Source organism: Micromonospora sp. WMMD730, from assembly GCF_049178955.1.
Taxonomy (GTDB): domain Bacteria; phylum Actinomycetota; class Actinomycetes; order Mycobacteriales; family Micromonosporaceae; genus Micromonospora; species Micromonospora wenchangensis.
Window position 1 is genome coordinate 2,467,192 of the sequence record NZ_JBMHML010000002.1, and the last position, 57,671, is coordinate 2,524,862.

Genomic DNA, 57,671 nt, shown 5'->3' on the forward strand with positions numbered 1-57,671 from the left:
CGGTCTCCCCGGAGCCGACCCGGAGCACGGGTTCGTGCCGCCGGTTGGGCAACCGGCCCCACAGGCAGGTGTCGGGGGTGCTCGGCAGGTAGTGGGTTCCACCGATCGGGCCATCGTGCGGCTGGAGCATGACATCCTCCGGAAGGGGTGACACCGGCTGGCGGTGCGACGGGACGGCGCTGCCCGGTGCGGGTGGCCGGCGGCCGGCGACGGGATGCGCGGGCCGCGTCCGAGGGCCGGCGATCGGGGTCGGGCGGATCGGCCGGGCCACGTCGGATGCAGGGGATCGTGACCGGCGAAGCAACCGTTGCGTGTTGCGTTCGTATTAACAGCGAGTAACCCGGTGCCGGAGTCTGCCCTGCTCTTGACAGTTGCCATGGCCGAGTAGCAGCATCGTGTAGCGAGATGCTGTCTCGCATGACGTAGAAGGCGGTGAGGTGATGGCGCAGCAGACGCCGGTACGTCCGCTCGGTGCCACCGGTGACGGCGCGATGATCGACGAGGACTGGGAGGCGCTGCGGTTCCGGGTGCACCGCTCGGCGTACCGCGACCCCGAGGTGTTCCGGACCGAGATCGACCGGATCTGGAATCACACCTGGCTCTATCTCGGCCACGAGACCGAGATCCCGAAGGCGGGTGACTTCAAGACCCGCACCCTCGGCGGTCGACCGCTGATCTTCTGCCGGGACGCCGGGGGCCAGGTGCGGGCGTTCTTCAACGCCTGCACCCACCGGGGCACCGTGCTGTGCCGGCACAGCGAGGGCAACACGAAGTTCTTCCAGTGCTTCTACCACGCCTGGGCGTTCAGCAACTCCGGTGAACTGGCCGCGCTGCCCGGCGACGACGCGTACCCCGACGACCCGGCCTTCCGGGCGTCGATGGCCCTGCGCCAGGTGCCCCGGCTCCAGATCCACGAGGGGTTCGTCTTCGTCGCCTTCGACGCGGACGTCCCCGACCTGCTGACCCACCTCGGGCCGGCCGCGCACTACATGTCGCTGACCGCGAAGATCGGCGAGCACGGCATGACCACCCTGCCGGGCGTGCAGCTCTACAGCGTGAAGGGCAACTGGAAGCTCGCCGTCGAGAACGCGATGGACGGCTACCACTTCGCCCCCACCCACAACACCTTCGTCGGCTACCTGCGGGAGACCGGGTTCGCCGTCACCGACGACGACCAGTACGCCTACGACCTCGGCGGCGGCCACGGCCTGCTCGTGCTCACCGGGCACAACGGCCGGATCGGGATGGTCTGGGAACCCCGCTTCGGCGACGAGGAGAAGACCCGCACCGTCGCCAAGCGCCGCGAGCTGGAGGCCCGCCTCGGCCCCGAACTCGCCGCCGAGGTGGCCGACGCCAGCCGCATCCTGTTCGTCTTCCCCAACCTGCTGCTGTTCGACCTGGAGGCGCTGACCATCCGGCAGATCGAACCGGTCGCCGCCGACCGCACCGACGTGCGGGCGTGGCAGTTCGTCGAGGTCGGCGAGCCGGAGTCGGTCCGCGCGCTGCGGATCAAGACGATGGTCAGCTTCGTCGGGCCGGGCGGCCTGGCCACCCCCGACGACATCGAGGCGTACGAGGCGGTGCAGCGCGGCATCACCGCGACCGCCGACTCGGTCGACCCCGCCCACGACTGGAGCGACATGTCGCGGGGCATGGCCAACGAGAAGCAGGGCAACCAGGGCCGCTCGATCGACGAGGGCGCGATGCGCAGCTTCTGGCGGCGCTGGGCCGAGAAGGTCGGGGCGAGCACCAGCGTGGCCGGCGACCCGCCGGCCGGTACGCCCGCCGCCGGACCCGCCACGGGGGGTGCGGGCAAGTGAGCGCGTCGACGACGGCAGGCAGCCGTGGGGGAGTGGTCAGTGTGGCATCGCGCGAGGTGACCCGGGCCGAGGTGGAGGAGTTCCTCTACCGGGAGGCGCAACTGCTCGACGAGTGGCGGCTCGACGAGTGGCTCACCCTCATCGAGCCGGGGGGCCGGCTGGAGGTCCCGACCACCGACTGGGCCGGCTGGGACGCCACCACCGCCGGGTACTTCGTGGCCGACGACTACGAGCTGATCCAGGCCCGGGTCAAGCGGCTCAAGAGCCGCAAGGCGCACGCCGAGAACCCGCACTCGCGGACCCACCGGATGGTCTCCAACGTGCTGCTGCTGGAGGCCGGCGCGGAGACCGTCTGGATCAGCGCCAACTTCATCATCCACCGGTACCGCGACAACGGCGCCTACACCTACGTGGGCCGCTACGAGCACGTGCTCAAGGTCGACCCGGACGGGCTGCGGTTCCGGCTGCGCCGGGCCGTCCCGGTGATGGAGTCGATGGACCCCGGCGCCCGACTCAGCTTCATCCTCTGAGCCGGCCGCCATGATCACTCACATGCTGGTCTTCCGGTTCCGCGACGACCTGCCGCCCGGCGCGGCCGAGTCCGTCCTGGCCGAGCTGGAGACCTTCCCGAGCCGCTATCCCGCGATGCGCAACTGGCGCAGCGGGGTCAACGTCAGCACCCGCGACACCAGCATGACCCACGGCTTCGTCGTGGAGTTCCCCACCGAGCAGGACCTGCTCGACTACCTGCACAGCGACTCGCACGAGCGGTTCGTCCGGGAACGCTGGCGGCCGGTCATCGAGCGTCAGGCCATCGTCAGTCTCCCCACCGCCGGGGACGCCCAGCCCATCGAGAGGGGTCACAGATGACCACCGAGGCCACCGCCCGCCGCCGTGGGCCCTACGGCATGGAGTACGCCCGGATCGAGGTGCCCGACCTGGCCGCCTCCATCGAGTTCCTTCAGTACCACGTCGGGCTGCAACTGGAGCAGCACGACGACGAGTACGCGTTCCTGCGTGCCGACCTCGAACACCACAGCATCGAGCTGGTCGCCGCGCCGCAGCGTTCCGAGTCGTGGACCACGGCGGTCGGGTTCAGCGTCGAGAACGACGCCGTCCTGGACGACCTGCGGGAGCGGGTCACCGCCGCCGGGCACGAGGTGTTCGAGCTGGCCGACCGGGTCAAGGGCCTGGTCCAGCGGGGCTTCGCCGTGCGCGACCCCAACGGGCTGATCGTCGAGCTGTTCACCGAGTTCCAGGAGTACGCCGAGCCGCCGCTGATCGAGCTGCGCCCGCTGGACCTGGTGCACCCGTTCCTCGCCACCGACAAGTACGACGAGACGCTGGCGTTCTACACCAAGGTGCTCGGCTTCCTGGAGTCCGACCACGTCGGCGACGTCACGGTCTTCCTGCGCAGCGAGGACCGCTACCACCACAGCCTGGCGATCCAGCGCAACAACGAGTTCTACGTCGCGCACCTGTGCTTCATGATGAAGAGCTTCGACCACGTGATGCGCGGCCGGGCGCGGGCCCAGTACAAGCAGGTCCCGATCGCCTCCGACCTGGTCAACCACTCGGCGTCCACGTCGATCGCCTTCTACATGCACGACACCCGGCACGGCCCGCGCTACGAGCTGTGCGACAGGCACCGGGTGTTCACCCCGGAGGAGCACGAGACCCACCGGGCCCGCCGGATGGCGGTGGACCCGCGCAACATCGACGTGTGGCGTCCCGCCGCCGACGACTGGGCGCGTTTCTGACCCGCGCCCCCGTCAGGACCGGCCGGCGGGGTGTCGTACCCGCCCGCCGGTGAGGGGTGCGAACGCGGGGTGGCCCGGTCAGGGGGCCACCCCGCCTCCCATCCCGGGCCCGGCTGAGTCCGGTGTCAGGTGTCCGGGCGTGTCCAGCCGCGTCCAGCATCCCACTCCCGTCCCACCGCCCGTTGCGAGGATTGCCGTCCGGTCGGCCCATGGTCCGGCCGACGGGTCCTCTCGTGATGGGAGTGGTGAATGTCAGAACGTGTCATCAGCCGGCCGGACAGGAAGAGACCGAGCCGCAGATTCCTGCTCGCCATGGCACTCGTCGCAGTGTCGTCGGTGGCCTTCGTCCCGGGGGCCGCGGTGGCGGGGCCGGTCGACCGGCCGGCTGGCCCCCGGGGTACGGCGGATCCCGCCCGCGCCGACGGCCGGGCAGTCCCGGCGTCCGCCGCTGCCGTCGCCGGGTCGGGCCGGGCGACCGGGGCGGCGGACATGGCCGAGGCGATCGCCGCGCAGCGGGGCATCAGCCGCGACGCCGCTGAGAAGCTGCTGCGCGCCGAGGACGCCCACGTACGGCTCGCCAACCGGTTGACCACCGAGCTGGGTGCCAGCTCGGGCGGCGCGTACCTGTCCGACGGCGCCCTCGTCGTCACCGTCACCGACGCCGCTGCCGCCGCGAAGGTGACCGCCGCCGGCGCGAAGGCGCGCCTCGTCGCCCGAGGGGAGCGGCAACTGCGGACGATCCAGCGGACGCTGGAGGCCGCGGCGAGTGAACCCGGCACGACCTGGGGGGTGGACCCGGCGACCAACCAGGTGGTGGTGAGCCTGCCGGCGTCGGGAGCGAAGAACGCCGTGCAACGCTCGGCGGCGCGCCGGTTCGGCACGGCGGTCCGGTTCGAGACCGGCACCGGCCCGATCCAGCCGAACGTCGGGATTTCCAGCGGGGACTCGTTGGGTGGCTGCTCGGCCGGCTTCACCGCCACCGACTACACCTTCAACTACATCATCACGGCCGGCCACTGCACCCAGGGCTACCCGCACTGGACGCTGCCCAACGGCCAGGACGTCGGGCCGTCGCTGGAGAGCAACTACCCGGAGGACGACTTCGGCCTCATCTGGATGAACGGTCCGTCGGTCTGGGCCACCGGCACCATCAACCTGTGGAACAACACCAGCCGCAGTATCCACGGCTGGGCGACGGCCGTGAGCGGGCTGTCGGTCTGCAACTCGGGCAGGACCACCGGATTCAGGTGCGGCTCCGTGCTCAAGACCAACGTGACGGTCAACGGCGCGGGCGGCACCGTACGTCAGATGATCGAGACCAACATCTGCACCCTCGGCGGTGACAGTGGTGGGCCGCTCTTCGCCGGCAACACCGGGTACGGGCTGAACTCGCACGCCAACCGTAACGGCAGCCAGTGCAACTCCACCCCGCGCACCTGGCACCAGCCGGTGGGCGAGGCGATCAACACGTACCAGGTCGTCATCTACGGTGCGCCGTGACGTGCGGCGACGAGCAGAGGAGACAGCGATGAGAACCGCACTCACCCGAGCCGTACGCCTCACCGCCGCGGCCGTCATGGCGACGACGGTGGCCCTCACCGTGGCCGTCAGTCCCGCCCAGGCGGACCTCTGGCAGCACACCGACGGGTTCGAGAGCAACCCGGCGGCGGTGTGGGAGTTCCACCGCTCCGGTGCCGGGAGCGGAGCCTTCGAGCTGGGCGCGGGGAGGGCCCACTCCGGTGCGAACAACGCCATTCTCACCACGTCGGCCGGCGGCTGGTCCGGGGTGGGCAAGCTGCTCACCGTACGGCCGCGTACCGCCGGGCACAACACCACCTGCGGCGGCGGGTTCTTCGTCCAGGCGGTCAGCGGGCCGGCGGTGCTCAACGTCGAGGTGATCGATCCCGCGACCTGGAACTACCTCGCGCTGCGCACCGTCCGGATCACCGACACCGTCTGGCGACGGCACGACGTGGCGAGCTACGCCAACGGCCCGAGCCAGGTGTTCGTCCGGGTCTCCCTGCTCGGTGGCAGCGGCCCCGTACGGGTGGACGACATGGCGTTCCAGTGCACCTTCTTCAGTAACTGAGCAGGTCGACGACGGCGGGGCCGGCGCGCGTGGCGTCGGCCCCGCGACGCCCGCGGGCTGCGTCGCCGTGCCGGTGCGGGGCCGGAGCCCTGTCGACGCGCCCCCCGGGCCGGTGCGGTGCGGGTTGTCGCGGCGTCGCCTCAGGGCAGCGGGACGACGTAGGAGTCGACCCGGGCGATCAGCCCGTCGCGGAAGGTGAACAGGTCGTTGAAGGCGAAGCGGAACGGCCCGTGGTCGACGCTGACTCCCCGGCCCTCGCCCGTGACGACGACGACCGGGCCGTCCTCGTGCACGCGGTGGACGTCGAGCGTCGGACTGCCGGTGAACGCCGGGTTCTCGATCTCCCCGTCGAACTCCGCCCTGCCGTGGGTGGTCCGGTGACCGTGGATGACCCACTCGACGTCGTCGGTGAGGGTCGCGAGAATGCGCGGGTGGTCGCTCGTCCGGAACCCGGCGAAGTATTCCGCGACGAGGTCGCGTTGGGTCTGTGGCGTCATGGTTGCTCCGTCGTCACGTGGTCGGGTGCCGGCGTCGGGCCGGGCTGGCGCAGGTGTGCGGCGAGGGCGTCGAGGATCGCGGCGAGCCCGTCGACCGCCTGGGCGGTGCGTAGCTCGGGGGGAAGCCGTCGCTGGTGGACGGTGAGGTCCGTGCCGTCGGCGGCGGGGCGGAGGGTGACGCTCGTGCGTAGGCCGGTGGCCGGTTCGTCGAAGACGAGTTCGTGCGGTGCGGTGACGCGCACGTAGACGAACCGGAGCCGACGGGTGCGGCCGTCCGGCGCGCGGGTGTCGAGCGCGAACTCTCCGCCGGGGCGCAGGTCGACGGTCACCGAGCCGGATGGCACGGTGGCGTGCGAGCCGCCCCAGAAGGCGGTGATGCCGGTCGGCGAGGTGAAGGCGGCCCAGACCCGCTCGGGCGGCGCGGCGAGCCGCCGTCGGGCGATCAGTTCGTCGCCCCGCAGGTGCGCGTCGGTCACCGGGCCGTCCCGTCGTCGGTGAGGTGGTGCTCCAGGGCGTCGAGCCGGTCGTTCCAGGTGCGCCGCTGCTCGTCGATCCAGGCACCGAGCAGCGAGAGCTGATCCGTCCTGAGGCGGCAGGGGCGTCGGGTGCCCTCGCGTCGCTGCTCGACCAGGCCACAGCGGCGCAGCACCCCGACGTGGTGCGAGATCGCCTGCGGGGTCAGGTCGAACGGCGCGGCGAGCTGTCCCACCGTGGCGTCACCGTGGGCGAGGCGGGCCACCAGGGCGCGCCGGACCGGGTCGCCGAGCGCGGCGAAGGCCGCGTCGAGATCCGGACCGGGTGCGACGGGTACGGGGGCGGCGGACACGGCTCCACGATAACGCAAACAGTCGTTTGCGCAAGCGATCACTTGCTGATGGGTCGCCCGGGTGCCGCGGCGGGCACCCGGCGTCGTGCCGGCCGGGCGAGCAGCAGCACGACCGTCAGGACGGCGGCGGCGACCGGTAGCCCCCAGGGCCGCCGGGCCGCCGCCACGGTGAACGCGAGCGGATCACCGGGCACCGCGATCCGGCCGTCCACCTCGTACCGGCCGAACGGGGCCGCGCCGGTGGGCACCGCGACGTGGTACTCCCGGGTCTGCCCGGCGGCGATGGTGCCCAGCGCCGGGGCGGCCACGATGGTCCGGGCCCGGCCGGGCGGCCCGACGGTGAGCTGCAACGGCGGGTCGGTGACGTCCTGCGCGCCGGGGTTGTGCAGGGTGATCCGGACCGCGAGTTCGCCCGGCAGGCCGAACCAGCCGCGCGGCCCGGACCGGTCGACGGCCCGCAGCGCCACCAGGGCCAGCCCGGGCGGGGCGGTCGGCGCGGCGGCCGGGGCGGTCACCCCGGCCAGCGTCAGGTCGGCGATGGCGGTGGCGGTGCCGGTCGGCGTCCGGACCCGCAGCACGCACGGGCAGGCCACCGGTGGGGCGGCCACCGACACCGGCAGGGTGGCCCGGCCGGCCGGCGGCACCTGGCCGTGGGTGGCGGCCCCGGTCGCGCAGTCGAGCGCGCCGCGTCGGGCGGCGTTGCCGCACACCTCGGCCTGCACGGTGCCGGCGGGCCAGCCGTCGAGGCCGACCAGCACCTGCTGCCCGACCCGCAGCGTCCCTGCCGGCACGGTGACGCCGGGACCGCCGCCCGCCGGGGTGCCGGCCGGGGCGGGTGCCCCCGGGGCCGCAGCCAGCGCGGCGGCCATGGCCAGCAGGGCGACGGCACGCAGCGGCCCGGTCATCGCGCGGGCGGGGCGTCGGGACGCGGGTCGGCACCCGGGGCCGGCCCGTCGGCGGCACCCGGGGTCGGCCCGGTCGCGGCAGCCGGGGTCGGCCCGGCGGCGGCCGCGCCGGTCGCGGCGGCGGCGGTCGCGGCGGGTCGTGGGGTGTCGGCCGGGTCCGGGGTGGACGGCCGACCGGCGGCAGCGGCCTTCCGTCGCCACCACCGCAGTCCGGCCCAGCCGGCCGCCCCGGCGAGCAGGGCCAGCAGCAGCCACGGCGGGGCCCACACCCCGGCGGTACGGACCACCGGCGGCAGCGCGGTGTCCGTGCTGGTGGCCGCGATGTCGACCTCGGCGGTCAGCCGCAGCAGCGGTGGTACGCCGGTGATCCGCTCGGTGACGGTGAAGGTGGCCCCGGGCAGCAGCTCGGGCAGGTCGGTGGGGGCCGTGCGGGCCTGTTCCCGGCCGAACGGCGCGCGTACGGTCACCGTGCCGCTGCCGCCGATCCGGACGTTGCCGTCGTTGCGCAGCCGGTAGCGGACCACCAGGTCGCCGCCGCCGAACGGGTTGACCGGGTTGTCGTAGGAGACGTCGACCGCCTCGACGGTGACGGCGGGCCGGACCGGGCCGTTGACCCGGAGGTAGACCCGGGCGGCGAGCCGCTGGTCGACCAGGACGCGCTGCCCGTCGGCGGTGGTCCGGATCCGGGCGACGGCACCGATCACCCCGCCGGTGTGGTCGCCCGGGGTGGCGTTGGCCGGCACGGTGAGCCGGAACGGGATGTCGACCCGCTTGCCCGCCGGAACCGTCCATTCGCGCCGGTCGACCCTGATCCAGGAGCCGACGTCGGTGGCCGGCCGGTCCGCCGGCAGCAGGGCGAACGCGCCGTCGGTGGAGGTGTAGGCGTCGGTGCCGTACACGTCGAAGGTGACCGGGCGGTCGCCGAGGTTGGTGATGCCGACGTGGTCGGTCAGGGTGCTGCCCGGGGCCAGGTCGTAGATGAAGTAGTTGCGCCCGGTCGGACCCTTGGCGCTGGACGGCTGGACGGCCCAGCGTGCCGCGCCGGTCTCCCCGCCCCCGGCTGCCGGGCCGGGTGACGGGGCGGGCGCGGCGGGGGCCGGTGCGGGCGGGGCCGTCGCCACGAGCAGCGCGGCGGCGAGCACGGCGCTCGCCCGGATCAGGGTGGTACGCAGGGACATGCCGGGCTCCGGAAAGGGTGATCGGGCCCGGTGGGACGGGTGGCGAGCCCGTCCCACCGGGGTGGTGCCGGATCAGGAGAGGGTGAGGGTCAGCACCGCGCTGTAGTCGCCCGCCGGGGCGGACGCCGGAACCCCGAGCTGGAGTTCGGCGCCACAGGTGAAGGTGCCGTTGCTCGCGCCGGTGGCCGAGGTGCACAGCGCACGTGCCGTGCCCAGGCCGGCGCCGGGCGCGGCGGGCGCGCCCGGGGTGACCACGCCGGGGGTGCCGGCGAGGCCGTCGGTGCCGACGGTGGCGCTCGGCGTCCAGCCGAGGTTGTCCGCGGCGATGGTGCCGCCGGTGGTCGAGGCGAAGTCGGCGACCTGCCCGACCAGGCTCCAGCCGGCGTTGGTGCCGCGCAGGTCGGCCACGGTGGCGGCGTTCAGCGCCCCGGTGGTGACCTGCCCGTTGCTGACCGCCGGCAGGGCGACCGAGGAGCCGGTCACGCCGAGGGTCAGCGCGCCACCGGTGACGGTGGTGGTGATCTGCTGGCTGGCGTCGCCGCCACCGGCCGGGGTGCGGCTGAACGTCACCGGGGTGAAGGTGTCCTGGCTCCGGTCGGCCGCGCCCCGGGCGGCGAAGGTGATCACATAGCACTGGACCTTCGTGCAGTCCACGGCTGTCCCGGTGCGGTCGGTGTAGACCGCGCTGATCGGCAGGGTGGTGCGGAACGTGCCGTCGGCGTTGAGCCGGTCGCGCGCCTCGGTCGGCTCGTTGGTCTTGTTGACCCACTTGGTGACCTGGAGGACACCGGCGTTCGTCCAGTGCTCGTCGACCTTGGGGCCGAAGGAGACGTAGATCCCCGCCGCCCCGTTGGCCTCCGGGTCGAAACCGCTGCCGGTGACCGTGATCGTCGCCCCGGCCGGGTCGAGCCCGGTGGTCGGGGTGACGCCGACCGTCGGTGCGGCAGGTTCGCCGCCGCCACCGGTGGCGAGGGTGAACGACAGCGGGTCGAGCGCGGAGCCGGCGGAGTAGAAGCCGTTGAACGCCGAGGCGCCCTCGGCGGTCAGCGTCGCCGCCAGGTCGGTCGCGGTCACCGTGCCGCCGCTGCCACCGGGGTTGCCGTCGCTCGTGGTGACGGTGGCGATGGTGGCCTGGCGGACCGAGACCGGCTCGGCCGCCGTGGTGGTGAGGTCCACGTCCGCCTTCACGGCGGCGGTGCCACCGGTCACGACGACCGTCGGGTTGGCCAACGCGATGGTGAAGAAGTGCGCCGGGTACGAGAAGACGATCTTCCCGCCGTACTCGGCGTCGATCGCGCCGGTGCCGGCGTCGTACGTGCCGCCCTTCGCCGGGAAGGTGAAGGTGCCGTCGCTGTTGATGCGGGCGCCGTCGCTGGCGGCGATCGGCGGGTTGCCGTTGCCGGTGTTCACGTAGGCGCGGAACGACGCCTTGAAACCCCAGGTCAGGCTGCCGGAGCTGATCTCGGCCCCGGCGGCCTGGGCGGGGCTGACCCCGATGAGGACGGTCGACGCGCCGAGCAGGGCGACCGCCGCCCAGCGCGACCTGCGCCACCGGCCGGCATTGGTGCTGGATCTGACCATGCTGCTCCCTCTCTGGTACCCAATACGGACAGTGGTTGAGGTTAGGCAAACCTAACTACCGTGGCACCCGGCGAGCGGCTGAAGATCTTGATCCGAAGAACCTCTTGTGAACAGCGGATCGTTCGCTTAGGTTAGGCAAACCTTAGCTACGGTCGGTGTGGCAGCCGGCCCGATCCGTCATGGGAGGAGCCTGATGCGGGCACTGCCTCGCGCCATCCTGACCACCATTTTGATCACTGTCAGTATCGGCGTGGGGTCGACGCCGGCCCACGCCGGCACCGGCCGGGGCCCCGCCGGGCAGACCCTCACCGCCACCCCCACCAGCGGGGTGGCCCGCACCGGAGCGACGGTGACCGTCACCGGCAGCGGGTACGACGTCGCCAAGGGCATCTACGTCGCCTTCTGCGTGGACAACGGCGCCGGCGTCGCCCCCAGCCCGTGCGGTGGCGGGGCCGACACCACCGGCAGCACCGGCGCCTCGCACTGGATCTCCTCCAATCCACCCTCCTACGGGGAGGGACTGGCCGTCCCGTACGGGCAGGGCGGATCGTTCCGGGTGACCCTCACCGTGAACTCCCGCATCGGCACGGTCGACTGCACCGTCAGCCGGTGTGTGGTCGCCTCCCGCGCCGACCACACCCGCGCCGCCGACCGCTCCCAGGACGTCCGGGTGCCGGTCACCTTCGCCACCGCCGCAGCGCCCGCACCGACCCGCACCCCGGCCGCCGCCCCGGCGACCACCGGCGGTGCCGCCCGGACCACCCCACCGGCGGCGGCCCCGGCCGGCGTGGCCGGCACGCCCACCGGCGGCGCACCTGCGTCGGCCGCCACCGCCGTCGCCCCCGCCGGCACCGGTGGAGCGGCCGGGCCGGTGGGCCCGGCCGACGCGGGCGAGCAGGCGCAGGTGACCCGGGTCAGCGCCGCCTCCGACACCGGCCGCTGGTGGCTCGTGGCGCTGGTCGTTCCTCTGCTCGGCATGGCCCTGCTCGCCGGCCTGCGTCGGCGTCGTCGACGCCGGGCCACGTCGTGACCCGGCGCGCACTGCCGCTCGTCCTGGTGCTGCTCGCCGGGGCGCTGGCAGGCTGCACCGACCCGGCCGCCGAGGCCCGGCCGGGCACCCCGGCCTCCTGCGGTCCGGTCACCGCCACCGTGGGGGACACCGACGTCACCGGGCTGACCCCGCCGCCGGCCCCGGCCCTGCCGGTCACCGTCACCTCCACCGACGGCGTCGTCACCACGGTCACCGACGCCACCCGCATCCTGCCGGTCAACCTCTACGGGTCGATCGCCGAGATCGTGTTCAGCCTCGGCCTCGGCGGCAACGTCGTCGGCCGGGACACCTCGACCACCTTCCCCGCCGCAGCCCACCTGCCGGTGGTCACCCCGGCCGGGCACGACCTGTCCGCCGAGGCGGTGCTCGCGCTCGCCCCGACGGTGATCCTCGCCGACGACAGCATCGGTCCCCCCGAGACGCTGCGGCAGCTACGCGCCGCCGGCATCCCGGTGGTCCTGGTCGCCGCCAAACAGACCCTCGACGCCGTCCCCGGGCACGTACGGGCCGTCGCGGCGGCGCTCGGCGTCGGCGCGGCCGGCGACCGGCTGGTCACCCGGATCGAGGCCGACATCGCCGTCGCCCGCGCCGGTGTGCCCGCCGACGCCGCCCCCCGGGTCGCCTTCCTCTACCTGCGCGGCACCGCCGGGGTCTACCTGATCGGCGGGCGGGGCGCGGGCAGCGACGCGATGATCGAGGCCGCCGGGGGAGTGGACGCCGGCAGCGCGATCGGCCTGGCGAAGTTCCGCCCGCTGACCAGCGAGGGCCTGATCAACGCCGCCCCGGACGTGATCCTGGTGATGAGCGGGGGACTGGAGTCCGTCGGCGGCGTCGACGGCCTGCTCAGGCTCCCCGGGGTGGGGCAGACCCCGGCCGGGGCCGCCCGCCGGGTCGTCGACATGGACGACGGCGTCCTGCTCACCTTCGGCACCCGCTCCGGGCAGGTGGTCCGGGCGCTGGCCGACGCGTTGCACTGCCGGGGCCCGCGATGACCGTCACCGGCACCCGCCCGGCCACCGGCGACACCGGGACCGGCCGCCCCCGCCGTCGGGTCCGGCGCGGCCCGGTCCTGCTCACCGGGCTCACCGCCGGTCTGCTGCTGGTCGCGCTGGTCGCCGCCGGCCGGGGGCAGGTGACCGTCGCCCCGGCGGAGGTGCTCGGCTCAGTGCTGCACCGCCTCGGCCTGGACCTCGGCCCCCGGCCCGCCGCCGTGCACGGTGAGAGCGCACTGTGGCTGGTCCGCTTCCCCCGGGTCGCGCTCGCCGCCGTCGTCGGCGCGGCGCTCGGCTGCGCCGGTGCGGTCATGCAGGGGGTGTTCGGCAACCCGCTGGCCGAGCCGGGCGTCATCGGTGTCTCGGCCGGCGCGGCGGTCGGCGCGGCGCTGGCCATCGTCACCGGCGTCACCGTGCTCGGCGGTTGGACGGTGCCCGCCGCCGCGTTCGCCGGTGGCCTCGCCACCACCTGGCTGGTCTACCTGCTGGCCCGCTCCGGCGGCCGGACCGAGGTGGTCACCCTGGTCCTCACCGGCGTCGCGGTCAACGCCGTCGCCGGGGCCGCCATCGGGCTGCTGATGTTCGTCGCCGACGAGTCGGGGGTGCAGGCCATCGCCTTCTGGAACCTGGGCAGCCTGGCCCAGGCCAACTGGTCGGCGGTCTCGCTGGCCGCGCCGTGCCTCGCGGTCGGGCTGCTCGCCACCCTCGCCGACGCCCGCCGGCTGGACCTGCTGGCCCTGGGCGAGAAGTCTGCCCGGCACCTCGGGGTCGACGTGGAACGGCTGCGGGTCCGGATGATCGTGGTCACCGCGCTGCTCGGCGCGGCGGCGGTCGCCTTCACCGGCATCATCAGCTTCGTCGGCCTGGTCGTGCCCCACCTGGTGCGGATGGTCGCCGGCCCCGGGCACCGGCTGCTGCTGCCGGCCAGCGCGCTCGGCGGTGCGATCGTGGTCGTCGCCGCCGACCTCGCCGCCCGTACCCTCGTGGACTATCAGGAACTACCGTTGGGGGTGCTCTCCGCCGTCGTGGGTGGACCCGCCTTCTTCTGGCTGCTGCGCCGCACCCGCGACCGCGCGGGAGGCTGGGCGTGAGCGGGCAGCCGGCGGGCACGCGCGGTGGGAGGGCGTGGTGAGCGTACGGGAACGCCGGCGTCGGGGGCCGCTGCGGCTGCTCGGCCGCCGGTCGACGCCCCGGGTGCCGGCCCCCACGACGCCGGGCTCCACCCGGGTCCGGGCCACCGGGGTACGGGTCGAGCGGGCCGGCCGACCGGTGCTCGACCGGGTCGACCTCGCCATCCGCGCCGGTGAACTGCACGCCCTGGTCGGCCCGAACGGCGCCGGCAAGTCCACCCTGCTGGCCGCCGTCAGCGGTGACCTGCCGCTCGCCGCCGGCACCGTCGAGGTCGACGGCCGGCCGCTGGCGCAGTGGTCGGCGGTGGAACTGGCGATGCGCCGCGCGGTGCTGACCCAGCGCAGCACCCTGAGCTTCCCGTTCGCCGTGGCCGAGGTGGTCCGGATGGGCCGGGCACCCTGGGCCGGCCGACCCGAGGAGGCCCACGACGACGCGGTGGTGGCCGAGACGATGCGCCGCTGCGACGTGATCCGGTTCGCCGCCCGGCCCTTCCCGTCACTGTCCGGTGGCGAGCAGGCCCGCGCCGCGCTGGCCCGGGTGCTGGCCCAGCGGGCCGGGGTGCTGCTGCTCGACGAACCGACCGCCGCCCTCGACCTGCACCACCAGGAGCTGGTCATGCGGATCGCCCGGGACCGTGCCGCCGCCGGGGACGCCGTCGTGGTGGTGCTGCACGATCTCGCCCTGGCCGGCGCGTACGCCGACCGGGTCACCCTGCTCGCCGACGGGCGGGTCCGGGCCGCCGGCCCGCCCGACACGGTGCTGACCGCGCCCCTGCTCAGCGAGGTCTACCGGCACGACATCGAGGTCGTGCCGCACCCCGACACCCGCCTGCCGCTGGTCGTGCCCCGCCGTCGGGGCCCGGCCCGGAACACCTGCGTCACGGAGGAATAGATGGACACCCCACCCCTGCCGTTCTCGGCCCGGTTGCGGGCCGCCACCCAGGGCGCCCACGCCGCCGCCGAGGGCCAGCAGTACGTCACCGCCCTGGTCGCCGGTGAGCTGGACCTCGCCGGGTACCTCGACCTGGTGGTCCAGCACCATGCCCTCTACCAGGCGTTGGAGTCGGCCGCCGAGGCGATGCGGGCGGACCCGGTCGCCGGGGGTTTCGTCGACGACGCGTTGACCCGGCTGCCCGCCCTGGAGGCGGACCTCACCGAGTTGGCCGGGCCGGACTGGGCGCTGCGCACCGCACCGCACCCGGCCACGGTGGCCTACGCCGACCGGATCCGGGCCGTGGCCGGCACCTCCCCGGTGCGGTTCATCGCCCACCACTACACCCGCTACCTGGGTGACCTCTCCGGCGGGCTGTACATCGGGCGGGCGGTGGCCCGGCGGTACGGCCTGACCGACGGGTCCGGGGTGGCCTTCTACGCCTTCGACCGGATCACCCGGCCGAAGGCGTACAAGGAGGCGTACCGGGCCCGGTTGGACGCACTGGCGTTGAGCCCGGCCGACGAGGCGGCGCTGCTCGACGAGGTGCTGGTGGCGTACCGGCACAACACGGCGGTGTTCGCCGCCCTGGCCCGGCACGTGCCGGACGGCCCGCAGATCACGGAGGCGGTCGCGTGACCGGGCAGCCGTTCGACGCGGACACGGTGGCGGCGGTCAGCCGCCACATGAACGACGACCACGCCGCCGACTCGCTGCTGATCTGCCGGACCCTCGGCGGCTGCCCGGACGCCACCCGGGCCCGGGTGACCGGGCTCGACGCCGACGGGATGGACTTCGCCGTCACCCTCGACGACATCGAGGTGCCGGTGCGGGTGCCGTTCGCCCGGCGGCTCACCGAGCGGGCCGAGATCCGCCGCGAGGTGGTCCGGATGTACGAGCAGGCGTGCGCCGCGCTCGGCGTCCCGCCCCGTCGGGCCGGCTGAACACCCGGCGGCTCAGGGGTCGGCTCAGTCGCGGGTGAGCTGCTCCGGCAGTGGCTTGGTGTGCAGGATCACCAGCTCTCCGACGGCCCGGGTCAGGGCGACGTAGAGCCGGTTCATGCCCCGGGGTTCGGCGGCGACGATGTCGGCGGGTTCGACGAGCACCACCCGGTCGTACTCCAGGCCCTTGACCTGGCTGACCGGGACCGCGTGCAGGGCTTCGGCCAGGTGGTCGGGGGCGATGACGGTCCCGGTCTCCCCGGCCACGGCCGTGGCCAGGTCGTCGACCCGGCGGATCTCCAGGCTGCCGCCAGGCCGGAACGACCGGGTCGGCGCGATGCCGGGCGGCAGGGCACGGGCCGCGAAGTCGGCGATGACCTCGGGCACCCGGTAACCGGTGGGCAGGTCCAACGTCCGGGCGGTCCGCTTGCCGAGCCGTCGCACCAGCTCCGGCCACGAGTCGGCGGCCAGCGGGTGGGTGGCCTGACCGAGGTCACCCACGATGGTCATCGAGGCGTACTCGGCCCGGCGGGCGATCATCCGGCATTCCATCGGCGACAGGTCCTGCGCCTCGTCGAGGATGACGTGCTGGTAGGCGTCCGCGACGGGCTCCTCGGCCTCGGCCACCGGCAGCGGCTCGGCCAGCACCGGAACGTAACCCTCCTCGCCGTACGGGTCGACGCCGTCGACCCAGCCCACCACCTGGTGACCCTCCCGGAGGATGATCGCCGCCGCCCAGCGCTGGGCACCCCAGTGGCCGCTGTCCAGCGACTGCCCGGACTGCGCCATGGGGGTGGCCAGGCCGGGGGCGAAGAGCTGCCACCCGTCGGCGAGGCTCGGGCTCAGCACGAAGGTCTCCGCCAGCCGGATGCCGCTGCGCAGTTCCCGGCGCTGCCACTCGGGTCGGACCTCGGTGACCTGTGGCGGTCGGCCCAGGATCTCGGCCAGCTCGTCGAGCAGCGGGACGTCGTCCACCGACCACTCGCCCCGCTGGGCGGGCAGGACGTCCTGCGGGGTCAGGGTCGGCCACCAGGCGGTCAGGAAGGCGTCGGGGATCTCCCGGCCGGGCAGCAGTTCCGCGAGCACCGTCGCGGCCTGCGGCCGGGCGGCGTTGGGGGTGATCCCGGCGGCCTCGCACCGGCGGCGGACCACCCGGCGGGCCCGCGCCAGGTCGTCGGCGTCGAGACCCCACAGCCGGTTCGGCACGTTCGGCGGGGTGTCCCAGGCCAGGTCGGTCAGCACCCGCACCATCCGCAGGTCACCCTTGGTGCGGGCCACGTCGGCGCGGTCCCGCCGGGTCGCCACGACACCGTCGAACAGCTCGCCGACGGCGCGCAGGTGGACGCTGTCCTCGCCGAGGCCGGGCAGCACCCGGCCGATGTACTCGGTGAACACGGTGGACGGGCCGACCACCAGCACCCGGCCGTCGGCGTACCTGCCCCGGTCGCGGTAGAGCAGGTAGGCCGCCCGGTGCAGGGCCACCTGCGTCTTGCCGGTGCCTGGACCGCCGGTGATCAGGGTGACACCGTGGCTCGGTGCGCGGATCGCCTCGTCCTGCTCGCGTTGGATGGTCGAGACGATGTCGCGCATGTGTGCGCCGCGTTCCCGGGTCAGCGACGCGAGCAGGGCGCCCTCGCCGACCACCCCGTCGACGGGCGTGGCCGACAACACCTCGTCGTCGAGGCCGACCACGGTACGTCCGGAGCAGGTGATCACGCGGCGACGGGTCACCCCGAGCGGTTCGCCGGGGGTGGCCCGGTAGAACGGTGCGGCGGCGGGGGCCCGCCAGTCCACCACCAGGGGCTCCCGGTCGGCGTCGCGGACCCCCAGCCGACCGATGCGGTACGTCTCGTCGTCGTCGTAGTCGAGCCGGCCGAAGACGATCCCCTCCTCCTGGCCGTCGAGGTCGGACATCCGGGTGGCGGCGCCCAGCACCATGGCGTCCCGCTCGACCAGCCCGGTGGCCGGCCCGCCGCCGGCCCGCCGACGCCCCTCCTCGCCGAGCTGCCTGGCCTGCGCGCGCATGACCTCCAGGCGGGCGTACACCTGGTCGACCACCTGCTGTTCGATGGCGATCTGCCGGGTCGTCTCGGACACGGGCCCCCCGATCTCTGCGCCGGGCCCCGCAGCCCGGACCGGTCGAGAGTAGGCCCGGTACGGGGTGGCAAAAATCGTCATCCGGGACGATCCGGACGGCTTGACCGGCCCATATGATGAATGTGGCGCACCCGGGAGGACGACGTGATCCGGTGCCGTTCGGGGTCGGCAGACCGGCCGGACGGTCCTCCTCCCTGCGGGGTCGCGTCGCCTACGCTCGCTCTCGCGCCGGACCGGTGGCCGGGGAGCGCACCTCGACCCGACGCGGTACGGCGTGCCGCCGCCCACCGTGGTCGCCGGCGGTCACGGGTACCGGGCGGGAGGCTGGGCATGGTGGTCACGGGTGGTCCGCAGGGTGGGGTGGCGGTGCCGGCGGTCAACCGGCGCAGCGGCGTGGCGGCCACCGTCGGCGCGGTGGTGGCGGTGCTGCTCCTGGTCGTGCTCGCCCTGGCGGTGGCGCTGGTCGGGATGTTCCTGCCGATGGCGGCCGACGGCTGCGGCACCGAGGGCACCGAGGGCCTGCTGATCTGCGGGCCGGCCGGTCAGCTCGTGGTGCTGGGCGCTCCCACCGGGGGTGCCCTGGTCGGGGTGCTGATCGCCCTCGTCGGCTTCCTGCCGATGCCGTTGCGGCACCGGCGGGCCCTGTTCATCGGCGTCGGCTACCTGGTGGTGCTCGGCGGGCTGGGGGTGGCCTTCCTGGTGGCGTTCAGCGGGTGGTGACGGGTCAGCGGGTCTTCTTCGTCGCCCGTTTGCGGGGCGGGGTCAACAGGTCGGCGATCGCGGCGATGGTGGACGGCACCGTGCGGTAGTACGCCCAGACCCCCCGCTTCTCGCGTTCGATCAGCCCGGCCTCGGTGAGAATCCGCAGGTGGTGGCTCACCGTCGGCTGGGACAGCCCGAGCGGCGCGGTGAGGTCGGTGACGGACGCCTCGCCCTGCGGGGCGGACTGGATGAGACTGAGCAGTCGTAGGCGGGCCGGGTCGGCGAATGCCTTCAGCACTCCCGCGAGCCGTTCCGCATCGGCACGTTTGATCGGCTCACCGGTCAACGGCGAGACAGCAGGCGTGTTCGTTTTCGCAGCTCCCACGTCCGCCATCATGGCAGCCGGAGTCGGGTCGGACCGGGGGATCGCCGATCGGCCGCCACGAATTTCGCGGATCGGGTGACAGTGACCGGCGCGTCGGCCGACCGTTGGTCGCGGCGGGGACGGCGGGCCGCGGCCGGTGGACGGGATGCGCTCCCGCCCACCGGCCGCCGGGTTTCCCCGCCGCCCGCCGGGTCCGTGACCCTCCCGGCGGTGACCTGTCCGGCCGTGCCCGGCCGGTCTTACCCAGCCGGCCGTGGCCGGGTCGGTCAGCGGGCGGTGCAGGTGGGGGTGAGCCCGGATCCGCTGCCGTTGCCCTGGAAGCCGAACTCGGTGACCTGGCCGGGGGCGAGTTGGCCGTTGTAGTTGACGTTGGTGAAGCGGACCGTCCCGGTGCTGCCGCTGGCGGTGGCGTTCCAGGTGTTGGTGACGCTCGCGCCGCCGGGCAGGGTGGTGCTGACCGTCCAGCCGGTGGTGCCGGCGGACCCGGCGGTCACCCGCAGGGAGGCGGTGAAGCCGCCGTTCCACTGGTTGACCGACACGGTCGCGGTGCATCCGGCCCCGCCGGGCGGGGGCGTGGTCGGGGTCGCCGGGGGCGTGGTGGGGGTCGCGGGCGGGGTGGTGGTGGGCGGCGGGGTGGTGGGTGGCGTGGTGCCGTCGAACTGGGTGAAGAAGTTCCACACCACGGGCCGGGTCCAGGACTTCTCGCCGGGGGCGTACACGTCGGCGGTGCCGTCCACGGCGTTGGGGGCGTGCCCGCCGTCGAACGGGGCCCAGGCGACCGGGTAGCCGGCCCGGCAGCCCGAGTAGTAGGTGACGGTGTGGGTCAGGCTGCCCTGCGCCGGCTCCGGGGGGTTCTGCGGGGTGCAGCCGTTGTTGCGGACGAACCGGTCGCGCAGCGACCGCCCGGTCGAGATGGGCAGCACGTTGTCCCGCAGGCCGTGGATGCCGATGTACGCGATCGGCTGGGTGCCGCCGTTGCAGCCGCTGAGCTGCCCGCCGGAGTAGACCGCGACCGCGCGGAAGGCCGAGGCGCGGGCGCAGGCGATGGCGTAGCTCATCCCGCCGCCGTAGCTGAACCCCATGGCGAAGCGCTGGGTGGTCTCGACGCACAGCGCGGACTCGATCTGCCGCATCATGTCGTCGACGAAGGTCAGGTCCCGGTCGCCGGTGTTGGCCCAGCCGTTGCCGATGCCCTGCGGGGCGACGAAGATCGCGCTGTTGTTCGCCAGGGCGCGGATGCCGTAGTAGGACCAGGGGTAGCCGCTGGTGCCGCCCGAGTCGACGTCGTTGGCGGTGCCACCGTTCCAGTGGAAGCCGAAGATCAGCTTGTAGGGGTGGTTGCGGTCGTAGTTGTCGGGGATCCGCAGGATGAAGGTGCGGTTCTGGCCACCACTGGAGATGGTCCGGGTGCCGCTGGTCAGCGTCGGCGTCTTGCCGCATCCGGCGGTCGCCGCGAGCGGGGCGGCGTCCTTGGCAAAGGCGACGGGCCCGGTCCCGGTGGTGATCGCGGTGCCGCCCAGCGCGAGGGCGAGCGTCGCCGTTGCCGCGACGACGCCGGCCACGAGTCGGTGTCTCGACATCAGGGGAACTCCTTCGACATCAGGGTGGTGGTGGGGGCGCGACCGGCCTGCCCGACTCCGACGGCGGCGGCGGCCCCGGTGGTGATCCCGGCCGTGCCGGTGGGGGCCACCGGAGCGGGACAGGTGATCACACTCATCGATGATTACGAACGTAATCCGTATGACGTATGATGTCAACAAACGGGTGGTCGGCGGTGCGCCTCCGGAGGGGGTCCGTGGTGCGCCGGTCCGGTGCCCGGCCGGGGGATGCGCGGGGTGCTCGAACATCGGGGCCGGTGACGCGGATCGATCCGCGTCACCGGCCCCGATGCCGTGGCCTGCCCGGCGTCAGCGGTTCACCAGGTCAGCGGCAGGGTGTTGACGAACCGGGTGAGCGCGCCGGCGATGAGCTGGTCGTCGCGGCGGGAGGGATGCCAGTCGCAGCCGAGCTTGTCGAGCCCCAGGGCGTTGTCGTCGTAGTAGAGCGACCGGATCCGGGTGTCGCCCCGGCTGGCGCGGGTCTGCACGATCTGCTGGACGGAGCTGGCCAGCGCGGTGGTGGGGGACAGGTCGGGGTAGGTGAGCACGATGAACGTGTCGGGCCCGTACCGGCTGCGCAGCTTGTCGAGGAAGGCCAGGTAGGCGGTGCGGAAGTCGGCCGCGAGCTGGTCGATGGTGGCCCACCGTTCGCCGGGGTTGAGGGCGGTGGAGAAGTCGTTGATGCCCAGCCCGACCACCACCAGTTGCGGCTTCCAGGTTGCCGGCTTCTGCCACACCGTGCTGTTCCACAGGGCCTGGAGATCCGTCTCGTAGTAGGTGCGGAAGTTGTCGGTGCCCCCACCGTTGAAGTTGCGTACCATGCCGAGCCCCGACCAGGCGGTGAGCTGGTAGTCGGCGTTCAGGCTCTGCGCGGTCAGTGCGCCGAAGGTGACGTCGGCGTTGGAGTTGCGGGTCACCCCGCCGTTGCCGGAACAGTCGCGGGTGGTCGACATGTTGCCGTAGCCGGCGGTCCACGAGTCACCGATGAACTCGATCTGCCGGCTGCGGGGGGCGGGCTTCGCCAGGATCGCCCCGCCGGCGGCGGGGACGAGGCCGCCGAACTCGCCGACGGCCCACGGGCTCTCGGTGCGCTTGACCAGTCGTACGGTGTGCTCGCGGTCGGCCAGGTTGCGGACCCAGTAGGTGGTCCGGCCCGGCGTGACCAGGGTGGCGACGGTCGCGCCGTCGACCTGCACGAGGTAGTCGTTCTGCGAGTCGTTGAGGACGAGCCCCACCCCGGTGCCCCGGAACCGGCCCTCGAAGTAGATGCCGGGCCAGGTGTACTGCGCGCTGCCGTCGACCGCCCTGACCCGTCCCACCGTCGTCGTCTGGTCGAGCGCCCCCGTCGCCGGCGGCGGTGTGGTCGGGGGCGGTGTGGTGGGCGGAGGCGTGGTGGGCGGCGGCGTGGTCGGTGGTGCGGTGGTCGGGGGCGGCGTGGTCGGCGGCGGCGTGGTGGTCGGTGGTGCGGTGGGCCCGGTGGTACGCCCGGTGCACGGCACCCCGTTGAGGGCGAAGTCGACAGGCACCGGGTTCGCCGAGTTGTTCCAGGACGCGCCGAAGCCGAACTGGGCGCTCGCTCCGGTGCCGAGGTTGCCGTTCCAGTCCACGTTGCCGACGGTGACCCGGCCGGCGGACTGGGTCACCGTGCCGTTCCACCACTGGCTGATCACCTGCCCGGCGGTGAAGGTCCAGGTGAGCCGCCAGCCGGTGAGCGGGTCGCCGAGGTTGGTGACGTCGACGTTCGCGCCGAATCCGCCCGGCCACTGGCTGGTCACCGTGTAGGTGACCCGGCATCCGGCCGCCGCCTGGGCGGGGACGGTGCCGACGAGGGCGGCGGTGGCGACGACGGTGGTGGCGGCGCACAGCGACACCGCCAGTCTGAGCCGGGAACGCGTGGGTCCCATGAATGATCCTCCCGCAGGGGTGGGGCGGCGACGATTGTCGGCCGCGTCGACGAGGCGGCTCCGCCGGCGGGAGGGGTGGTCCCGGTCCGGGGGCGAATGGCCGCGTGGTGCTGGCGTGGTGTACGGCGGACGGCGATGTGCCGTCGGCCGGCCCACCCCGGTCGTACGGTGTCCCTCGGCCCGCAGCCAGCCCGGCTCCGCTGCGGATTATCCCGTCCGGATTCGACCTCCGTCAATCGATCAGGTCGTCGGCCGGTCGGACCCCGGGGGTGACCCGAGGAGCAATGCAATGAGAGTTGTCTATATTGACGTCCGGCGTGGAAGGGCGCAGGATCGCGGCACCACCCCCGTGATCCGCCCTGGGAGGCGTCATGCCCCGTTCCCGCCGGCCGCTGCTGCGGACCGCCACCCGGATGCTCGCGTTCGCCGCCGCCACCGCCGGTGTGCTGGCCGCCGCCGCGCCCGTCAGCGCCGCCGTCCCCACCGGACGCTACGTCGCCCTCGGCGACTCGTACACGTCCGGCCCGTTGATCCCCACCCAGGTCGACCTGAACTGCCTGCGCTCCAACCGCAACTACCCGTCCCTGGTCGCCGCGTCCGCCGGCTCGTCGCCGTTGGTCGACGTGAGCTGCTCCGGGGCCACCACCGACGACATCCGCTACGGCGGCAACGGCTCGCTGGGCCGGCCGCTGCCCCCGCAGCTCGACGCGGTCACCGCGGACACCACCCTGGTTACGGTGCAGATCGGCGGCAACGACATCGGTTTCTCCAGCATCATCAGCGACTGCGCCCAGGCGAGCTTCAGCAGCCCGCTCGGCTCGCCGTGCAAGAGCCTCTACACCGCTGGCGGCACCGACCAGTTGCAGGCCCGGATCACCGCCACCGCCCCGAAGGTCACCGCCGTGCTCCAGGCGGTCCGCCGGGCCGCGCCCGGGGCCCGGATCGTGGTGCTCGGCTACCCGGCGATCGTGCCGGACTCCGGGTACGGCTGCTGGCCGCTGGTGCCGATCGCCTACCAGGACGTGCCGTACCTGCGGGGTGTCGCCACGTCGCTCAACGCCATGCTGGCCGGTGCCGCCGCCGCGAACGACGCCGTCTACGCCGACGTCTACACCCCGTCGATCGGGCGGGACACCTGCAAGAGCAGCGGCACCCGGTGGGTGGAGGGCCTGGTGCCGGAGAACGCGGCGGCGCCCTTCCACCCCAACGCCCGGGGTGAGCAGGGCATGGCCACCGCCGTGCTGGCCACGCTGGACAACTGACCCGACCGTAACCCGCTCCCGCCGGTACGCCCGTTGCGTCCGCCCGGCGGGGACCCCCGGTCCTGAGCTGTCGGATCCCGAGGTCGGGGCCGACGTCAGGACCGGGGGCCCTGCCGTTGCGGGGGACACCCGTCAGGCCACGGCGCATTCCTGGCCGTTGAGAGTGAACCCGGTCGGCTTGGCGTTCGCGCCGGACCAACTGGAGATGAAACCGAAGTTCGCGCTGCCACCGGGGCTGATGGTGCCGTTCCAGCCGACGTTCGTGGCGGTGACCTGGGCTCCGCTCTGGGTGTAGGTGGCACCCCACGCCTGGTTGAGCTGCTGGCCGTTGGCGAACGACCAGCCCAGGCTCCAGCCGTTGACCGCCGTGGTGCCGGTGTTGCGGACGATCACCTCGGCCTGGAACCCGTCCGGCCACTGGCTGCTGATCGCGTACGTGACCTGGCAGGACGCGGTCGACGGCGGCGGCGTGGTCGGAGCCGGCGTGGTCGGGGCCGGGGTGGTCGGGGCCGGCGTGGTGGGGGTGACGGTCGGGGTGGGGGTGCTGGTCGCGCCGCTGACCCGGTAGACGACCGTCCCGTGACCCGGCACGCTGGCCGAGATGGCCCCGGTGGTGGTGCTGGTCGTGTTGGTCCACGCGTCCCGCAGGGTGAACGAGCCGCCCGACAGTCCGATGGCGGCGGTGGTGGTGGTGATTGTGGTGGTGGAGCTGCCTTGGTTGAACAGGGCGACGGCGATGTCGCCGTTGGCGAGTCGTTTGGCGAGTACTCGGCGGGTGCCGTCGAAGGAGATTTGGGTGGCTTGGAGGGCGAGGGGGTCTTGGCTGATGCCGATGAGGTTGGCGTTTTTCAGGATGGTTTGGGTGGCGGTGTTCATGTTGCGGAGGTCGTTGCCGGCGATGAGGGGTGAGGCGAGGATGGCCCAGAGGGCGAAGTGGGAGCGCATTTCGGTGTCGGTCATGCCGCCGCGGCCGACTTCCATCATGTCCATGTCGTTGAAGGCGCCGGGTTTGGCGCGGGCGGCGAGGGGGACGGTGACGTCGATGATGTTTTGGATGCCCATGGGGTAGCCGTTGGTTTGGCCGCTGTTCCAGGTGTTGGTGATGTCTTCGGTGGTGCGCCACATGTTGGATACGTCGCCCCAGTCGCGTTGGGGTCCGGTTTTGGAGTGGATGCTGTTGCTGTTGATGCTCAGGACGATGGGGCGGCCGGCGGCGGCGAGGCCGTCGCGCATCTTGGCGAAGGCGCGGACTTGGTCGTCGATGGTGCCGGTGGGTGAGCACCAGTCGTATTTGAGGTAGTCGACGCCCCAGTTGGCGAACTGGCGGGCGTCTTGTGCTTCGCGTCCCTGGCTGCCGGTGGCGCCGGGGTAGGAGTTGAAGTACTGGGCGCAGGTTTTGTCCAGGGGGGCCTGGTAGATGCCGAACTTGAGGCCGCGGGCGTGGATGTAGTCGCCGAGGGCTTTCATGCCGGAGGGGAAGCGGGTGGGGTCGCCCTGGAGGTTGCCGGCGGAGTCGCGGTTGGGGTTCATCCAGCAGTCGTCGACCACGACGTACTGGTAGCCGGCGTCTTTCATGCCGGAGCTGACCATCGCGTCGGTCATCTGCCGGATCAACGCCTCACTGATGTTGCAACCGAACGTGTTCCAGCTGTTCCACCCCATCGGCGGCGTCCGCGCCACACCGTTGTTGAGGGCCAGCGCCGGGGAGGTCCGCAGCGCCACCGCCGGGCCCGCCACCAGCAGCAGCCCCGCCGCCATGGCGGTCAGCAGCCGACGGCTACGGGTAGATGGTCTTCTCATGGTCTTCCGTCCGTTTCACTCGGGGATCGTGGGTGCCGGCAGGGGCGGGACGTGTCGTCGCCACCTCGGCCGGCCCTGAGGGCGTAGCGAGGTGGCGACGACACGTCCGGTGCCGGTCAGCTCGTGGTGCAGGTGAGGTTCGTCGGCGCGTTGTTGGTGCCGTTCACCGTGCCGATGAAGCCGAACGTGGTGGAGGCACCGGCGGCCAGCGCCCCGTTGTAGTCGACGTTCTTCACGGTCACGTTCGCGCCGCTCTGGGTGTGCGAGCCGCCCCAGATCTGGCTGATGGTCTGCCCGTTGGGGAACGTCCAGGACACCGTCCAACCACGGATCGCGGTCGCGCCGGCGGTCACCGTGACCTCCGCCTGGAAGCCGCCCGACCACGAGCCCGTCACCGCGTACGTCGCCCGGGCCCCCGAGGGCGCGGGGGAGCTGGTGGTCGGCACCGGCGTCGTCGGCACCGGGGTGGTCGGCGCCGGGGTGGTCGGGGTCGGGGTGGTCGGGGTCGGCGTGGGGGTGGCGGTGGGCGTGGCGGTCGGCGTCGGGGTCGGCGTCACGCCCGGCCGGGCCGCGCGGTAGGTGTGCCCGGCCTGGACGGCGAACTGGACGACGTCGGTCTCCGGACGGGTGGTGGCCGGCACGCTGCCGTCGGCGACATCGGTGAGGGTGAAGCTGCCGGTGAACAGCCGCGACCGCACCCGCAGCGTGCCGTCACGGTCGGCGCGGATGCCGATCTCGTCGGGCTGCCCGCTGCTCCACGCCACGCCGACGGTGTAACCGCCGCGCCCGCGCAGGCCCGCGACCTGCCCGGTGGGCCACGCGCTGGGCAGCGCGGGCAACACGTTCAGCTCACCGGTGTGGCTGTGCAGCAGCATCTCGGCGATGCCGGAGGTGGCACCGAAGTTGCCGTCGATCTGGAACGGCGGGTGCAGGTCGAACATGTTCGGCGCGAGCCGGTCGGTGCGGACCAGATCCTTCAGCAGCTTGTGGGCGCGGGCGCCGTCCTCCAACCGGGCCCAGAAATTGATCTTCCAGGCGAGGGACCAGCCGGTCCCGTCGTCGCCCCGCAGCTCCAGGGTCTTGCGGGCGGCCTCGTACAGGGACGGGGTGCCCCGCTTGGTGATCTGGTTGCTGGGGTGCAGGCCGTACAGGTGGGAGACGTGCCGGTGGTTGCGCTCGGTCTCCACCCAGTCGGCCAGCCACTCCTGCACGTTGCCCCGCGAACCGACCCGGGTCGGGGGGAGCCGGTCCTTGGCGGTACGCACCTGCGACCGGAACGTGCTGTCCACATTCAGGATCTCGCTGGCGCGGGCGGCGGCGTCGAACAGGTCCCGCAGGATCTGGTTGTCCATCGTCGGCCCGGCGCAGACGCTGGCATTGGAGTGGTGCGGCAGCTCCGGGGAGTTCGACGGGTTGGTCACCAGGTAGCCCAGCGACGGGTGGGCGACGAGCGTGTCGAGGAAGAACTGGGCGGCACCCTTGAGCGCCGGGTAGTTGGTCTGGAGGAAACCCAGGTCGCCGGTGAACAGGTAGTGGTCCCAGATCATCGTGCCCAGCCACGCGCCACCGGTCTGCCACATGCCCCACAGCGCACCGTCCACCACCGACGCGCCCCGCCAGGCGTCGGTGTTGTGGTGGGTGACCCAGCCGCCCGCGCCGTACTGTGCCTGGGCGACCCGGGCTCCGGTCACCGTCAGGTCCTTGACCATGTCGAAGACCGGCAGGAAACACTCGGACAGGTTGGTGGTGTCGGCCGGCCAGTAGTTCATCGGCAGGTTGGCGTTGATGGTGTACTTCGAGTCCCACGACGGCGTCAGCGAGTCGTTCCAGATGCCCTGGAGGTTCGCCGGCTGGGTGCCCGGTCGCGAGGACGAGATCAGCAGGTACCGCCCGAACTGGAACAGCAGCGCGGCGAACTGCGGGTCGTTGCTGCTCGCGTGCTGCGCGATCCGCACGTCGGTGGTCTGGTCGGCGGCGGCCGTACGACCCAGGTTGATGTTCACCCGGTTGAACAGCGCCTGGTAGTCGGCCAGATGCCGGCTGCGCAACTGCTCGATGGCCACACCCTTGGCGGCGTTGAGCCGGGTGCGGGCGATGCCCTGGTAGTCGCCGTTGACGGTGCGGTAGTTGACGTAACTGGAGCCGATCGAGATCAGGATGGTGACGCTGGTGGCCCCGGAGACCCGCAGGGTGCCGCCGGAGCTGCTGACCGTGCCCCCGGTCGCGGCGGCGTTGGCCAGGGCCAGGAACCGGACCGAGCCGGTGACCCCCTCCTGGCTGCCGGAGATGCCGTCCAGCCCGATGGTGGCGGAGTCCGGGCTCGACACGGTGGTGCGCTGCGGACTGTCGAACGTGGCGGAGAACGTGATCGCGTTGGCCCGGTCGGCGGTCAACCGCACCACGATCACCTGGTCGGGCGCGCTGGCGAAGACCTCCCGCTGGTGCCGCACGCCGCCCAGCACGTAGGTCGTGGTGACCGTGGCGGTGGTGAGGTCGAGGGTGCGGACGTACTGGCTCGCCCCGCTGGCCGACCCGAAGGCCAGCCGCAGGTTGCCCACCGTCTGGTACGCAAGCTGACCACCCGGGTTGCCCATCATCGTCTGGTTGATCAGGTCCTGCGCCGAGGTCCACTGGTCGGCGAAGACCCGTCGCCGGATCTCGGCCAGGTTGGCCGCGCCCCGGGTGTTGGCCGAGTCGTACGGGCCACCGGCCCAGACGGTGTCCTCGTTGAGTTGGAGCCGTTCGGTGTCGACGTTGCCGAACACCATCGCCCCGAGCCGGCCGTTGCCGATCGGCAGCGCACGCAGCCAGTCGGTGCCGGCCCCTTCGTCGTACCACAGGGCCAGGTCGTTCGCGGCCAGCACCTGCGGTGGTGCGGCCGAACCGGCGCGGGCGGTGGCGGACCAGGCGACCGGAACCAGCGCGGCGCCGGCCCCCACCGCTCCGGCCTTGAGGACGTTCCTTCGGGTCACTTCAGACATGTTCTCTCCCAGGGGTGCGGATCAGAGCCGGGTGCGGATGGGGGAGGGCGGCACTGGTGGCCGCCGCCGTGGACCCGGTGCCGGGGACACGGTCGACCGCCACCCGGCCCGGACCGATATTCCGATCGGCCGCAGCGGAAACCCTGCTGTTATCGCTAACAGGCGCGGCCCTTCGCGCCCTGACGTCGGCATCCATGACTACCGTGACGGCGCGTCGAGCTCCCGGCGGCGCACCATCTCGCCACATATGGACTCTCGTGGATTCCTTGGGCTCCGTCAAGATATGACGGCCATGTTGCGCGAATGTTCCTGGCCCGGTCCGGAGGTCCGCGTCGTCGTCCGTCGGCCGCCCCGGGTGGTTGTCGGCCGGCGTCCGGAATGGTCCGACGGGCCACCGTCCAGCTCGGGCGTGCGGGTGGGATGCCAGCTCAGGACCGGTTCTCCGGCGGTACCTGGCCGACGGGGCGGGACGTCCGCGTGACACCGGGCGGCGGTGCCGCCCTTGAATCGGCGGACGGCCTTCCGTAGCATCCGGGTTTGCGAAATGTTATCGCAAACATTTCCGGGGCGCGGCAACCCGCCCCGACGTCGTCCACCGTGCCTGTGCCTGTGCCTGTGCCGTCGAGGAGGTGCCGCGCGGTGTCCACCGGAGCGTCCTACCGCAACCCGGTCGTCCCCGGATTCCACCCCGACCCGAGCGTCTGCCGGGTCGGCGCGGACTACTACCTGGTCTGCTCCAGCTTCGAGTACTTCCCGGGCGTACCCCTGCTGCACAGCCGCGACCTGGTCACCTGGCGGCAGATCGGCAACATCCTGGACCGGCCCGGCCAGCTGGCGCTCCCCGCCGACACCGAGGCGTCCCGGGGCATCTTCGCGCCCACCCTGCGCCACCACGACGGCCGGTTCTGGCTGATCACCACCAACGTCAGCCTGGGTCGGCACCTCATCGTCACCGCGCCGGAACCCACCGGCCCCTGGTCCGACCCGGTCTACCTCGACCTGCCGCACGTCGACCCCTCGCTGGCCTGGGACGACGACGGCACCTGCTGGCTGACCACCTCCGGCGTGGACGCCTACCGGATCGACCCGGACGGCGGCCGGGTGCTGGAGGGGCCGATCCCCCTGTGGTCGGGCACCGGCGGCCAGTACCCGGAGGCCCCGCACCTCTACCGGATCGACGGCTGGTGGTACCTGCTGCTCTCCGAGGGCGGCACGCACACCGGCCACGCCGTCTCGGTCGCCCGCTCCCGCAGCCCGCGTGGCCCGTTCACCCCCGCGCCGGCCAACCCGATCCTCACCCACCGGAGCACCGACCTTCCGGTGCAGGCCACCGGGCACGGCGACCTGGTCCAGGCGGTCGACGGCAGCTGGTGGCTGGTCCTGCTCGGCATCCGGGCCCGGGGCCAGTGGCCGCCCTACCACGTCCTCGGCCGGGAGACCTTCCTCGCGCCGGTGCGCTGGGTCGACGGCTGGCCGGTCGTCGACCCGGTCCGGGAGATCACCCCCGCGCCCCCGGGCAGCGCCCCGGCCGGTGCCTCCCCGGCCGGCCCGGACGCCTTCCACGACGACTTCGACGCGGCCGTCCTCGCGCCCGAGTGGATCTCGCCCCGCAGCCGCCCGGACGACTGCTGGTCGCTGACCGCCCGGCCGGGCTGGCTCACCCTGCACGCCGTGGGCGCGACCCTCGACCTCGCCGGTGCGACGATCGTGGCGCTGCGGCAGCGGTACCACGACAGCCGGACCAGCGTGCGGGTCGACCCGGGCACCGGCACCGCCGGGCTCACCATCCGCATCGACGAGGCGCACCACTACGACCTGGAGGTCCGGGCCGGCACCGTCCGGGTGATCGGCCGGGCCGGGCCGTTCCGGCAGGTCTTCGCCACCCACGCCGTACCGGACGGCCCGCTGGTGCTGACGGTCGCCACCCGTACCCACGACCTCTACCCGCCGACCGTCACCTCCGCCGCCGACCTGGCGGCCCGGACCGCCCCCCGGGGGGTACGCGCGGCCGGCTGCGACATGGTCACCTTCGAGGTGGCGGGCCCGGCCGGCCCCGTCGTGCTGGCCGAACTCGACGGACGCTACCTGTCCACCGAGGTCGCCGCCGGGTTCACCGGCCGGGTCGTCGGCATGTACGTCACCGGGGGCAGCGCGGCGTTCGACTGGTTCACCCACCGCCCGGCGGCGGCCCCGCACTGACCGGGACCCGGTGCGGCCGGGGTCCGTCGCTTGTGCTCCGGACGGGGCTGCCGGGGCACGTAGACTTCCCTGCGTGATCGAGGAAGGTCGACGTCGAGGCTCCCGCAAGCCCCGGCGCGGCGACCTGCCCCTCGCCACGATCGCCGAACTCGCCGGGGTGTCCCCGCCGACGGTCTCCAAGGTGCTCAACGGCCGCCGGGGGGTGGGGGAGCAGACCCGGCAGCGGGTGGAGGCGCTGCTGCGCGACCACGGCTACCGCCGTCGACCGCCCGGAAGCGTGACGCCCTGCATCGAGGTGGTCTTCCACCAGATGCTCTCCTCGATCGCCATGCCGATCCTGCGCGGGGTGCAGGAGGTCGCCGGCCCCCGGGACCACACGGTCGGCTTCACCGACGTGCGGCACCGCCTGCGTGCCGGCCAGCCCTGGGCGCAGGCGGTGCTGCTGCGCCAGCCGGCCGCGGTGATCACGGTCTTCTCCCTGGTGACGGCCGAGGACGGGGCGAGTTTCGCCGCCGCCGGCATTCCGCTGGTGGCCGTCGACCCGGTGGGCAACCTGTTCCCCGTCCCCGCCGTCGGGTCGGGCAACTGGAGCGGGGCGCTGTCGGCCACCCGCCATCTCGTCGACCTCGGCCACCGACGGATCGGGGTGCTCACCGGCCCGGTGCGGGACCTGTCGGCGCGGGCCCGCCGCGACGGCTTCCGGGCCGCGCTGGACTACGCGGGCGTGCCGTTCGACGAGCGCCTCGAACGCAGCGGCGTGTTCACCTTCGAGGACGGGCTGCGGCTCGGCGTCGAGCTGCTCGCCGGGCCCGCGCCGCCCACCGCCGTGGTCTGCGGCAACGACCTCCAGGCGCTGGGTGTCTACGCGGCGGCCCGGGAGGCCGGGCTGCGGATCCCCGACGACCTCAGCGTCGTCGGTTTCGACGACGTCGACGAGGCGGCCTGGCTGGCGCCGCCGCTGACCACGGTGCGGCAGCCGTTCGGGGAGATCGGGGCCACCGCCGCCCGCCTGGCGCTGGCCCTGGCCGACGGCCAGCCGCTGGTGCAGGACCGGTACGAGCTTGGCACGTCGCTGGTGGTGCGGGGCAGCACCGCGCCGCCCCGTCGCCGCTGAGCCCACCCGTCCGCTCCCGCCCGACCCGCTTCCGTCGTCCCGGCCGGTCGCACGGGGTGAGGGTTGCGTCACCCGGGGGAGGGACGCCCGCCGCCATGCCGGTCATAAACTTGATTTGCTCCAGAACAGCGGACTATGGTCGAGCCATGACGGCCGACCTCGAGGCACAGTTACGGGCGGCCTCGCTGCGCGTGACCCGGCCCCGACTGGCCGTGCTCGCCGCGCTGCGGGACCATCCGCACGTCGACACCGACACGGTGATCGCGCTGGTCCGGTCCGACCTGCCCACGGTCTCCCACCAGGCGGTCTACGACGTGCTGCGGGCGCTCACCGAGGCCGGCCTGGTGCGCCGCATCCAGCCGGGCCGGTCCACCGCGCGCTACGAGGCGCGGGTGGGGGACAACCACCACCACGTCGTCTGCCGCTCCTGCGGCGTGATCGCCGACGTCGACTGCGCCGTCGGTCACGTTCCTTGCCTCACCGCCTCCGACGACCACGGTTTCGTGGTCGACGAGGCGGAGGTCGTCTACTGGGGCACCTGCCCCGACTGCGCGGCCGACCGCATCTCCCAGTGATCCACCAGTTCGGAAGGAAGTACATGAGCGACACCCAGGACAACGCCCCCGCCAGCGCGCAGGGCGTGGACCAGAAGGCGGCGGCCGGCTGCCCGGTCGCGCACGACTCGGTGACCGCGCAGGGTAGCGAGAGCGAGAACCCGGCGATCGACTCCCCGAAGCCGAAGACCGGAGGGCGTCCGCGTACCAACCGGGACTGGTGGCCCAACCAGCTCGACCTCTCGGTCCTGCACGCCCACTCGGCCAAGGGCAACCCGCTGGGGGAGGACTTCAGCTACGCGCAGGAGTTCGCCAAGCTCGACGTCGAGGCCCTCAAGCGGGACATCACCGAGGTGCTCACCACCTCGCAGGACTGGTGGCCGGCCGACTTCGGCCACTACGGCGGCCTGATGATCCGGATGAGCTGGCACGCCGCCGGCACGTACCGGATCGAGGACGGTCGCGGTGGCGCCGGTGACGGCGGGCAGCGGTTCGCGCCGCTGAACAGCTGGCCGGACAACGCCAACCTGGACAAGGCCCGCCGGCTGCTCTGGCCGGTCAAGCAGAAGTACGGCCAGCAGATCTCCTGGGCCGACCTGCTCGTGCTCGCCGGCAACGTGGCCCTGGAGTCGATGGGCTTCACGACCTTCGGCTTCGGCTTCGGCCGGCAGGACGTGTGGGAGCCCGAGGAGATCTTCTGGGGCCCGGAGGACACCTGGCTCGGCGACGAGCGTTACTCCTCCGAGACCGAGATGTCGGCCGGCGTCGGGGCGACCGAGATGGGCCTCATCTACGTCAACCCGGAGGGCCCGCGCGGCAACGCCGACCCGCTCGCGGCGGCGCACTTCATCCGGGAGACCTTCCGCCGGATGGCGATGAACGACGAGGAGACCGTCGCGCTGATCGCCGGCGGGCACACCTTCGGCAAGACCCACGGCGCGGGCGTCGCCGACGACCACGTCGGCCCCGAGCCCGAGGGCGCCCCGCTGGAGGCGCAGGGCCTGGGCTGGCTGAGCACCCACGGCAGTGGCAAGGGCGGCGACACCATCACCAGCGGTCTGGAGGTCACCTGGACCGACCGGCCGACGCAGTGGAGCAACCGCTTCTTCGAGATCCTCTTCGGCTACGAGTGGGAGCTGACCACCAGCCCCGGTGGGGCCAAGCAGTGGGTCGCCAAGGACGCCGAGGCGATCATCCCGGACGCCCACGACCCGGCCAAGAAGCACAAGCCGACGATGCTCACCACCGACCTGTCGCTGCGCGTCGACCCGGCGTACGAGAAGATCTCGCGGCGCTTCCTGGAGCACCCCGACGAGTTCGCGCTGGCGTTCGCCAAGGCCTGGTACAAGCTGCTGCACCGTGACATGGGCCCGGTCAGCCGCTTCCTCGGCCCCTGGGTCGCCGAGCCGCAGCTCTGGCAGGACCCGGTGCCGGCCCTCGACCACGAGCTGGTCTCCGACGCCGACGTCGCCGCGCTCAAGGCGAAGGTGCTCGACTCCGGCCTGAGCACCGCGCAGCTGGTCAGCACCGCCTGGGCCTCCGCGGCGACCTTCCGGCACACCGACAAGCGCGGTGGCGCCAACGGCGCGCGGATCCGGCTCGAGCCGCAGCGCAGCTGGGAGGTCAACCAGCCCGAGCAGCTCGCCACGGTGCTGGCGACCCTGGAGGGGATCCAGCGCGAGTTCAACGACGCCGGTGGCGCGAAGATCTCGCTGGCCGACCTGATCGTGCTGGCCGGCTCGGCCGCCGTCGAGCAGGCCGCCCGTGCCGCGGGTGTCGAGGTGACCGTGCCGTTCCGGCCGGGCCGCACCGACGCCAGCCAGGAGCAGACCGACGTCGAGTCGTTCGCCGTGCTGGAGCCGCGCGCCGACGGGTTCCGCAACTACCTGCGTCCGGGTGAGAAGACCCAGCCGGAGGTGCTGCTCGTCGACCGGGCGTACATGCTCAACCTGACCGCGCCGGAGATGACCGTCCTCGTCGGCGGCCTGCGGGCCCTCGGCAACAACGTGGGCGGCACGGCGCACGGCGTGCTGACCGACCGGCCGGGCGTGCTCAGCAACGACTTCTTCGCCAACCTGCTGTCCCCGGGCACCCGGTGGAAGGCGTCGGAGTCCGAGGAGCACGTCTACGAGATCCGGGACCTGGCCACCGACGAGGTGAAGTGGACCGCCACCGCGGTCGACCTCATCTTCGGGTCCAACTCCCAGCTGCGCGCCCTCGCCGAGGTCTACGCCAGCCAGGACGCGGGCGCCAAGTTCGTGACCGATTTCGTGGCGGCCTGGACGAAGGTCATGGAGCTGGACCGGTTCGACCTGTCCTGATCCGACCCTACTGTGCGGGCCCCGGCCGATCGGCCGGGGCCCGTCCGGCTTTCGGCGGCGGATGGGGGCGACCCCTGCTTCCCAGAGGACGAACGCCGCCGGGCCGGAAGCTAAAACTGCGTGACACGTAATATTGCGTGTCGCGCAGTTTTGGTTATGCTGGGTGGGTGAGCGGGCTACGGGAGCGCAAGAAGGCTGAGACGCGGGCGGCGCTGAGCTGGGCGGCCATCCGGCTGACCGTCGCCCGGGGCTTCGACAACGTCCTGGTGGAGGACATCGCCCAGGCCGTGGGCGTGTCTCCGCGTACGTTCAACAACTACTTCTCCAGCAAGGCCGAGGCGATCGCCTTCCGCCACCTCGACCGCAGCCGGCGGGTCGCCGAGGAGCTGCGCCGACGGCCTACCGACGAACCCCTCTGGACAGCGCTGATCGCGGCGACACTGACCCGCTTCGCCCCCGGCCCCGAGGTCACCCGGTCGCCGCCGCGCCCGCACGCCGAATGGGTCGAGGGGCTCGCGGTGATGCTGGCCGAGCCGGCGTTGCAGGGCGAGATGCTGCGCGCGGGCGCCATCGCCGAGGCCGACCTGGCCGCGGCCGTGGCCGAACGCACCGGCACCGACCCCGACCGCGACCTCTATCCGCACCTCGTGGCGGCCAGCGTGAACGCCGCCGTGAACGCCGCGATCCAGCACTACCTGCGCGCCGATCCGCCCGTGGCGATGGAACACCTGCTCCCCGACGCGCTGACCCGGCTCGCCGCCGGCCTGCCGCCCCCCACACCCCGCTGACCCGACCCGTCGCCCGCCCGTCGCCCCGCCGACCGTTCCCGCCGATCCGCGCAAGCGCGACCCGGCGCGTCCACCCGCACCCGTCGGGGTGCCCGGTCCTGCCCATGATCCGCCGCGCCCCGGCGGCGGATCCACCATGCCCTCGAAAGGAACCCGCCATGATCGACGTCCTCATCGTCGGCGCCGGCCCCAACGGTCTCCTGCTCGCGGCCGAACTGGCTTTGGCCGGCGTCCGGCCCGTCGTCTGCGAACGGCTGTCCGCCCCCACCACCGAGCAGCGCGCCAACGGGCTGGTCGGTCAGGTGGTCCGGCTGCTCGACCGGCGCGGCCTGCACCACCGCCTCGTCGACGACCCGGGGCCGCCGCAGCCGTCACCCGGGTTCGTCTTCGGGGCGCTGCCGCTGGACCTGCGGGCGGTGCCGGACAACCCGCTGTACCTGCTCCAGGCCCCCCAGAAGCACCTGGAACGGGTGCTCGCCGAGCGGGTCGCCGAACTGGGCGTGCAGGTCCGACGGGGACACGAGGTGACCGGCCTGACCCCGGGCGCGGACGACGTGCGGGTCGCCTTCGCCGACGGCACCACCCTGCGCTGCCGCTACCTGGTCGGCGCGGACGGCGGGCACAGCGTCGTACGCCGGCTGGCCGGGATCGGCTTCCCCGGCGTGTCCACCGACCGCACCGTCTCCCGAACCGCCCAGGTCAGCCTGCCTGCGGAGCTGGTCGACCCGGCGACCGGCGACCTCGTGGTCCCCGGTTACGGCACCGTCGCGCCGTTCCGGCACACCCGCACCCCGCACGGGCTGATCGTGTGGGCCCCCTTCGCCGGGCGTCCGGCGGGCCTCAGCACGATCGAGTGGCCCGAGTCGACGCGGTTCGACGGGCCGCTGACCCTCGCCGAGCTGCGCGCCAGCGTCGCCCGGGTGCTCGGGGCCGACGTGCCGATCGATCCGCCGGCCGGCCCCGGGCCGCACCTGCTGCGCCGACTGGTGGGGGGCAACACCCGGCTCGCCGAGCGGTACCGCGCCGGGCGGGTGCTGCTGCTCGGCGACGCCGCCCACGTCCACTCTGCGATCGGCGGGCCGGGACTCAACCTCGGCCTGCAGGACGCGGTGAACCTGGGCTGGAAGCTGGCCGCCCAGGTGCACGGCCGGGCCCCGGCCGGGCTGCTGGACTCCTACGAGGCGGAACGCCGACCGGTGGCGCACCGGGTCACCATGTCCACCCAGGCCCAGTCGGCGCTGATCGCCCCCGGCAGCGAGGTCACCGCGCTGCGGGTACTCCTCGGTGAACTGCTCGACCGGCCGGAGAACGCGGCCCACGTCGCCGCCCTGCTGGCCGGAGCGGACGTCCGCTACCCGATGGGCGACGCCGCCGGGCCGCTGGTCGGACGTTTCGCCCCCGACCTGGTGTGGCACACCGACGCCGGTCCGGTCCGGCTGGCCGAGCTGACCCGGACCGCCCGCCCGCTGCTGCTCGACCCCACCGGCGTCCACGCCGGGGTGGCCGGGCCGTGGCGGGACCGGGTCGACGTGGTCACCGGACGGTTCACGCCGGACAGCGCGGCGGCCGACGCGCCCGGCGACGACCTGCCGACCGCGCTGCTGCTGCGCCCGGACTGCCACGTGGCCTGGCAGTCACCGACGGACGGGCCGGACGCCGACGGGTTGACCGCCGCGCTCGCCCGCTGGTTCGGCCCGCCGAGCGCCGAGCGGGGTCGACGTGGTTCGGCCGGCCCGGCGGGGGAGGGTGCCGGGCCGGCCGATGCGGAGCGTCGGGTCAGTCCCGCTGGATGACCATCCCGGCGCCCACGGTGCGGTTGGTGGTCTCGTCGATGATGACGAAACCGCCTGTGGTGCGGTTGCGGTGGTAGTCGTCCACCAGCAACGGCACGGTGGTGCGCAGCCTGATCCGGCCGATCTCGTTGAGCGCCAGCGCGGTGCTGGCCTCGTCCCGGTGCAGCGTGTTGACGTCGAGCCGGTAGTGCAGCTCGCGGACGATGGCGCGCGCCGACCGGGTGGTGTGCTTGACGACGTACCGGCCGCCGACCTCCAGCGGGCGGGTCTCGTCCATCCAGCAGACCATCGCCTCGATGTCCTGGGCGACGGTGGGCGTGTTGTTCGGCCGGCAGATCATGTCGCCCCGGGAGACGTCGATCTCGTCGTCGAGGCGGACGGTGACCGACATCGGGGGGAACGCCTCGTCGACGGGTCCGTCGGCGGTGTCGATGGCGGCGATCCGGCTGGTGAACCCCGAGGGCAGGACCATCACCTCGTCGCCGGGCTTGAGCACCCCGGAGGCGACCTGCCCGGCGTAGCCCCGGTAGTCGGTGACGGTGGTGGACTGGGGGCGGATGACGTACTGCACCGGGAACCGGACGTCGACCAGGTTGCGGTCCGAGGCGATGTGCACGTGCTCCAGGTGGTGCAGCAGCGACGGGCCCTCGTACCACGGCATGTTCTCCGACCGGGCGGCGATGTTGTCGCCCTGCAGCGCCGACACCGGGATCACCGCGAGGTCGGGGACGTCGAGTTTGGCCGCGAAGGCGGTGAACTCGTCGGCGATGCGTTCGAAGACCTCCTGGGAGAAGTCGACCAGGTCCATCTTGTTGACGCACAGCACCAGGTGCGGCACCCGCAGCAGCGAGCACAGGAACGCGTGCCGCCGCGACTGCTCCACCAGCCCCTTACGCGCGTCCACCAGGACCAGGGTGAGGTCGGCGGTGGACGCGCCGGTGACCATGTTGCGGGTGTACTGGGTGTGGCCGGGGGTGTCGGCGATGATGAACTTGCGCCGGGGAGTGGCGAAGTACCGGTACGCCACGTCGATGGTGATGCCCTGTTCCCGTTCGGCCCGCAGGCCGTCGGTGAGCAACGCCAGGTTGGTGTACTCGTCACCCCGGGCCGCGCTGACCGCCTCCACCGCGGCCAACTGGTCGGTGAACAACGACTTCGTGTCGTAGAGCAGCCGACCGATCAGGGTCGACTTGCCGTCGTCCACACTGCCCGCGGTGGCGAACCGCAGCAGGTCCATCGGTCGGGCCTCGGCCGGGGAATCGGCCGGTGCCAGCATCTCGGTGCTCATCAGAAGTAGCCCTCCCGCTTGCGGTCCTCCATGGCGGCCTCGCTGACCCGGTCGTCGCCCCGGGTGGCACCCCGCTCGGTGATCCGCGTCGACGCGACCTCGTCGATCACCTTCTCCACCGTGTCCGCGTCGGAGCGGACGGCGGCGGTGCACGACGCGTCCCCGACGGTGCGGTACCGCACCCGGGCGGTGAAGGGTTCCTCGCCCGCGCGGGGGGTGAAGAACTCGTTGACGGCGTAGAGCATGCCGTCGCGTTCGACGACCTCACGGTCGTGCGCGTAGTAGATCGACGGCAACGGCACCCGCTCCCGGGCGATGTAGTGCCAGATGTCCAACTCGGTCCAGTTCGACAACGGGAACACCCGGATCGACTCACCCGGATGATGCCGACCGTTGTACAACGACCACAACTCCGGCCGCTGGTTCTTCGGATCCCACTGCCCGAACTCGTCCCGGAACGAGAACACCCGCTCCTTCGCCCGCGCCTTCTCCTCATCCCGCCGCGCCCCACCGAACAACGCGTCGAACCGGTGCTTCTCCACCGCGTCCAACAACACCGGCGTCTGGATCCGGTTCCGCATCCCGTCACCCGACTCACGGACCAGGCCCCGGGTCAGCGCCTCCGGCACGCTCGCCACGATCAGGTGCAGGTTCAGCTCGGTCACCCGCTGGTCGCGGTAGTCGAGCACCTCCGGGAAGTTGTGCCCGGTGTCGACGTGCATCACCGGAAACGGGATGCCGGCCGGGGCGAACGCCTTCTGCGCCAGCCGCAGCATCACGATCGAGTCCTTGCCACCGGAGAAGAGCAGCACCGGCCGCTCCATCTCGGCGACCACCTCACGCATCACGAAGATGCTCTCCGCCTCCAACTCGTCGAGCTGGGAGACCTGGTACGCAGCCGATCCGCTGCTCATCGCGGGTCCTTTCCGGGGTGGGGGACGGGGGAACCGGAGGTGGCCGCCGTGCCGGCCAGTTGCCGCCGCAGCGCGGCGAGCAGCGGCACGGCCAGCTCGCCGCGACAGACCAGCAGGTCCGGCAGCCGGGGGTCCGCCTCGTTGTAGGTCAGCGCGGAACCGTCGATGCGGGACGCGTGGAACCCGGCGGCCGTGGCCACCGCCACCGGCGCGGCGGAGTCCCACTCGTACTGGCCGCCCGCGTGGATGTAGGCGTCCACGTCACCGGTCACCACCGCCGCGATCTTCGCCCCCGCCGAACCCATCGGCACCAGTTCCGCGCCGACCTCCTCGGCCAGCGCGGCCAGGAACGCGGGGGGACGGCTGCGGCTGGCGGCCAACCGGATCACCCCGTCGGGCGGGGGCGGCGCGGCCGGCAGCGCGTCGGCGACGTCGGTGGTCAGCACCCGGCCCTGCGCCGGCAACGCGACCGCACCGGCGACCAGCCCGTGCGGGGTCGCCGCGTCGCGGGCCCAGAGCGCCACGTGCACCGCCCAGTCGGCGCGGCCCTGCTCGGAGAACTCCCGGGTGCCGTCCAACGGGTCGACGATCCACACCCGCTCGGCGGTCCGCCGGGACACGCCGTCGCCGGTGTCCACCAGCCGGGAACCATCGTCCTCCTCGGAGAGCACCGCGTCGGCCGGGCGGCACCGGGCCAGCTCGGCCCGCAGGAGGTCGTGGGCGGCTCGGTCACCGGCGGCCTTCAACGCGGCGGGGTCGGCGTGACCGTGGTCGGCGCGTACCCGTAGCAGCAGCTCACCGGCGTCGGCGGCGAGCCGGCGGGCGAGCGCCACGTCGGATTCGGCGATGGTGGGGTCAACCATGGCAACTCCTCGACCTGTCGGGTACGCGGACGGTGGGGGTACGGGTGGTCACTGGACGGCCCGGCGCGTGAAGCAGCGGACGCTGACCCAGGTCAGGACGACGGCCACCCCGGTCAGCACGGTCAGGCACACCCACGCCGGCAGGTGCGGCACGCCGGGCAGCAACGCCCCGCGCACCCCCTCGGAGACGTACGTCATCGGGTTGAGCGCGGTGACCACCTGGTACCAGGGCACCGACGACAGCCGGGGCCACGGGTAGTGGATGCAGCCGGTCCAGATGATCGGGGTGAGGATCACCGAGAAGGTCACGTTGATCCGCTGCACCGGCAGGGTGGTGGCCAGGCTCATCCCGATCGCCCCGCCGATCCACGCCCCGAGCAGCGCCACCACGAACGCCAGCGGCAGCCCTGCCGGCCGCCACGGCGCGGAACCGACCATCAGCGCGCCGAGCGGATAGATCAGCACGGCCGCGAGCAGCCCCCGGATGGTGGCGATCACCAGCTTGCCGATCGCGACGTACCCGGTCGGCAGGGGCGCCATCAACCGGTCCTCGATCTCCATGGTGAAGCCGAACTCCTTCACCAGTGGCAGGGCCACGCTCTGCAACGCGGTGGTGAGGGCGGCCAGGGCGATGATGCCGGGCAGGAACACGTCGGCGAAACCGCGCCCGACGAGGCCCTGGCTGCCCAGCACGGTGTCGAAGACGAACAGCATGAACAGCGGCGTCAGTCCGACCTGGACCAGGATGACCCAGAGTTCCCGGCCGGTGACCATCAGGTCGCGGCGCAGCACCGCGGCGAACACCCGCCCGGTCCCGGGCCGGGAGGGGGGTGTGGCCGTCGGGCGCAGCGGTGTCGGGGTGTCGAGAGCGGTCACCTCGGTTGCCTTCCGGTGAGTTCGATGAAGACGTCCTCCAGGCTGGGTTCGCCGACGTCGACGGCGTTGACCGCCGCCTGGCGGGCGGCGAGCACGGTCACCGCCGGGCCGAGCAGCGTCGCGGGATCGCCGGCCAGGTGCAGGCGGATGCGCAGCCGGCCGCGACCGCCGTTGCCGGCCGCCCCGCCGCCGCGCCCGAGCAGGCCCGCCCCGGCCAGGGCGGCCAGCCGGCCGGCGCCGGGCCGCCCACCACCGGCGGCGAGCGCGGCCAGCATCCCGGCCCCGCCCGCCCCGACCCCGGCCAGCCCGGCCGCAGCGCCGCCCGGCCGCCCACCGGCCGGCACGGTCGGCGTCGCCACCCGTTCCGCCTTGCGTACGCCGGGCAGCTCGCCCAGGGCGGCGCAGAGCGCGTCCGGGTCGTCCCCGCCGGCCGGGGTGACCGTGAGGTCGAGCAGCGCGTCCCCGGCCAGGCCCCGGACCAGGGCGGTCGGGGTGTCCAGGGTGAGCAGCCGGCCGTGGTCGACGATGCCGACCCGGTCGACCACCCGGGCCGCCTCGTTCATCGCGTGGGTGGTCAGCACGATCGCCACCCCCCGCTCGCGGAGTTGCCGCAGTTGCCCCCAGATCAGCAGCCGGGTCTGCGGGTCGAGGGCGTTGGTCGGCTCGTCGAGGAAGAGCACCGCCGGCTCGTGGGTCAGCGCCCGGGCGATCATCAACCGCTGCGCCATGCCGCCCGAGTACGCCTCGATCCGCCGGTCGGCCCGCTCGGTGAGGCCGAACCGCTCCAGCAGCTCCGCCGCGCGGGCGTGCGCCTCCCGTCGCCGTACCCCGTGGTAGGTGGCGTGGTAGACGAGGTTCTGCCGGGGGGTGAGCGCCCGGTCCAGGTTGTTGTGCTGGGGCACCACGGCCAGGTGGGCACGGGCGGAGGCCGGGTCCCGGCCCACGTCGACCCCGCAGACCACGGCCCGGCCCCCGGTGGCCCGCAACCGGGTGGTCAGGATGCCGACGGTGGTGGACTTGCCGGCCCCGTTCGGCCCGAACAGCCCGAAGATCTCGCCCGGCGTGACCGTGAACGACAGCCCGTCGACCGCGTTGGTGTCGGTGCGGGGGTAGCGCTTGACGAGGTTGTCGACCTCGACCACGGCCGGCCCGTCTCTGCTGGGCATCTCAACTCCTGTCCTGAGGGGGTGCGGGTGCCGACGGGGCCGGCGGCGGTGCCGTCAGCCGCCGGAGGGCTGGGGGTGCGCGGCGAAGAACCGCCAGATGGTGTCGGTGGCGTTCAGCGCGGTGGAGGGGGGATCGAGGTTGAGCAGCTTCTCCGCCCGGGGCGGGTTGGGTCGGCCGCCGGGCCACTGGTGGCCCGCGCCGGCGACGGTGATCAGCTCGACGGCGCGGCCCTGGGGGCAGCTCGCGGTGGACCGGGTGACCGGCCCGTCGGTGGTGACCTTCGGTGCGCCGCAGGAGTCGATGCTGCGCCAGCGGGCGGCCAGCTCGGGGGTGGGCGGGCCGTCGATCTTCACCGGGTTGCGTCCGGTACCGCCGTTGTCCCGCCGGCCGGGCCCGCCGCCGTACGGCATGGTCTGGTCCTGCTGGCCGTGGATGTGCAGCACCGACACCGGTTTCGGGTCGGCGCACTGCCCGGTGAGGGTGCTCGCCACCGCGCCGATCGCGGCGAAGGTCGTGGTGTCGCAGACCAGCTTGTACGCCAGCAGCCCGCCGTTGGAGATCCCGGTGACGTACCGGCGGGCCGGGTCGACAGGCAGTTCCCGGCCGACCGTGGCGACCAGCTCGGTGATGAACGCGACGTCGTCGACGCCGTCGCGGGCGGGTGCCCCGCAGCACTGTGGACCGACGGCCCAGGCCCGGTTCAGCCCGTCCGGGAACAGCACCAGGAACCCGTCCCGGTCGGCCTGGCCGGTCCAGCCGTACGCCTGCTCGGCCTGCTCGCCGGTGCCGGCCGCGCCGTGCAGCATCACCACCAGCGGGACCGGCCCGCTCAGGTCGGCCGAGGCCGGCCGGTAGAGCCGGTAGCTGCGTTCCCGCCCGTCCACGGTGAGGGTGTGCGTGGAGCTGCCGACGGGCGTGTCCGCCGCCGGCCGGGTCGCGCCGGACGGCGCGTCGGCCGTCGGGCCGGTGGGGGAGTCGGCCCGGTCGCGGCGGGGACTGCATCCCGCCGGGGCGGTCAGGGCGAGCAGCAGCGCGAGCGTTCCCGCGATCCGGGCGGTGGACCGGCCGGTGCGACGCCGCCCGACTTCAGGGCGAAAAACGGTAAAAGGCATCATATCAATACTTTCGCCCGGGAATGTTCGAGCAACGTCAGGGACGCGCCAGGATTCGGCAAGGGGCGCGCGGCACCACCCGCGCCGGAGCGGGCCGGGGCCGCCGGCCCGGCGACGACGCTGTCGCCGGGCCGGCGTCCCGCCAGCTCAGTAGCCCCGCAGCCGGAGCAGCTCCCAACCACCCTCGGGCACGTCGTCCGTCGGGTCGGCCCGCAGGTTCATCGGGTTCGCCATGCCCAGGTAGAGCGTCGGGCCGTCGGCGACCATGTTGCGGATGCCGTAGTTCAGGTAGTTGCCCAACCCGGTGTTGTCCACCGTCGTCGCCGCCTTCGTCGGCGACGAGAAGGCGTACAGGTCACCGCCGTAGACCGCCTCCGGCAGGGCGCTCGCGCGCATCCCGGCCGCGTCCATCGGCGCTCGGGCCAGGTCGTCGGCCAGCGCCGGTGACAGGCCCAGCTCGGCGGCGGTCTCCTTGCCCAGCTCCTTGGCCAGGTAGCTCCAGTCCATCGTGCCGACGTACAGCTTCCCGCCGGCCACCACCATCTTCCAGGTGTAGTTGTTGTACGGGTTGCCGAAACCGGGAGGCCCGAACTTCGGCGTCTGGTGCGTCGACTGCAACGCCCACGCCCCGGCCCCGTTGTTGGCCGCCGGGTCGTACGCGGGCAGCTCCGTCGCGCCGTACAACAGGTCGACCTTCTCGAAGTGGGAGCCGAAGTTGCGGCCCCGGTAGATGCTGATCGACCGCTGGGTGTTCTGGATGGTGGCCTGGGCCGCCGCCTCGTCCGCCGGCGGGTAGGTCGCCATGTGCACCGTGGTCGCCTTCATCGGCACGTGCATCGTGCCCCAGTAGAGGAAACCGCCGTAGGAGGCCAGGCCGCCCAGGGCGTAGGCGCGGGCCACCACCGGGTCCGGCTCGTACTCCGACACGTTCCACACCTGCTGCCAGCCGTCGGCGTCCTCCGGGTTCAGCCCCGGCGCGCCCGACGCGAGCGGCGGGCTCATCCAGACCGCCGCGATGCTCGGCGGCGGCGCGGCGGCACCGGCGGTCGGGCCGGCCAGCTCGGCGTCCGAGCCCGGCCAGGTGGTCACGAACAGCCGCCCCTGGTGGACGGTGAGATCGGCGGCCTGCGCCGGCAGGTTCGCCACCACCGTGAACGCGAACGGGTCGGACTTGCTGCCCGTCCAACGCAGCACGTTGCCGCGCTCGCCACCGTTCGCGCCGACGCCCACCCCGGCGTACAGGGCGTCACCGGCCACCGTGAAGTGCCGGATGTTGCCGTACATCGGGAAGTTGCGGGAGCCGAGGAACGCGCCCGTGTCGGTGTCGAACGCGAACAGGTTGACGCTGGTGCCCAGCGCCGGGCCGCCCAGCAGGGCCACCCCGTTGAAGTTGCCGGCCGCCCGGATGCCCGCGGTGGTCTGCAACCGGTTGGCGTCCTCGGTGGAGGCCGCCTTCACCAGGTCGGTCTTCTCGACCAGCTTGTTGGCGCGGGTGTCGTAGGTGTAGAGGCGCGGCTGCCGGTGGTCGCCGAGGATCGGCGGCAGCTGCGGGTTGCGCTTGGCGACCTGGCTCTCGCCGTACTCGCAGACCCAGTCGTCGTTGACCGTCGGCGTGGTGTTGCGCAGGGCCCGGCCGCTGGTCAGGCAGTTGACGTTCGCTCCGGTGCCGAACCACAGCATCTTGCCGGCCCGGGTCATCCCCCACAGGTACGCCTGGTTGACCTTGGCCTTGCCGTCGGCGCACGGCGGCCCGGCCGGGTACGGCAGCCCGATCCCGGCGAAGCACTCGTCCGGCTGGGCCTTGGCGAGCAGTTGCGGACTGCTCTGCTGCGCGCCGGCCGCGCTGGCCGCGCTGCCGGGGTCTGCGGCGTCGAGTGGCGCACCGAGCGCCGCCGAGGGAACCGCCAACACCGACCCGAGCCCGAGTACGGCGACGGCGGTCGACAACCGCCGTGCGGAGAACCGGAGTGGATTCACCAACAATCTCTCTTTCGCAGGAAGGTGGACACCCGTTACCGGGTCCGGCGGAGGCGGACCCGGGAACGGGCAGGGACACACAGGGACCGCTCAGACGGCGGCCGGCAACTTCCGGGGAGCCGGGGCGACGACCCGCGACGCCATCCGCTCGGCCCACCCGGACGGGTCGGGGAAGTCCAGGAACCGGCCGAGCCCGGTCAGCTCGGCCACCGGGTCGGCGACCAGGTCCTCGTAGGACATCCGCAGCAGGTGCTCCGGGGGCACGTCCCGCAGCGCCTGGTCGGCCTGGCTGCTCATGAAGGCGCACAACCCGAGGTAGCGGCGCAGGTCCTGACCCCGCTCGCGCAGCGCGTCGGCGGTCAGCCGGTCCGGCAGGTACGGCTGGAGGTCCTCCGGCACGGTCTGGTCCGCGCCCACCCGGAACGGGTCCAGCCCGCACCGGCCGAGGAACTCCACCCGCAACTGGATGAGCTGGAACGACGAGTGCCGGCTCATCGACCGGGCGGTGTCCTCCCAGTTGCGGGTCAGGTAGACGACCTTGCAGTCCGGGAAGCCCCGCAGCAGGTACGGCGCCACGTGGCTGGAGCCGCCGGAGCGTTCCACCCACCGGGTCTTGCCGGTCAGCACGGCGAGCAGGTCGAGGAAGTCGTGGTGGTGCTGGGCCACCGTCTGGGTGCGGAACTGCGGCACCCGCTCGGCGAGCTGGTCGAACAACGCGTCCGGGTCGGCGGTCAGCTTCGACAGGGTGATCGCCAGGATGCGCGGTAGCTCGGTCAGCCGGTCGGCCCACCGGCCGGTGGCCGGGTAGCGGACCTCCTTGGGCGGCAGCCCGATCCGGAACAGGGTGGACAGCTCCGCCTTGGGGCTGGCCAGCACCGCCCAGTACTCGGCACCGGTGAGCACCTCGGCGCTGCGGGCCCACGGCGCGACCGACATGAAGAACTCCTGGGCCGACAGGGTGTCCGGCTCCTCGTGGATCAGGTCGGACAACAGCGTGGATCCGCACCGACCGTTGCTGATGATGATCGACCGGCCGGTGATCGGGGTGTCCATCGGAAGACCTCCTGGGTGTCGCGTCGTCATGCGGTGGTGGATTGGGTCACGTCGAGCGAGCAGTCCTCGGCGAGCCAGGCGAAGACCAGCCGGCGGACCTCCTCCGGCCGGTCGATCAGCACCGTGTGCCGCTGGTCGGGCAGCACCTCCACCCGGGTCTGCGGCAGCAGTTCGCGGACCGCCGGGGCCAGCTCCACCACCGCCGAGTCCCCGCCGTAGAGGCAGAGCACCGGGCAGCCGATCGCGGCCAACGCCCCGGCGGGCGGCAGCGGGCTCGCCGGCAGCTCCTGCGCCAGCGTGGTGTCGGAGAGCATCCGCTGCGTCTCGGCGGCCCGTTGCGCGGCGACCCGGCCCCGCCGCACCCCGATCTCGGTGACCGCCCCGTCGCGGGGCAGCCTCGCGGCGACGCGGGCGAGCCGCTCGCGGACCCGCCGCATCCACTCCGGGGTCGGCGGCGCCGACTCGATCGTCACGATGCCGGCGACCCGCTCCGGATGCCGGGCGGCGTAACCGAAGGCGATGGTGCCGCCGAACGAGTTGCCCAGCAACAGCAGCGGACCGGTGACGTCCTGGGCGGCCAGCAGCCCCGCCAGGTCGTCGACGAAGTCGTCCAGGGCGTACCCGGTGGCGGGACGGTCGCTGCGCCCGTGGCCGCGCAGGTCGTACAGGACGGTCGGGAAACCGGCCCGGGACAACGGCTCGGCCAGGGTGAAGTACCAGCTCGCCATGGTGTCCGACGCCATCCCGTGGATCAGCACGGCGGTCGGCGTCGGCCCGGTCCGGCCGTCGGCGGCCGGACCGGGGGGATCGAGCCGCTGCGTGTGCAGCGTGATCCCGTTCGCCCGGACCATGGTCACCGGCTGCCCGCCCCGACCTCGTCGGCCTGCCCCAACGACTCGGCGATGTGCGTCACGAGCTGCCCGACCTTCAACTCCCGGACGGTCTCCAGGTCGAGCTTGGCGACGAAGTGGGCGAAGTTCACCGTGTCGCCGTAGCGGGACTGGAGCCGGCCGGCGAGCGCGACCACGTCGATGCTCTCCATGCCCAGGTCCTCGGAGAACGTGGTGTCCATGGTGACCACCTGGTCGTCCGCGAAGTCGCCCAGCACGGCGTCGATCATCTCGGTGAGGTCGGCGAGGATGGTGTCCTGGGCCGAGGGCATGGGCGTTGCTCCTTCTGCTGATCGGATGGGTTGGGCGGTGCTGCGTTCCGGGTGCCGGCTCACGGCCGGGACACCCCGGGCGGGGTGGCGGGTGCCGGCTCCGGCCCCCAGGTCCAGGCGACGACGTACCGGCGCGGCGGCAGGTCCTCGGGGTTGGCGACGTCACGGTGGCCGACCCGGTAGGCCCGACCACCGATCTCGACGGTCAGCCCCGAGTCGGTGGCCGAGTAGACCCGGAACCGGCGCGGCGAGCCGTCCAGCCCGGTCCCCTCGGCCTTGGCGACCGCCTCCTTGGCGGCCCAGAACCGGGTGAACCACAGCCGGCGGGCCTCGACGTTCCCGCCGGCCAGCGAGGCCAGCAGGGTCAACTCGGCCGGGGTGAGGGCGAAGGTGAGGGTGCTCTCCGGGTGGTCGGTGACCTCCGCGACGTCGATGCCGACGCCGGGGCCCCCGGGCACCGCGTCGGGTGCCCGGCGGCGGGCGATCGCCACCCCGATCTCCGCGCAGTGCGCCAGGGAGACGTCGCAGTCGCCGAGCCCCCGACCGGGCCGTCCGCGTACCCAGGGCCGGCCGTCCGGGTCGTTGCCGACGGTCAGCTCGATCGGGTAGATGTCGGTGTGGCCGTCCTCCCACAGCCGGGCCCGGACCGCGTCCTTGGCGGCGATCCGGCCCAGCATCCACTGCTTGCGGGTCTTGGCCGGCTGCCGCTCGTAGTCGGCGTAGGCGGCCCCGCCGAGGATGCCCCGGGCGGCCATGCCCCGGGTGACCAGGTCGGTCCAGCAGTCGAAGGCCATCGTCCAGCCCTCGGGCTGCAACAGCGACATCGGGTGCCGCTCGGGGAACCGCTCCGCGACCCGGGCCTGCGGGTGGCTGTCGAACCGGCGGTCCGTCGCGCCCTCGATCTCCGACCACACCCGCCCCTGGTAGCTGAGCTGGGTGTCGGCGACGAGTTTCCCGTCGTCGATGGCGCGGACCCGGGCGACGCACTCGAACGCCCGGCCGGCCGGCGGCGGCGGCCCGTAGAACCGCACCTGACCGAGCCCCACCGGCAGCGCCACCGTACGGAACGGCTGGGTGGTGATCAGCCAGTTGCCGATGAGCTGCAGGGCGTTGTCCAGCAGCGCCCCCGGTGGCACCGGCGCGGTGACGATGCCGCGTACGTGCATGTCGCCGAGCGCGTGCACCTCGGTCACGCCCTGGAACTGCGGCCCGTGGAACATCAGCCGCTCCGCGTACATCTCGGCGGCGCCGAGGGTCGGCGGGCGTTCGGTGGCCGGGTCGTGGGTCCAGACCGGCGGCGGCGTCGGGTACGCCGTGCCGACCTCGATCGTCGCCCGGGCGTACCCGGCGAAGGCGACCGAGTACCGGTTCGGGCCGGCGGTGCGGACCACGATCTCCACGTCGGTGGCCGGTTCGGCGATCAGCCACCTGTTGAACTTCGCGTCGTGCACCGCCACCACCGGGACGCCGGGCACGAGCTGCTCCACCGCCTCCATCATGTGCGCGACCAGGGCGGTCGCCGGCACCACCGGCCACCGGTCCTCCGGGTCCGGCCAGTCGTCGGGCTGCACGAAGAAGCAGTGGTCCAGCAGGTACGGCATGGTGTCCAGGGAGATCCGCCGGATGATCCGGCCGACCTCCGTACCGGCCGCGCCGGTCGGGCGGGCCGCCGCGGGCGGCGTCGCCGCCGGGGTGACGGTCGGCTTCGCCAGCGGCGCGGTGGGGGCCGCCGCCCTGGCGGGAGCAGCCGGCGTGACGGGGGCGGCCGGCGCGGCGGGCCGCGCCGGGGTCGCGGTGCCGGCGGTGGCCGTGCCCCGGGTGTTCTCCTTCAGCAGGGCGGCGAGTTCGGCCGCCGCGCTGGAACCGCCGGCGAGCCGGTGCAGCGCGTCCAGCGCGGCCGCCGGGTCACCGGACGGCGCGGCGGGCTTCGCCACCCCGGGCTGCCCGGTTACCCGCGCGGCGGGCGCCGGCGTCGCGGCCGGCGCAGCGGTCGCCGTCGGCACGGGGGCCGGGGCGACAGCCGTCCCCGGCACGGGGGCCGGGGCGACAGCCATCCCCGGCACGGGGGTCGGCGCGACGGTCGCGGTCGGCACGGGGGCCGGCGCGACGGCGGGCGTCGGCAGCACCGCCGGCCGGGTCACCGGCGGCGCTGCCGCGGCCGGGGTCGATCCGGGCCGGCCGGTCCCGGCGGCGACCGGACGGGCGACGCCGTCGCCGACGCCCGGCGTGGCCGCCGAGCCGTCGGCCACGGTGACCCCGAGCAGGCCGGCGGCGTCCGCGCCGAGGCGGACCAGCGGCCCACCGAGGTCGAGCTTCACCCGGGGCCCACGCCGCGCGGCCTTCGCCGGGCCGTCCGCACCGGCCGTGGCCGGGCTACGGCCGGAGGTGGCCGCCGGTGCGGCGGTGCCCCGCGGGGACAGCGCCCCCAGGTCCGGCGACGCCCCCTCCACCCACAGGGCGGTGGCGACCCGGCGCAACTGGTTCAACCCGCTGCGGTGCGCGGTGTTCACCGGCATCGCCAGGTGCTCGCGCCCGCGCAGGTTGTCCCCGACCAGCGAGGCGAGCTGCCCCGCGCCGACCTGGAGGAACACCCGGAACCCGGCGGCGTACATGGCCTCGACGGTCTGCCGGAACCAGACCGGCTCCATCATGTGCCGGACGAAGATCCGGTTGACCTCCTCCTCGTCGGCGGGGAACGGCGCGTGCAGGGTCGCCGACCACACCGGCATCCGGGTCGGGTGCACCTCCCAGCGGCCCAGGGCGGCACCGATCGAGGTGAGCCCGTCGGCGAAGGCGGGGGTGTGGAACGCCGAGCGGAACGGCAGCTTCTGGCACAGGATGTTGCGGGTACGCAGCGCCTCGACGAGGCGGTCGACCTGCGGCTCAGGGCCGTTGACCACCGACTGGGCCGGGGCGTTGTCGTGCGACAGCACCACCCCCGGGTAGTCGCCGAGCAGCGGGGCGACCCGGTCCGCGCCGGCCCCGACGGCCGCGAAGACGTACCCGGAGACCTCCACCGAGTCGGCGTTGAACAGGTCGAGGAACTCGTCCATCGCGGCGGTGCTGATCTGGCCGCTGACCGCGGCGGCGGTCCACTCGCCGATGCTGTGCCCGGCGACCGCGTCGGGCCGTACCTTCATCCGGGCCAGCGCCGTGTCGAGCAGCTTGCCCACCTCGATCAGGCCGGCGCCGTGCCGGCCCAGGTCGGCGGCGGACCACTCGCGGTCCGGCAGACCGAAGTGGGCGGCCAGGTCGGCGGTGCGGGGGGAGAACTCCGCCTCCAGGCCGGGGAAGACGAAGGCGAGCTTGCCCGCCCCCGGGCCGAGCAGCGGCTGCGGGCTGAACCAGATGTCCCGCCCGCCCCGCCACGCCTGCCCCCGGGCCACCGTCTTGCGGGCCACCGCGAGCAGCTTGTCCGTCGGGTTGACGATGCCCAGCCGGGTCTGCGGCGGGGCGTCCCCACCGGAGCGGGCGGCCAGCTCGACGCCGATGCGGCGTACCTCCTGGTCGTCGCGGTCCAGCAGGTCGGCGAGCCCGGCCGGATCCGACGCGGCCAGCCAGAGCACCTGGTCCGGCTCGTCGACCACGGCCCGCCCGGCGGCCGGGGCGGTCAGCCCCACCACCGGCTCACCCACCGACACCGGGGCCTGCTCGATGATCAGGTGGGCGTTGATCCCGCCGAACCCGAACGCGTTGACGCCGGCCCGGCGCGGGCCGTCGCTCTCCCACGGCCGGGCGGTGTCGATCGGCGCGAACCGGGTCGCCGCCATCTCCTTGCGCGGCGTCTCGCAGTGCAGGGTGGGCGGCAGCACCCCCCGGTGCACCGCGAGCGCGGCCTTGATCAGGCCGGCCACGCCGGCGGCCGGCATGGTGTGCCCGATCATCGACTTCACCGAGCCGATCACCGGGCGCGGCCCACCGGTGTACGGGCCGAACACCTCCGCCACCGTGGTCAGCTCGGCGGCGTCCCCGGTCGGGGTGCCGGTGCCGTGCGCCTCCAGCAGCCCCAACGCGTCCGGGGCGGTCGGGTCGAGCCCGGCGGATTCCCAGGCCCGGCGGATCGCCAGCACCTGACCGGAGACCGCCGGGTTGAACATGCTCGCCGACTTGCCGTCGCTGGACACCCCGCTGCCCCGGATCACCGCGTAGACCCGGTCGCCGTCGCGCACCGCGTCGGCGTACCGCTTGAGCACCACCACGCCGGTGCCCTCACCGATCAGCAGCCCGTCGGCGGCGGCGTCGAACGGTCGGATCTCGCCCCGCCGCGACAACGCCCGGAGCTGGTTGAACACCGACCAGAAGCTGATGTCGTGCACGTGGTGCACGCCACCGGCGAGCACCGCGTCCAACCGGCCGTTGAGCAGTTCGGTGATGCCCTGGTCCACGGCGATCAGCGAGGAGGCGCAGGCGGCGTCGATGGTGTACGCCGGGCCGCGCAGGTCGAGCCGGTTGGCCACCCGGGAGGCGGCCAGGTTGGGCACCAGGCCGATCGTCCCCTCCGGCTGGTACGGCCCGAGCCGCTCGTCGAACTTCTTGCGCAGCAGCTCCAACCGGGCCGGGTCGACGTCGGGGATCAGCTCCCGCAGGATGCTGACCACCTGGCTGGACATCCGCACCCGCTGGGCGTAGCGGGCCTGGGCGGGGCTGAGGATGCCGCCCCGGCCGAGGATGACGCCGATCCGGTCGCGGGCCGGGAGCCGGTCGCCGCCGCCCGCGTCGTCGATCGCCGCGGCGGCCACCTCCAGCGTGATCAGCTGGTCCGGCTCGATGTCGCCCACCGAGGCGGGCATCACCCCGAACCGCAGCGGCTCGAAGGTGGCGAACTCGTCGACGAACCCGCCGCGCCGGCAGTACATCCGGTCGGCCCGGTGGGACTGCTCCGGGTCGTAGAACTCCTCGTCCCAGCGGTGGGTGGGGACGTCGGTGATCGCGTCGACCCCGCCGATCAGGTTGCGCCAGTAGCTCTCCAGGTCGCCGGCGGAGGGCATCAGGGCGGCCATCCCCACGATCGCGATCTGGCCGGGCGCAGCGGCGCCGTTGTTCATCGGTTCCTCCGACGGATGGGGCGGGTGGGGGCGGGACGGCTCATCGACACCCTCACCACCCGGAGGCGGTGTAGACGACCGAGGTGACCGACGCGTCGGCCCAGGCCAGCTCGCGCAGCAGGGCCAGCGCGCCCTCCTCCGGGTCGATCAGGCCGATGCCGCGCCGGGCGTACTCGCGGCTCAGTTCGGCGGTGACCATGCCGCCGTGGCCGACGCCGGGCGCCCACGGCCCCCAGTGGACGGTCACGGTGCGCACCCCGGTGCGGGCCGCGTACCGGGTGCCGATGGCGTCCAGGGCGTCGTTGGCCGCCGCGTAGTCGGCCTGCCCCCGGTTGCCGTAGGCGGCGGCGATGCTGCCGAAGAAGACCAGGAACCGCGGTGCGCCGGGCAGCGCGTCGAGGCCGGCCAGCAGCCCCCGGGCCCCGTCGACCTTGGTGTCGAAGACCCGGGTGAACGACGCCGGGTCCTTCTCGGCGATCAGCTTGTCCTCGATGATCCCGGCGGCGTAGACCACCCCGTCGAGGCGGCCGTACTCGGCGTGGATCGCGGCCAGCAGCGCGCGGGTCGCCGCCGCGTCCCGGACGTCGAGGGCGTGGTAGCGGACCTCGCCACCCAGCTCGGTCAGCTCGGCGATCGTCGCGGTCACCTCCCGGGCCGCCAGGACGGCCTGCGCGGTGCGGGAGATCTCGGCCGGCGAGGACAGCCCCCGCCGGGCCAGCACCCCGACCAGCGCGGCGCGGTCGGTGGCGGCGGCCAGCTCCGGGTCCTCCGGGCCGGACGGCAGCGGGGTACGGCCGACCAGTTCGATGCGGCAGCCGCTGGCCGAGGCGAGCGCCCGGGCGAACCACGGGGTGATCCCCCGCGCCCCACCGACCAGCACCACCACCGAGTCGCGTTCCAACCCGATCGCGGCGGCCTCGGACACCCCGTCGCCGGCCGGTCCGGCACCCCCGGCGGCCAGCGCGCCCAGCTCGACCGGGACCAAGTCGGCGACGTAGCGGTCGTCGCCACGCCGGGCGACCACCGGGGCGTCGGCGGCGGTGAGCAGTTCGTCGAGCAGCTGCCGGGCCAGCACCTCCGGCGTCGCCGCCGGGTCCACCGCCACGAACCGGGCGGTCAGCCCCGGGTACTCGCGGGCGATCGTGCGGAACAGGCCGGGCATGCCGTCGGCCGCGCCGGTGACGCCCTGCGCCCCGGCGGCGAGCAGCCAGCGCGGCCCGGTGGCCAGGGCCCGCTGCAGCAGCGGGAACACGGCGGGCAGCAGCGGCTCGTCGAGGTTGGTCAGCCCGTCGAGCACCAGCACGCCGTCGAAGCCCTGGTCGGCCTGCTCGCTGTCGAGGACCCCCAGCTGGCCGCCGGCGCCGTGCGCGCCGAGCAGCTCCGCCAGGTACGCCCCGACCGGTCCGCCCCCGGTGATCAGGAACCGCATCCCGGCGAGCGTGCCCGGGTCGACGCGCTGCCCGGGCTGGACGCTCTCCCGGGCGACCAGCCGCTTCGGCGCGATCCCCACCCCGACCTCGGTCGGCGCGGGCGACGCGGCGGGTGCGGCGGCCGGCGCGGCGACGCTCGCCGGCGGGGCGGCGGGCACGGCTGCCGGCGCGGCGACGGTCACCGTCGCGGTGACGGTGGTGTTCATCTTCTGGTCGAGCCAGGTGACCATGGCGCGGACGGTGCGGGCCTTGACGAGGTCTTCGAGTTCGCTTTCGTCGCCTTCGACGCTGAGGGAGAGGCGTTGGGCGACCTCGCCGGCGACCTCGGCGCGTTTGATGGAGTCGATGGAGAGGTCGGCTTCGAGGTCGAGGTCGAGTTCGATGAGGTCGACGGGGTAGCCGGTGCGCTCGCTGATCACGGTGAGGATCGCCTGCTGGAACTCCGCGAGGCTGGCCCCGGCGGGCGCGGCCACGGCGGCGGCAGGTGCGGCCGGTGCGGCCACGGCCGGTGCCACCGCCGGGGCGGGGGCGAGCGCCAGCGGGCCGGTCGTGCTGGCCGAGACGTGGACGGTGCCGCTCATCTTCTGGTCGAGCCAGGTGACCATGGCGCGGACGGTGCGGGCCTTGACGAGGTCTTCGAGTTCGCTTTCGTCGCCTTCGACGCTGAGGGAGAGGCGTTGGGCGACCTCGCCGGCGACCTCGGCGCGTTTGATGGAGTCGATGGAGAGGTCGGCTTCGAGGTCGAGGTCGGGCTCGATGAGGTCGACGGGGTAGCCGGTTCGCTCGCTGATCACCGCCAGGATCGCCTGCTGGAAGTCCGCGGCGGTGACGCCGATCTGGTCGCCTGAGGGCAGCGCGGCGGTCAGCGTGGCGGTGGTGGTGACGGTGCCGCTCATCTTGTCGTCGAGCCAGGTGACCATGGCGCGGACGGTGCGGGCCTTGACGAGGTCTTCGAGTTCGCTTTCGTCGCCTTCGACGCTGAGGGAGAGGCGTTGGGCGACCTCGCCGGCGACCTCGGCGCGTTTGATGGAGTCGATGGAGAGGTCGGCTTCGAGGTCGAGGTCGAGTTCGATGAGGTCGACGGGGTAGCCGGTGCGCTCGCTGATCACCGCCAGGATCGCCTGCTGGAACTCCGCGATGCCCGGCCCGGCCGGCGCGGCCACGAGGGCGACGGGAGCGGCGACCGGGGCGGCGGGGGCCGCCACCGGGGTGGGGGCCGCGACGGGCCCGCCGACCGCGGGGGAGACCGGCATGACGTCCGGGGTGACCGGCCGGGGCCGGGCGACCGTCGGCGCCGGGGCGATGGCCAGCGCCGTGCCGCCGTTCGACCCGGCCACGGTGGGGGCCGGGGCGGGGCGTGGGGCGACGGCGGGGGTCGGGGCCGGCGCGGGGGCGGCGGCGGGCAGCGACCGGGGGGCCGGGGCGGGCGTCGGCGTGGGTGCCGGGCCGGCGTACCCCTCGACCCGGTACGTCCCGGTGGGTTCCCCGGTCGGCCGGCCGCCTCCGTCACCGGGGTCACCGAGGAAGGCGAGCATCACGTCCCGCTGGGTGGCGATCATCTCCCGCGTCGTGCGCAGGTACTCGCTGAGCAGCTCGCCCCGGATGTCCCGGACGGCGGCCGGCGCGGGCTCGTCGACGGTCCGGACGTCCCGGACGGTCGACGGGGCGGGGCCGCTGACGGTGCCGGTGGCGGCGCCGGGGGTGGTGGCGGTGCCATTGGCAGGGGTCATCGACAACTCCTTGATCCGTCGGGGAGGGGTCATACCACCGGGAAGGCAGTTGCCGTGCTGGTCCCGGACGAGTTGGCCGTCGACCGTCCAGAGCGGACGACGGTTCGGTGCGGTGGTGGTGGCGCCGTCCGCGACCCGGCCGTGGAACAGCCAGTCGGTGCGGACCGGGGTGCCGGCGCAGGCGAGTTCGGCCACCGAGATCAGGAACCCGCGCAGGCCGTCGGCCGGGCCGCGTTCGCAGGCGACCGTCTGGTGCGGCCGGTCGCCGAGCACCGCCTGCACCAGCCGGCTGAGTACCTGGCCGGGGCCGACCTCGACGAAGAGGCGGGCGCCGGCGGCGTACATCGCCTCGATCTGCTCGACGAAGCGCACCGGCGCGCCGATCTGCTCGGCGAGGTGGTGGCGGACCTGGCCGGCGTCGCCGGAGTACGGGGCGGCGGTCAGGTTCGACCAGACCGGGATGCGCGGCTCGGTGATCGACCTTTCGGCGAGCACCTCGGCGAAGGTCTCCACCGCACCGGCCACCACCGGACTGTGGAAGGCGCAGGCCACCGGGATGGCGCGGGCCGACAGGCCGGCCTCCTTGAGCGCGACCACCGCCGACTGCACCTTCGCCGTCGGGCCGGAGACCACCACCTGCTGCGGGGCGTTCCGGTTGGCCAGCACCACCTCGCTGGTCAGGCCGGCCCCGGCGAGCACCTGGGCGACCTGCTCGGCGCTGGCGGCGACCGCCGCCATGGTGCCCGGGTCCTCGCCGCAGGCGTCGAGGATGGCCGCCGCCCGCTGCCGGCTCAGGTCGAGCAGGGTGGCCGCGTCGAACGCCCCGGCGACGCAGAGACCGACGAGTTCACCGTAGCTGTGACCGGCGGTCATGTCGGGTCGGACGCCGAGGCGGCGCAGCAGGTGGTCCACGGCGAGGCCACCGATGCCGAGCACCGGCTGGGCGGTACGGGTGTCGCGGACCCGGTCCTCCTGGGCGCGCCGGGAGTCCGGGTCGAACGCGGCCGGCGGGAAGAGCAGCTCCGCGGCGGGCTTGTCGAGTTCGAGGTAGTGCCGCAGCTCGGGGAAGGTGACGAAGAGTTCCCCGAGGGCGCCGGGGCGTTGGCTGCCCTGGCCGGGGAAGAGGAACGCCACCTGGCCGGGCCCGACCGGGTCGACCCCGGTCGGCTGGACCAGGCCCCGGGCCGGGTCGTGTTCGCCGGCCAGCGCCCGGTGCAGCAGGGTCTCCAGTTCGGCCAGGTCGCGGGCGACCACCGCGACCTGGGTCGTCCCGGGCCGGTTGGCGGCCTTGGCGGCGACCGACGCGGCCAGCTCGGCCAGCCGTCCCGGCCGGTTGCCGGTCCCGTCGGCGGCCAGGTTCTCCAGCAGCTGCCGGACGCCCTGGTGGGCGGCGGCCCGGTCGGTGCCCCGGAAGCAGAACAGCTCGGCCGGCCAGATCCGCTGCGCGTGCCGCGGCTCCGGCGCGTTGGCGTGGGCGCTGAGCACGACGTGGAAGTTGGTGCCGCCGAAGCCGAACGCGCTGACCCCGGCGATCCGCTCGGCGGCCGGCACGGGCCACGGGCGGGCCTCGGTGAAGAACGCGAACGGGCTCTGCTGCGGGTGCCAGGCCGGGTTGGGCCGTTCCAGGTGGATGGTGGGTGGGCGGATGCCGTGGTAGAGGGCGAGCGTCGCCTTGATCAGGCCGGCCAGCCCGGCGGCGCACTTGGTGTGCCCGATCTGGGACTTCACCGAGCCGAGCGCGCAGCTGCCCGGTTCGGCGCCGGCCTCGACGAACATCCGGGTCAGCGTCTCCAGTTCGGTGCGGTCGCCGACCACGGTGCCGGTGCCGTGCGCCTCCACCAGCCCGACCTCGCGG

46 protein-coding genes (2 of these 46 only partly in view) are annotated in these 57,671 nt (G+C 73.6%); 20 read left to right on the forward strand and 26 right to left on the reverse strand.

The genetic code is table 11. The annotated features are described in order from the left end of the window. Positions 1 to 130 carry the start of an acetamidase/formamidase family protein gene (locus tag ACN265_RS10895; RefSeq protein ID WP_420117634.1) on the reverse strand. The gene continues 980 nt to the left of window position 1, outside the view, so the window shows 130 of its 1,110 coding nt (coding positions 1-130); the start codon lies at positions 128 to 130; its stop codon lies beyond the left edge, outside the window. 310 nt (positions 131 to 440) lie between these two features. Between ACN265_RS10895 and ACN265_RS10900 the strand changes: the two genes are divergently transcribed. The 6 genes from ACN265_RS10900 to ACN265_RS10925 all read left to right on the forward strand — a co-directional run bounded on the left by ACN265_RS10900 (position 441) and on the right by ACN265_RS10925 (position 5,669). Continuing rightward, complete coding sequence (locus ACN265_RS10900; protein ID WP_420117635.1) at positions 441 to 1,820, forward strand: aromatic ring-hydroxylating oxygenase subunit alpha; 1,380 nt, start codon at positions 441 to 443, stop codon at positions 1,818 to 1,820. 41 nt (positions 1,821 to 1,861) lie between these two features. Next, the gene (locus ACN265_RS10905) at positions 1,862 to 2,350 is read left to right on the forward strand and encodes an aromatic-ring-hydroxylating dioxygenase subunit beta (RefSeq protein WP_158224284.1); all 489 of its coding nucleotides are present in this window, start codon (positions 1,862 to 1,864) and stop codon (positions 2,348 to 2,350) included. Between the two features lie 22 nt (positions 2,351 to 2,372). Beyond that, positions 2,373 to 2,690 (forward strand): Dabb family protein, encoded by a 318-nt coding sequence (locus tag ACN265_RS10910; RefSeq protein ID WP_302744364.1) that lies wholly within the window; start codon positions 2,373 to 2,375, stop codon positions 2,688 to 2,690. Continuing rightward, positions 2,687 to 3,580: a VOC family protein gene (locus ACN265_RS10915; RefSeq protein ID WP_421407190.1), complete on the forward strand. Its 894-nt coding sequence runs from the start codon at positions 2,687 to 2,689 to the stop codon at positions 3,578 to 3,580. The genes ACN265_RS10910 and ACN265_RS10915 overlap by 4 nt, the downstream gene beginning before the upstream one ends. Before the next feature lie 312 nt (positions 3,581 to 3,892). Further along, positions 3,893 to 5,080, forward strand: a complete 1,188-nt coding sequence (locus ACN265_RS10920; RefSeq protein ID WP_421407191.1) for a S1 family peptidase — start codon at positions 3,893 to 3,895, stop codon at positions 5,078 to 5,080. A 28-nt stretch (positions 5,081 to 5,108) separates the two neighbouring features. Next, positions 5,109 to 5,669 (forward strand): hypothetical protein, encoded by a 561-nt coding sequence (locus ACN265_RS10925; protein WP_420117637.1) that lies wholly within the window; start codon positions 5,109 to 5,111, stop codon positions 5,667 to 5,669. 140 nt (positions 5,670 to 5,809) lie between these two features. On the opposite strand, the gene ACN265_RS10930 is transcribed toward ACN265_RS10925, so the two are convergent. The 6 genes from ACN265_RS10930 to ACN265_RS10955 form a co-directional block, all read right to left on the reverse strand. After that, the gene (locus tag ACN265_RS10930; protein ID WP_204923196.1) at positions 5,810 to 6,166 is read right to left on the reverse strand and encodes a nuclear transport factor 2 family protein; all 357 of its coding nucleotides are present in this window, start codon (positions 6,164 to 6,166) and stop codon (positions 5,810 to 5,812) included. Further along, a complete protein-coding gene (locus ACN265_RS10935) occupies positions 6,163 to 6,642 on the reverse strand; it encodes an SRPBCC family protein (protein ID WP_363658275.1) in 480 nt (159 codons plus the stop codon). The genes ACN265_RS10930 and ACN265_RS10935 overlap by 4 nt, the downstream gene beginning before the upstream one ends. Continuing rightward, positions 6,639 to 6,992, reverse strand: coding sequence for an ArsR/SmtB family transcription factor (locus ACN265_RS10940; RefSeq protein ID WP_421407193.1), 354 nt, complete (start codon positions 6,990 to 6,992; stop codon positions 6,639 to 6,641). The genes ACN265_RS10935 and ACN265_RS10940 overlap by 4 nt, the downstream gene beginning before the upstream one ends. A 38-nt stretch (positions 6,993 to 7,030) precedes the next feature. Further along, complete coding sequence (locus ACN265_RS10945; RefSeq protein ID WP_421407194.1) at positions 7,031 to 7,897, reverse strand: hypothetical protein; 867 nt, start codon at positions 7,895 to 7,897, stop codon at positions 7,031 to 7,033. Beyond that, a complete protein-coding gene (locus ACN265_RS10950; protein WP_421407196.1) occupies positions 7,894 to 9,075 on the reverse strand; it encodes a WxL protein peptidoglycan domain-containing protein in 1,182 nt (393 codons plus the stop codon). The genes ACN265_RS10945 and ACN265_RS10950 overlap by 4 nt, the downstream gene beginning before the upstream one ends. A gap of 72 nt (positions 9,076 to 9,147) precedes the next feature. Continuing rightward, entirely contained in the window at positions 9,148 to 10,656 is a 1,509-nt protein-coding gene (locus tag ACN265_RS10955; RefSeq protein WP_421407198.1) for an HtaA domain-containing protein, read from the reverse strand. 193 nt (positions 10,657 to 10,849) lie between these two features. On the opposite strand from ACN265_RS10955, the gene ACN265_RS10960 reads away from it, so the two are divergent. From ACN265_RS10960 to ACN265_RS10985, 6 genes are read left to right on the forward strand one after another with little or no spacing between them, the layout of a single operon-like run. After that, positions 10,850 to 11,686 carry a hypothetical protein gene (locus ACN265_RS10960; RefSeq protein WP_421407200.1) on the forward strand — a complete coding sequence of 279 codons (837 nt, stop codon included), beginning with the start codon at positions 10,850 to 10,852 and terminating at the stop codon, positions 11,684 to 11,686. Further along, positions 11,683 to 12,699, forward strand: a complete 1,017-nt coding sequence (locus ACN265_RS10965; protein WP_421407201.1) for a heme/hemin ABC transporter substrate-binding protein — start codon at positions 11,683 to 11,685, stop codon at positions 12,697 to 12,699. The genes ACN265_RS10960 and ACN265_RS10965 overlap by 4 nt, the downstream gene beginning before the upstream one ends. Continuing rightward, positions 12,696 to 13,790, forward strand: coding sequence for a FecCD family ABC transporter permease (locus tag ACN265_RS10970; protein ID WP_421407203.1), 1,095 nt, complete (start codon positions 12,696 to 12,698; stop codon positions 13,788 to 13,790). The genes ACN265_RS10965 and ACN265_RS10970 overlap by 4 nt, the downstream gene beginning before the upstream one ends. A 37-nt stretch (positions 13,791 to 13,827) precedes the next feature. Then, entirely contained in the window at positions 13,828 to 14,721 is an 894-nt protein-coding gene (locus ACN265_RS10975) for a heme ABC transporter ATP-binding protein (protein WP_420117153.1), read from the forward strand. Next, entirely contained in the window at positions 14,722 to 15,399 is a 678-nt protein-coding gene (locus tag ACN265_RS10980) for a heme oxygenase (biliverdin-producing) (protein WP_232377004.1), read from the forward strand. Further along, a complete protein-coding gene (locus ACN265_RS10985; RefSeq protein ID WP_420117151.1) occupies positions 15,396 to 15,704 on the forward strand; it encodes a DUF2470 domain-containing protein in 309 nt (102 codons plus the stop codon). Before ACN265_RS10980 ends, ACN265_RS10985 begins: the two co-directional genes overlap by 4 nt. Positions 15,705 to 15,728: 24 nt before the next feature. On the opposite strand, the gene ACN265_RS10990 is transcribed toward ACN265_RS10985, so the two are convergent. Continuing rightward, entirely contained in the window at positions 15,729 to 17,798 is a 2,070-nt protein-coding gene (locus ACN265_RS10990) for a HelD family protein (RefSeq protein ID WP_421407204.1), read from the reverse strand. Positions 17,799 to 18,128: 330 nt separating this feature from the next. On the opposite strand from ACN265_RS10990, the gene ACN265_RS10995 reads away from it, so the two are divergent. Then, positions 18,129 to 18,518 (forward strand): hypothetical protein, encoded by a 390-nt coding sequence (locus ACN265_RS10995; protein WP_421407206.1) that lies wholly within the window; start codon positions 18,129 to 18,131, stop codon positions 18,516 to 18,518. A gap of 4 nt (positions 18,519 to 18,522) precedes the next feature. Here the strand turns inward: ACN265_RS10995 and ACN265_RS11000 are convergent, their stop codons facing one another. The 4 genes from ACN265_RS11000 to ACN265_RS11015 all read right to left on the reverse strand — a co-directional run bounded on the left by ACN265_RS11000 (position 18,523) and on the right by ACN265_RS11015 (position 22,387). Beyond that, positions 18,523 to 18,894 (reverse strand): ArsR/SmtB family transcription factor, encoded by a 372-nt coding sequence (locus tag ACN265_RS11000; protein ID WP_088647720.1) that lies wholly within the window; start codon positions 18,892 to 18,894, stop codon positions 18,523 to 18,525. A 257-nt stretch (positions 18,895 to 19,151) separates the two neighbouring features. Continuing rightward, positions 19,152 to 20,465, reverse strand: coding sequence for a cellulose binding domain-containing protein (locus tag ACN265_RS11005; RefSeq protein ID WP_204923186.1), 1,314 nt, complete (start codon positions 20,463 to 20,465; stop codon positions 19,152 to 19,154). Continuing rightward, positions 20,465 to 20,602 (reverse strand): hypothetical protein, encoded by a 138-nt coding sequence (locus ACN265_RS11010; RefSeq protein WP_421407208.1) that lies wholly within the window; start codon positions 20,600 to 20,602, stop codon positions 20,465 to 20,467. Before ACN265_RS11010 ends, ACN265_RS11005 begins: the two co-directional genes overlap by 1 nt. A 198-nt stretch (positions 20,603 to 20,800) precedes the next feature. Continuing rightward, complete coding sequence (locus ACN265_RS11015; protein ID WP_421407210.1) at positions 20,801 to 22,387, reverse strand: cellulose binding domain-containing protein; 1,587 nt, start codon at positions 22,385 to 22,387, stop codon at positions 20,801 to 20,803. A 371-nt stretch (positions 22,388 to 22,758) separates the two neighbouring features. Between ACN265_RS11015 and ACN265_RS11020 the strand changes: the two genes are divergently transcribed. Continuing rightward, positions 22,759 to 23,649, forward strand: a complete 891-nt coding sequence (locus ACN265_RS11020; RefSeq protein ID WP_204923183.1) for an SGNH/GDSL hydrolase family protein — start codon at positions 22,759 to 22,761, stop codon at positions 23,647 to 23,649. 132 nt (positions 23,650 to 23,781) lie between these two features. On the opposite strand, the gene ACN265_RS11025 is transcribed toward ACN265_RS11020, so the two are convergent. Continuing rightward, entirely contained in the window at positions 23,782 to 25,449 is a 1,668-nt protein-coding gene (locus tag ACN265_RS11025) for a cellulose binding domain-containing protein (protein WP_421407211.1), read from the reverse strand. 116 nt (positions 25,450 to 25,565) lie between these two features. Continuing rightward, a complete protein-coding gene (locus tag ACN265_RS11030; protein WP_421407212.1) occupies positions 25,566 to 28,430 on the reverse strand; it encodes a glycosyl hydrolase family 95 catalytic domain-containing protein in 2,865 nt (954 codons plus the stop codon). Positions 28,431 to 29,069: 639 nt separating this feature from the next. Here ACN265_RS11030 and ACN265_RS11035 point away from each other — a divergent pair. From ACN265_RS11035 to ACN265_RS11060, 6 genes are all read left to right on the forward strand, one after another. Next, complete coding sequence (locus tag ACN265_RS11035) at positions 29,070 to 30,629, forward strand: glycoside hydrolase family 43 protein (RefSeq protein WP_421407214.1); 1,560 nt, start codon at positions 29,070 to 29,072, stop codon at positions 30,627 to 30,629. 73 nt (positions 30,630 to 30,702) lie between these two features. Continuing rightward, positions 30,703 to 31,743, forward strand: coding sequence for a LacI family DNA-binding transcriptional regulator (locus ACN265_RS11040; protein ID WP_421407216.1), 1,041 nt, complete (start codon positions 30,703 to 30,705; stop codon positions 31,741 to 31,743). Positions 31,744 to 31,889: 146 nt separating this feature from the next. Further along, a complete protein-coding gene (locus tag ACN265_RS11045) occupies positions 31,890 to 32,318 on the forward strand; it encodes a Fur family transcriptional regulator (protein ID WP_421407218.1) in 429 nt (142 codons plus the stop codon). Between the two features lie 23 nt (positions 32,319 to 32,341). Continuing rightward, entirely contained in the window at positions 32,342 to 34,618 is a 2,277-nt protein-coding gene (gene katG / locus ACN265_RS11050) for a catalase/peroxidase HPI (RefSeq protein WP_421407219.1), read from the forward strand. Between the two features lie 167 nt (positions 34,619 to 34,785). Then, entirely contained in the window at positions 34,786 to 35,406 is a 621-nt protein-coding gene (locus ACN265_RS11055) for a TetR family transcriptional regulator (protein ID WP_421407220.1), read from the forward strand. A gap of 158 nt (positions 35,407 to 35,564) precedes the next feature. Then, positions 35,565 to 37,199 carry an FAD-dependent monooxygenase gene (locus ACN265_RS11060; RefSeq protein ID WP_421407221.1) on the forward strand — a complete coding sequence of 545 codons (1,635 nt, stop codon included), beginning with the start codon at positions 35,565 to 35,567 and terminating at the stop codon, positions 37,197 to 37,199. Here ACN265_RS11060 and ACN265_RS11065 read toward each other — a convergent pair. From ACN265_RS11065 to ACN265_RS11120, 12 genes are all read right to left on the reverse strand, one after another. Then, positions 37,183 to 38,487: a sulfate adenylyltransferase subunit 1 gene (locus tag ACN265_RS11065; RefSeq protein ID WP_421407223.1), complete on the reverse strand. Its 1,305-nt coding sequence runs from the start codon at positions 38,485 to 38,487 to the stop codon at positions 37,183 to 37,185. The genes ACN265_RS11060 and ACN265_RS11065 overlap by 17 nt on opposite strands. After that, positions 38,487 to 39,401 (reverse strand): sulfate adenylyltransferase subunit CysD, encoded by a 915-nt coding sequence (gene cysD / locus ACN265_RS11070; RefSeq protein WP_204923173.1) that lies wholly within the window; start codon positions 39,399 to 39,401, stop codon positions 38,487 to 38,489. The genes ACN265_RS11065 and cysD overlap by 1 nt, the downstream gene beginning before the upstream one ends. Further along, entirely contained in the window at positions 39,398 to 40,264 is an 867-nt protein-coding gene (locus tag ACN265_RS11075) for a 3'(2'),5'-bisphosphate nucleotidase CysQ (RefSeq protein ID WP_421407224.1), read from the reverse strand. Before ACN265_RS11075 ends, cysD begins: the two co-directional genes overlap by 4 nt. A gap of 48 nt (positions 40,265 to 40,312) precedes the next feature. Continuing rightward, positions 40,313 to 41,140, reverse strand: a complete 828-nt coding sequence (locus ACN265_RS11080; RefSeq protein WP_307826018.1) for an ABC transporter permease — start codon at positions 41,138 to 41,140, stop codon at positions 40,313 to 40,315. Next, positions 41,137 to 42,306 (reverse strand): ABC transporter ATP-binding protein, encoded by a 1,170-nt coding sequence (locus tag ACN265_RS11085; protein ID WP_421407225.1) that lies wholly within the window; start codon positions 42,304 to 42,306, stop codon positions 41,137 to 41,139. Before ACN265_RS11085 ends, ACN265_RS11080 begins: the two co-directional genes overlap by 4 nt. Positions 42,307 to 42,360: 54 nt before the next feature. Beyond that, positions 42,361 to 43,422, reverse strand: a complete 1,062-nt coding sequence (locus ACN265_RS11090; RefSeq protein WP_204923170.1) for an alpha/beta hydrolase family esterase — start codon at positions 43,420 to 43,422, stop codon at positions 42,361 to 42,363. A 144-nt stretch (positions 43,423 to 43,566) separates the two neighbouring features. Further along, a complete protein-coding gene (locus ACN265_RS11095) occupies positions 43,567 to 45,396 on the reverse strand; it encodes a hypothetical protein (protein WP_307826054.1) in 1,830 nt (609 codons plus the stop codon). A gap of 90 nt (positions 45,397 to 45,486) precedes the next feature. Beyond that, a complete protein-coding gene (locus ACN265_RS11100) occupies positions 45,487 to 46,449 on the reverse strand; it encodes a sulfotransferase domain-containing protein (RefSeq protein WP_204923169.1) in 963 nt (320 codons plus the stop codon). Positions 46,450 to 46,475: 26 nt separating this feature from the next. Next, positions 46,476 to 47,300 (reverse strand): alpha/beta fold hydrolase, encoded by an 825-nt coding sequence (locus tag ACN265_RS11105; protein ID WP_420117642.1) that lies wholly within the window; start codon positions 47,298 to 47,300, stop codon positions 46,476 to 46,478. A 2-nt stretch (positions 47,301 to 47,302) separates the two neighbouring features. After that, positions 47,303 to 47,611 (reverse strand): acyl carrier protein, encoded by a 309-nt coding sequence (locus ACN265_RS11110; RefSeq protein WP_204923167.1) that lies wholly within the window; start codon positions 47,609 to 47,611, stop codon positions 47,303 to 47,305. Positions 47,612 to 47,670: 59 nt separating this feature from the next. After that, a complete protein-coding gene (locus ACN265_RS11115) occupies positions 47,671 to 52,656 on the reverse strand; it encodes a beta-ketoacyl synthase N-terminal-like domain-containing protein (RefSeq protein WP_421407230.1) in 4,986 nt (1,661 codons plus the stop codon). A gap of 52 nt (positions 52,657 to 52,708) precedes the next feature. Beyond that, positions 52,709 to 57,671, reverse strand: partial view of an SDR family NAD(P)-dependent oxidoreductase gene (locus ACN265_RS11120; RefSeq protein ID WP_421407232.1) — the 3' portion only. The gene runs 2,924 nt beyond the window's last position; the window shows 4,963 of its 7,887 coding nt (coding positions 2,925-7,887); its start codon lies beyond the right edge, outside the window; it ends in the stop codon at positions 52,709 to 52,711.

Coding starts and splice junctions, on each gene's coding strand:
- ACN265_RS10900 (WP_420117635.1), top strand. CDS start 441: ATGGCGCAGCAGACGCCGGTACGTCCGCTCGGTGCCACCGGTGACGGC.
- ACN265_RS10910 (WP_302744364.1), top strand. CDS start 2,373: ATGCTGGTCTTCCGGTTCCGCGACGACCTGCCGCCCGGCGCGGCCGAG.
- ACN265_RS10915 (WP_421407190.1), top strand. CDS start 2,687: ATGACCACCGAGGCCACCGCCCGCCGCCGTGGGCCCTACGGCATGGAG.
- ACN265_RS10920 (WP_421407191.1), top strand. CDS start 3,893: ATGGCACTCGTCGCAGTGTCGTCGGTGGCCTTCGTCCCGGGGGCCGCG.
- ACN265_RS10925 (WP_420117637.1), top strand. CDS start 5,109: ATGAGAACCGCACTCACCCGAGCCGTACGCCTCACCGCCGCGGCCGTC.
- ACN265_RS10930 (WP_204923196.1), bottom strand. CDS start 6,166: ATGACGCCACAGACCCAACGCGACCTCGTCGCGGAATACTTCGCCGGG.
- ACN265_RS10945 (WP_421407194.1), bottom strand. CDS start 7,897: ATGACCGGGCCGCTGCGTGCCGTCGCCCTGCTGGCCATGGCCGCCGCG.
- ACN265_RS10950 (WP_421407196.1), bottom strand. CDS start 9,075: ATGTCCCTGCGTACCACCCTGATCCGGGCGAGCGCCGTGCTCGCCGCC.
- ACN265_RS10955 (WP_421407198.1), bottom strand. CDS start 10,656: ATGGTCAGATCCAGCACCAATGCCGGCCGGTGGCGCAGGTCGCGCTGG.
- ACN265_RS10960 (WP_421407200.1), top strand. CDS start 10,850: ATGCGGGCACTGCCTCGCGCCATCCTGACCACCATTTTGATCACTGTC.
- ACN265_RS10970 (WP_421407203.1), top strand. CDS start 12,696: ATGACCGTCACCGGCACCCGCCCGGCCACCGGCGACACCGGGACCGGC.
- ACN265_RS10980 (WP_232377004.1), top strand. CDS start 14,722: ATGGACACCCCACCCCTGCCGTTCTCGGCCCGGTTGCGGGCCGCCACC.
- ACN265_RS10995 (WP_421407206.1), top strand. CDS start 18,129: ATGGTGGTCACGGGTGGTCCGCAGGGTGGGGTGGCGGTGCCGGCGGTC.
- ACN265_RS11000 (WP_088647720.1), bottom strand. CDS start 18,894: ATGGCGGACGTGGGAGCTGCGAAAACGAACACGCCTGCTGTCTCGCCG.
- ACN265_RS11005 (WP_204923186.1), bottom strand. CDS start 20,465: ATGTCGAGACACCGACTCGTGGCCGGCGTCGTCGCGGCAACGGCGACG.
- ACN265_RS11010 (WP_421407208.1), bottom strand. CDS start 20,602: ATGAGTGTGATCACCTGTCCCGCTCCGGTGGCCCCCACCGGCACGGCC.
- ACN265_RS11015 (WP_421407210.1), bottom strand. CDS start 22,387: ATGGGACCCACGCGTTCCCGGCTCAGACTGGCGGTGTCGCTGTGCGCC.
- ACN265_RS11020 (WP_204923183.1), top strand. CDS start 22,759: ATGCCCCGTTCCCGCCGGCCGCTGCTGCGGACCGCCACCCGGATGCTC.
- ACN265_RS11025 (WP_421407211.1), bottom strand. CDS start 25,449: ATGAGAAGACCATCTACCCGTAGCCGTCGGCTGCTGACCGCCATGGCG.
- ACN265_RS11030 (WP_421407212.1), bottom strand. CDS start 28,430: ATGTCTGAAGTGACCCGAAGGAACGTCCTCAAGGCCGGAGCGGTGGGG.
- ACN265_RS11045 (WP_421407218.1), top strand. CDS start 31,890: ATGACGGCCGACCTCGAGGCACAGTTACGGGCGGCCTCGCTGCGCGTG.
- katG (WP_421407219.1), top strand. CDS start 32,342: ATGAGCGACACCCAGGACAACGCCCCCGCCAGCGCGCAGGGCGTGGAC.
- ACN265_RS11060 (WP_421407221.1), top strand. CDS start 35,565: ATGATCGACGTCCTCATCGTCGGCGCCGGCCCCAACGGTCTCCTGCTC.
- ACN265_RS11065 (WP_421407223.1), bottom strand. CDS start 38,487: ATGAGCACCGAGATGCTGGCACCGGCCGATTCCCCGGCCGAGGCCCGA.
- cysD (WP_204923173.1), bottom strand. CDS start 39,401: ATGAGCAGCGGATCGGCTGCGTACCAGGTCTCCCAGCTCGACGAGTTG.
- ACN265_RS11075 (WP_421407224.1), bottom strand. CDS start 40,264: ATGGTTGACCCCACCATCGCCGAATCCGACGTGGCGCTCGCCCGCCGG.
- ACN265_RS11085 (WP_421407225.1), bottom strand. CDS start 42,306: ATGCCCAGCAGAGACGGGCCGGCCGTGGTCGAGGTCGACAACCTCGTC.
- ACN265_RS11090 (WP_204923170.1), bottom strand. CDS start 43,422: ATGATGCCTTTTACCGTTTTTCGCCCTGAAGTCGGGCGGCGTCGCACC.
- ACN265_RS11100 (WP_204923169.1), bottom strand. CDS start 46,449: ATGGACACCCCGATCACCGGCCGGTCGATCATCATCAGCAACGGTCGG.
- ACN265_RS11105 (WP_420117642.1), bottom strand. CDS start 47,300: ATGGTCCGGGCGAACGGGATCACGCTGCACACGCAGCGGCTCGATCCC.
- ACN265_RS11110 (WP_204923167.1), bottom strand. CDS start 47,611: ATGCCCTCGGCCCAGGACACCATCCTCGCCGACCTCACCGAGATGATC.
- ACN265_RS11115 (WP_421407230.1), bottom strand. CDS start 52,656: ATGAACAACGGCGCCGCTGCGCCCGGCCAGATCGCGATCGTGGGGATG.